This window comes from Martinezella rhizogenes, assembly GCF_027460065.1.
Lineage (GTDB): Bacteria > Pseudomonadota > Alphaproteobacteria > Rhizobiales > Rhizobiaceae > Agrobacterium > Agrobacterium rhizogenes_C.
In genome coordinates this window covers 623,370-680,075 of sequence record NZ_JAPYZZ010000001.1, presented here as the reverse complement: position 1 = coordinate 680,075, position 56,706 = coordinate 623,370, and the positions used below count along the sequence as shown (strand labels likewise).

Annotated in this window: 51 protein-coding genes, 1 tRNA gene and 1 other RNA gene (2 of these 53 running past the window's edge); 27 read left to right on the top strand and 26 right to left on the bottom strand. The window is 59.3% G+C overall.

Annotation, left to right across the window (positions count from 1 at the left end):
* Both O8B93_RS03325 and O8B93_RS03320 read left to right on the top strand, forming a co-directional pair.
* A protein-coding gene (locus O8B93_RS03325; protein ID WP_269708376.1) for a molybdopterin-synthase adenylyltransferase MoeB crosses the window boundary here: on the top strand, positions 1–601 show its 3' portion. Its footprint begins 167 nt before the window's first position; the window shows 601 of its 768 coding nt (coding positions 168–768); its start codon lies off the left edge, out of view; the stop codon is at positions 599–601.
* Positions 598–1,074, top strand: a complete 477-nt coding sequence (locus O8B93_RS03320; RefSeq protein WP_269708375.1) for a GNAT family N-acetyltransferase — start codon at positions 598–600, stop codon at positions 1,072–1,074. The genes O8B93_RS03325 and O8B93_RS03320 overlap by 4 nt, the downstream gene beginning before the upstream one ends.
* Positions 1,075–1,080: 6 nt before the next feature.
* On the opposite strand, the gene O8B93_RS03315 is transcribed toward O8B93_RS03320, so the two are convergent.
* The gene (locus tag O8B93_RS03315; RefSeq protein ID WP_269708374.1) at positions 1,081–2,085 is read right to left on the bottom strand and encodes a 2-hydroxyacid dehydrogenase; all 1,005 of its coding nucleotides are present in this window, start codon (positions 2,083–2,085) and stop codon (positions 1,081–1,083) included.
* A 180-nt stretch (positions 2,086–2,265) separates the two neighbouring features.
* On the opposite strand from O8B93_RS03315, the gene O8B93_RS03310 reads away from it, so the two are divergent.
* Positions 2,266–2,799, top strand: coding sequence for an SH3 domain-containing protein (locus tag O8B93_RS03310; RefSeq protein WP_269708373.1), 534 nt, complete (start codon positions 2,266–2,268; stop codon positions 2,797–2,799).
* Here O8B93_RS03310 and O8B93_RS03305 read toward each other — a convergent pair.
* Positions 2,792–3,784 carry an adenosine kinase gene (locus O8B93_RS03305; protein WP_269708372.1) on the bottom strand — a complete coding sequence of 331 codons (993 nt, stop codon included), beginning with the start codon at positions 3,782–3,784 and terminating at the stop codon, positions 2,792–2,794. The two genes, O8B93_RS03310 and O8B93_RS03305, sit on opposite strands and share 8 nt — an antisense overlap.
* Before the next feature lie 484 nt (positions 3,785–4,268).
* Between O8B93_RS03305 and O8B93_RS03300 the strand changes: the two genes are divergently transcribed.
* On the top strand, positions 4,269–5,213 hold the full coding sequence (locus tag O8B93_RS03300; protein WP_269708371.1) for an AEC family transporter: 945 nt from the start codon (positions 4,269–4,271) through the stop codon (positions 5,211–5,213).
* 5 nt (positions 5,214–5,218) lie between these two features.
* Here the strand turns inward: O8B93_RS03300 and O8B93_RS03295 are convergent, their stop codons facing one another.
* The 9 genes from O8B93_RS03295 to rimP all read right to left on the bottom strand — a co-directional run bounded on the left by O8B93_RS03295 (position 5,219) and on the right by rimP (position 16,590).
* Positions 5,219–6,235, bottom strand: a complete 1,017-nt coding sequence (locus O8B93_RS03295; RefSeq protein ID WP_269708370.1) for a class I SAM-dependent methyltransferase — start codon at positions 6,233–6,235, stop codon at positions 5,219–5,221.
* A gap of 134 nt (positions 6,236–6,369) precedes the next feature.
* Positions 6,370–8,511: a polyribonucleotide nucleotidyltransferase gene (pnp, locus tag O8B93_RS03290; protein WP_269708369.1), complete on the bottom strand. Its 2,142-nt coding sequence runs from the start codon at positions 8,509–8,511 to the stop codon at positions 6,370–6,372.
* Between the two features lie 269 nt (positions 8,512–8,780).
* Entirely contained in the window at positions 8,781–9,050 is a 270-nt protein-coding gene (gene rpsO / locus O8B93_RS03285) for a 30S ribosomal protein S15 (protein WP_269708368.1), read from the bottom strand.
* Positions 9,051–9,266: 216 nt separating this feature from the next.
* Positions 9,267–10,214, bottom strand: a complete 948-nt coding sequence (gene truB / locus O8B93_RS03280) for a tRNA pseudouridine(55) synthase TruB (protein ID WP_269708367.1) — start codon at positions 10,212–10,214, stop codon at positions 9,267–9,269.
* A 3-nt stretch (positions 10,215–10,217) separates the two neighbouring features.
* Positions 10,218–10,634: a 30S ribosome-binding factor RbfA gene (rbfA, locus tag O8B93_RS03275; protein WP_269708366.1), complete on the bottom strand. Its 417-nt coding sequence runs from the start codon at positions 10,632–10,634 to the stop codon at positions 10,218–10,220.
* A 134-nt stretch (positions 10,635–10,768) separates the two neighbouring features.
* On the bottom strand, positions 10,769–13,513 hold the full coding sequence (gene infB / locus O8B93_RS03270; RefSeq protein ID WP_269708365.1) for a translation initiation factor IF-2: 2,745 nt from the start codon (positions 13,511–13,513) through the stop codon (positions 10,769–10,771).
* 102 nt (positions 13,514–13,615) lie between these two features.
* On the bottom strand, positions 13,616–14,317 hold the full coding sequence (locus O8B93_RS03265) for an RNA-binding protein (protein WP_269708364.1): 702 nt from the start codon (positions 14,315–14,317) through the stop codon (positions 13,616–13,618).
* Positions 14,314–15,930 carry a transcription termination factor NusA gene (gene nusA, locus O8B93_RS03260; protein ID WP_269708362.1) on the bottom strand — a complete coding sequence of 539 codons (1,617 nt, stop codon included), beginning with the start codon at positions 15,928–15,930 and terminating at the stop codon, positions 14,314–14,316. Before nusA ends, O8B93_RS03265 begins: the two co-directional genes overlap by 4 nt.
* Positions 15,931–15,993: 63 nt before the next feature.
* Complete coding sequence (gene rimP / locus O8B93_RS03255; protein WP_269708361.1) at positions 15,994–16,590, bottom strand: ribosome maturation factor RimP; 597 nt, start codon at positions 16,588–16,590, stop codon at positions 15,994–15,996.
* Between the two features lie 288 nt (positions 16,591–16,878).
* Between rimP and O8B93_RS03250 the strand changes: the two genes are divergently transcribed.
* Positions 16,879–18,507, top strand: coding sequence for an MFS transporter (locus O8B93_RS03250; protein ID WP_269708360.1), 1,629 nt, complete (start codon positions 16,879–16,881; stop codon positions 18,505–18,507).
* Between the two features lie 22 nt (positions 18,508–18,529).
* Here the strand turns inward: O8B93_RS03250 and O8B93_RS03245 are convergent, their stop codons facing one another.
* A complete protein-coding gene (locus O8B93_RS03245; protein ID WP_269708359.1) occupies positions 18,530–19,795 on the bottom strand; it encodes a lytic murein transglycosylase in 1,266 nt (421 codons plus the stop codon).
* 34 nt (positions 19,796–19,829) lie between these two features.
* The gene (gene recR / locus O8B93_RS03240) at positions 19,830–20,435 is read right to left on the bottom strand and encodes a recombination mediator RecR (protein WP_077983270.1); all 606 of its coding nucleotides are present in this window, start codon (positions 20,433–20,435) and stop codon (positions 19,830–19,832) included.
* 37 nt (positions 20,436–20,472) lie between these two features.
* Here recR and O8B93_RS03235 point away from each other — a divergent pair, with 37 nt between their 5' ends.
* Positions 20,473–21,108 carry an MOSC domain-containing protein gene (locus O8B93_RS03235; protein WP_269708358.1) on the top strand — a complete coding sequence of 212 codons (636 nt, stop codon included), beginning with the start codon at positions 20,473–20,475 and terminating at the stop codon, positions 21,106–21,108.
* A 59-nt stretch (positions 21,109–21,167) separates the two neighbouring features.
* Here O8B93_RS03235 and O8B93_RS03230 read toward each other — a convergent pair whose 3' ends face one another.
* From O8B93_RS03230 to ffs, 3 genes are all read right to left on the bottom strand, one after another.
* On the bottom strand, positions 21,168–21,491 hold the full coding sequence (locus O8B93_RS03230) for a YbaB/EbfC family nucleoid-associated protein (RefSeq protein WP_269708357.1): 324 nt from the start codon (positions 21,489–21,491) through the stop codon (positions 21,168–21,170).
* A gap of 24 nt (positions 21,492–21,515) precedes the next feature.
* Entirely contained in the window at positions 21,516–23,390 is a 1,875-nt protein-coding gene (locus O8B93_RS03225; protein ID WP_269708356.1) for a DNA polymerase III subunit gamma/tau, read from the bottom strand.
* 95 nt (positions 23,391–23,485) lie between these two features.
* An RNA gene (ffs, locus tag O8B93_RS03220) (signal recognition particle sRNA small type) lies at positions 23,486–23,582 on the bottom strand.
* A gap of 65 nt (positions 23,583–23,647) precedes the next feature.
* On the opposite strand from ffs, the gene O8B93_RS03215 reads away from it, so the two are divergent.
* Positions 23,648–24,076 (top strand): HIT domain-containing protein, encoded by a 429-nt coding sequence (locus tag O8B93_RS03215; protein WP_269708355.1) that lies wholly within the window; start codon positions 23,648–23,650, stop codon positions 24,074–24,076.
* A complete protein-coding gene (gene nudC / locus O8B93_RS03210; RefSeq protein WP_269708354.1) occupies positions 24,076–25,038 on the top strand; it encodes an NAD(+) diphosphatase in 963 nt (320 codons plus the stop codon). Before O8B93_RS03215 ends, nudC begins: the two co-directional genes overlap by 1 nt.
* 15 nt (positions 25,039–25,053) lie before the next feature.
* Here the strand turns inward: nudC and O8B93_RS03205 are convergent, their stop codons facing one another.
* Together O8B93_RS03205 and O8B93_RS03200 are read right to left on the bottom strand one after the other, a co-directional pair.
* On the bottom strand, positions 25,054–25,917 hold the full coding sequence (locus O8B93_RS03205; RefSeq protein ID WP_269708353.1) for a prephenate dehydratase: 864 nt from the start codon (positions 25,915–25,917) through the stop codon (positions 25,054–25,056).
* Positions 25,918–25,928: 11 nt separating this feature from the next.
* Complete coding sequence (locus O8B93_RS03200) at positions 25,929–26,684, bottom strand: 3-deoxy-manno-octulosonate cytidylyltransferase (RefSeq protein ID WP_269708352.1); 756 nt, start codon at positions 26,682–26,684, stop codon at positions 25,929–25,931.
* A 150-nt stretch (positions 26,685–26,834) separates the two neighbouring features.
* Here O8B93_RS03200 and O8B93_RS03195 point away from each other — a divergent pair, with 150 nt between their 5' ends.
* Entirely contained in the window at positions 26,835–27,413 is a 579-nt protein-coding gene (locus tag O8B93_RS03195; RefSeq protein WP_174006293.1) for a c-type cytochrome, read from the top strand.
* 94 nt (positions 27,414–27,507) lie between these two features.
* On the opposite strand, the gene O8B93_RS03190 is transcribed toward O8B93_RS03195, so the two are convergent.
* The 3 genes from O8B93_RS03190 to O8B93_RS03180 form a co-directional block, all read right to left on the bottom strand.
* A complete protein-coding gene (locus O8B93_RS03190) occupies positions 27,508–28,233 on the bottom strand; it encodes a sugar transferase (RefSeq protein ID WP_269708351.1) in 726 nt (241 codons plus the stop codon).
* Positions 28,234–28,521: 288 nt separating this feature from the next.
* A complete protein-coding gene (locus O8B93_RS03185; protein ID WP_269708350.1) occupies positions 28,522–30,816 on the bottom strand; it encodes a transglycosylase domain-containing protein in 2,295 nt (764 codons plus the stop codon).
* Between the two features lie 116 nt (positions 30,817–30,932).
* Positions 30,933–31,391, bottom strand: coding sequence for a YbaK/EbsC family protein (locus O8B93_RS03180; RefSeq protein ID WP_269708349.1), 459 nt, complete (start codon positions 31,389–31,391; stop codon positions 30,933–30,935).
* 468 nt (positions 31,392–31,859) lie between these two features.
* On the opposite strand from O8B93_RS03180, the gene O8B93_RS03175 reads away from it, so the two are divergent.
* Positions 31,860–32,069 (top strand): cold-shock protein, encoded by a 210-nt coding sequence (locus tag O8B93_RS03175; RefSeq protein ID WP_006309931.1) that lies wholly within the window; start codon positions 31,860–31,862, stop codon positions 32,067–32,069.
* A 410-nt stretch (positions 32,070–32,479) separates the two neighbouring features.
* Here the strand turns inward: O8B93_RS03175 and O8B93_RS03170 are convergent, their stop codons facing one another.
* Together O8B93_RS03170 and O8B93_RS03165 are read right to left on the bottom strand one after the other, a co-directional pair.
* Positions 32,480–33,871: a dipeptidase gene (locus O8B93_RS03170; protein ID WP_269708348.1), complete on the bottom strand. Its 1,392-nt coding sequence runs from the start codon at positions 33,869–33,871 to the stop codon at positions 32,480–32,482.
* 164 nt (positions 33,872–34,035) lie between these two features.
* Positions 34,036–34,470, bottom strand: a complete 435-nt coding sequence (locus O8B93_RS03165) for a MarR family winged helix-turn-helix transcriptional regulator (RefSeq protein WP_269708347.1) — start codon at positions 34,468–34,470, stop codon at positions 34,036–34,038.
* Positions 34,471–34,886: 416 nt separating this feature from the next.
* On the opposite strand from O8B93_RS03165, the gene polA reads away from it, so the two are divergent.
* The 9 genes from polA (at position 34,887) to O8B93_RS03120 (ending at position 45,853) form a co-directional block, all read left to right on the top strand.
* A complete protein-coding gene (polA, locus tag O8B93_RS03160) occupies positions 34,887–37,883 on the top strand; it encodes a DNA polymerase I (protein WP_269708346.1) in 2,997 nt (998 codons plus the stop codon).
* Positions 37,884–38,149: 266 nt separating this feature from the next.
* Positions 38,150–38,335, top strand: coding sequence for a 50S ribosomal protein L32 (rpmF, locus tag O8B93_RS03155; RefSeq protein ID WP_003507205.1), 186 nt, complete (start codon positions 38,150–38,152; stop codon positions 38,333–38,335).
* 187 nt (positions 38,336–38,522) lie between these two features.
* Positions 38,523–40,325 (top strand): sensor histidine kinase, encoded by a 1,803-nt coding sequence (locus tag O8B93_RS03150; protein WP_269708345.1) that lies wholly within the window; start codon positions 38,523–38,525, stop codon positions 40,323–40,325.
* A complete protein-coding gene (locus tag O8B93_RS03145; RefSeq protein ID WP_269708344.1) occupies positions 40,322–41,668 on the top strand; it encodes a sigma-54-dependent transcriptional regulator in 1,347 nt (448 codons plus the stop codon). The genes O8B93_RS03150 and O8B93_RS03145 overlap by 4 nt, the downstream gene beginning before the upstream one ends.
* Before the next feature lie 198 nt (positions 41,669–41,866).
* On the top strand, positions 41,867–42,850 hold the full coding sequence (locus tag O8B93_RS03140) for a tripartite tricarboxylate transporter substrate-binding protein (protein WP_269708343.1): 984 nt from the start codon (positions 41,867–41,869) through the stop codon (positions 42,848–42,850).
* Positions 42,851–42,950: 100 nt separating this feature from the next.
* Positions 42,951–43,412: a tripartite tricarboxylate transporter TctB family protein gene (locus O8B93_RS03135; protein ID WP_046799131.1), complete on the top strand. Its 462-nt coding sequence runs from the start codon at positions 42,951–42,953 to the stop codon at positions 43,410–43,412.
* A gap of 9 nt (positions 43,413–43,421) precedes the next feature.
* Positions 43,422–44,927: a tripartite tricarboxylate transporter permease gene (locus O8B93_RS03130; protein ID WP_142840753.1), complete on the top strand. Its 1,506-nt coding sequence runs from the start codon at positions 43,422–43,424 to the stop codon at positions 44,925–44,927.
* A gap of 148 nt (positions 44,928–45,075) precedes the next feature.
* Positions 45,076–45,288 (top strand): SlyX family protein, encoded by a 213-nt coding sequence (locus O8B93_RS03125; protein WP_269708342.1) that lies wholly within the window; start codon positions 45,076–45,078, stop codon positions 45,286–45,288.
* 13 nt (positions 45,289–45,301) lie between these two features.
* Complete coding sequence (locus tag O8B93_RS03120; RefSeq protein WP_269708341.1) at positions 45,302–45,853, top strand: DUF924 family protein; 552 nt, start codon at positions 45,302–45,304, stop codon at positions 45,851–45,853.
* A 67-nt stretch (positions 45,854–45,920) separates the two neighbouring features.
* Here the strand turns inward: O8B93_RS03120 and dnaJ are convergent, their stop codons facing one another.
* The 3 genes from dnaJ to O8B93_RS03105 all read right to left on the bottom strand — a co-directional run bounded on the left by dnaJ (position 45,921) and on the right by O8B93_RS03105 (position 49,420).
* Entirely contained in the window at positions 45,921–47,054 is a 1,134-nt protein-coding gene (gene dnaJ / locus O8B93_RS03115) for a molecular chaperone DnaJ (protein WP_035219642.1), read from the bottom strand.
* Positions 47,055–47,144: 90 nt separating this feature from the next.
* Positions 47,145–49,046 (bottom strand): molecular chaperone DnaK, encoded by a 1,902-nt coding sequence (gene dnaK, locus O8B93_RS03110; protein WP_269708340.1) that lies wholly within the window; start codon positions 49,044–49,046, stop codon positions 47,145–47,147.
* A gap of 284 nt (positions 49,047–49,330) precedes the next feature.
* A tRNA-Ser gene (locus O8B93_RS03105) sits at positions 49,331–49,420 on the bottom strand.
* A 222-nt stretch (positions 49,421–49,642) separates the two neighbouring features.
* Here O8B93_RS03105 and O8B93_RS03100 point away from each other — a divergent pair.
* The 8 genes from O8B93_RS03100 to O8B93_RS03065 form a co-directional block, all read left to right on the top strand.
* The gene (locus O8B93_RS03100) at positions 49,643–49,960 is read left to right on the top strand and encodes a hypothetical protein (protein ID WP_269708339.1); all 318 of its coding nucleotides are present in this window, start codon (positions 49,643–49,645) and stop codon (positions 49,958–49,960) included.
* Between the two features lie 71 nt (positions 49,961–50,031).
* Positions 50,032–50,682, top strand: coding sequence for a peptide-methionine (S)-S-oxide reductase MsrA (msrA, locus tag O8B93_RS03095; RefSeq protein ID WP_269708338.1), 651 nt, complete (start codon positions 50,032–50,034; stop codon positions 50,680–50,682).
* A 213-nt stretch (positions 50,683–50,895) separates the two neighbouring features.
* Complete coding sequence (locus O8B93_RS03090) at positions 50,896–51,888, top strand: BMP family lipoprotein (RefSeq protein WP_065654768.1); 993 nt, start codon at positions 50,896–50,898, stop codon at positions 51,886–51,888.
* 82 nt (positions 51,889–51,970) lie between these two features.
* Positions 51,971–53,476, top strand: coding sequence for an ABC transporter ATP-binding protein (locus tag O8B93_RS03085; protein WP_269708646.1), 1,506 nt, complete (start codon positions 51,971–51,973; stop codon positions 53,474–53,476).
* Between the two features lie 7 nt (positions 53,477–53,483).
* A complete protein-coding gene (locus tag O8B93_RS03080; protein ID WP_269708337.1) occupies positions 53,484–54,587 on the top strand; it encodes an ABC transporter permease in 1,104 nt (367 codons plus the stop codon).
* Positions 54,588–54,593: 6 nt separating this feature from the next.
* Positions 54,594–55,565, top strand: coding sequence for an ABC transporter permease (locus tag O8B93_RS03075; protein WP_046799138.1), 972 nt, complete (start codon positions 54,594–54,596; stop codon positions 55,563–55,565).
* A gap of 3 nt (positions 55,566–55,568) precedes the next feature.
* Positions 55,569–55,973 carry a cytidine deaminase gene (locus O8B93_RS03070; protein ID WP_269708336.1) on the top strand — a complete coding sequence of 135 codons (405 nt, stop codon included), beginning with the start codon at positions 55,569–55,571 and terminating at the stop codon, positions 55,971–55,973.
* Positions 55,973–56,706: the 5' portion of a purine-nucleoside phosphorylase gene (locus O8B93_RS03065; RefSeq protein ID WP_006309954.1), read on the top strand. Its footprint extends 67 nt past the window's final position; 734 of the gene's 801 nt are visible here — the first part of the coding sequence; the start codon lies at positions 55,973–55,975; the stop codon falls past the right edge of the window. The genes O8B93_RS03070 and O8B93_RS03065 overlap by 1 nt, the downstream gene beginning before the upstream one ends.

Here is a 56,706-nt window from a genome sequence, read left to right as displayed (position 1 = left end):
CACGCTCGGCATGATCGATGATGATGTGGTCTCCCTGTCCAATCTCCAGCGGCAGGTGATCCACGATACCGGCACCATTGGCGAGTTGAAAACGGAAAGTGCCCGCAAGACCATTGCCCGGCTCAATCCGCATGTCCGCACGCTTGTGTATGAAGAACGCTTCTCGCAGGTCTGGGCGCATGACCATCTGCCATCCTTCGATCTGCTAATCGATGGTTCGGACAACTTCGATACACGTTACGCCGCGGCGGACGCCTCAGAGGCCGCAAAAAGACCGCTGGTCACGGGCGCCGTCGGCCGTTTCGATGGTTCGGTCACGGTCCTGAAACCCTATGAAACTGGGCCTGACGGCAATTTTTTTCCCGGTTATCGCGATCTGTTTCCGGAGCCGCCGCCGCAGGGGCTGATACCGAATTGCGCGGAAACGGGCATTGTCGGCGCGCTGACCGGCGTGATCGGTACGCTGATGGCGATGGAAGCAATCAAGGTGATCACCGGTGCCGGTGAGCCGCTCGTTGGACGCCTGCTCCTCTATAATGCGCTGGCAGCGCGTTTCGAAACGGTGCGATACAAACGTCGGGCGGCGGGCAGGAAACCATGATCGAGATCGTGAAGATCGGCGAGGAATTCGACCGCTGGCAGGATTTGCTGGCGCTCATCATGGCGTCCTTCGCTTATATGGATGGTGTCATCGACCCACCATCTTCGGCCCATCGCCTTACTCTCGAAAATCTCGCCGAAAAGGCAAGGGTGGAGGTCGCTTTCGTGGTGCAAGATGGCGATGAACTGCTGGGTTGCCTGTTTTGCCGGCCCGAACCGCCGGCTTCGCTTTATGTCGGCAAGCTCTGCGTTTCCCCGAAAGCGCAGGGAAAGGGCATCGGCAAGCTGCTTCTTCTGCAGGCCGAAGCGCTGGCTCGGGAACTGGCGCTGCCGGCGCTCAGGCTGGAAACGCGCATCGAGCTTCTCGCCAACCATGCGACGTTCGCCGCCTGGGGTTTCGTCAAGACCGCGGAAAACGCCCATGCGGGCTATGATCGCACGACCTCAATCGAAATGACCAAATTCCTCGGCTGAAACCGCTCAGTTCCGCCCCGGAAGCACCCGGTTCGGTGGGCGGTGCCCGTCGAACAGCGTGCGAATATTGATGATGACCTTGTCACCCATTTCGATGCGGCCTTCAATCGTTGCCGAGCCCATATGCGGCAGCAGCACGACCTTGCCTTCCTTGGCGAGTTTGATGAGCTTGGGGTTTACGGCAGGCTCATTTTCATAGACATCGAGTCCCGCGCCGGCGATCCTGCCCTCGCGCAGGCACTGGATCATGGCCGCCTCGTCGATGATATCACCGCGCGCCGTGTTGACGATGTAGCTGGTCGGCTGCATCAGCGCCAGCCGCCGTGCCGAGATCAGGTGATAGGTCGCCGGTGTCGAAGGGCAATTGACGGATACGATATCCACACGCGCCAGCATCTGGTCGAGGCTGTCCCAATAGGTTGCCTCAAGCTCCGCCTCCGTCGCCGGATTGACGCGTTTGCGGTTGTGATAATGAATGGAAAGGCCGAAAGCCTTGGCGCGCCGCGCAACCGCCGTTCCGATGCGGCCCATGCCGACAATGCCGATACGCTTGCCGGAAATGCGGCGTCCGAGCATCCAGGTCGGAGACCAGCCCAGCCACTCATCGGCGCCATTGGCGAGCACGCGCGTGCCCTCGATCATGCGGCGCGGTACGGCCAGCACCAGCGCCATGGTGATATCGGCGCTGTCCTCGGTCAGTACATTCGGCGTGTTGGTGACGGTGATGCCCTTCCGCGCTGCCGCATCGACATCCACATGGTCGATGCCGTTGGAAAAGCTGGCGATCAGCTTCAGCTGCGGCCCCGCCTTCTCTATCATGGCGGCGGTGATGCGGTCGGTCACGGTCGGCACCAGCACGTCCACCCGTTGCATGGCGGCGACAAGCTCTTCCTCGCTGCGCGGGCTGTCATCGATATTCAGTTCCGCATCGAAGAGCTCGCGCATTCTGGTCTCGACGACGTCAGGCAATTTGCGGGTGATATAGACTGTCGGTCTCTTCTTGTGGGTCATCGTTTGCCGCTGCCTTGTTCAGAAGTCATTAACCAGAAAGAGCGATAATTTCTTTCAATCAGGGCGTTTCTACCAGACCCACCGGCGAAGACAAATAAAACTCGCCGCGGCTTGAGGCATGTGGAAACGCGCCTCCTTAAATATCATCCGGTTTGCAGAAGGCGGGAAACGGAAATGGGCATGCGCAGTGTGGTTTCTATCGTTTGCATTGCATTGTCTCTCTGCCTCCTCGGTGCGGCGGGAGAAGCCATGGCGCAGGGTGCGGCCAAGGGCGCAAGCGGCCTGCCGCTGCCGCGTTTCGTCAGTCTGAAATCCAAGCGCGTCAACATGCGCATCGGCCCCAGCACGGATTATGCCGTGTCTTGGATGTATCTGAAATCGGGAATGCCGGTGGAAATCATCCAGGAATATGAAAACTGGCGGCGCATCCGCGATGCCGACGGCACGGAAGGCTGGGTCAATCAGGCCCTGCTCTCAGGCGAGCGCACAGCTGTCGCCGCCCCGTGGATGCGCGGCAAGGGCAAGGAAGTCTATGTGAACATGCGCCGTGAGGCACAGTCTGGCGCTGCCGTTACCGCTCGGCTGGAGCCGGGCGTCGTCTTCCGGATCGGCGAATGCAACGGAGACTGGTGCCGTGCCGAGGCCGGTCAGGCCTCGGGTTGGGTATCCCAAGGGGAAATCTGGGGCGCTTACCCCGGCGAAGCCTTTAAATAAGGCCGTGTTTTTTGCCCAGCGCCTTCAGCGATGACATGGGGCGTGGCCCGACCTGCTGAATGACGGCAGCTGCTGCAAGGCAGCCGAGTTTGCCGCAATCTTCAAGCGAACGGTCCTGCGTATAACCGAACAGGAACCCTGCGGCGAAAAGATCGCCCGCACCCGTCGTATCGACCACGTCATGTACGGGATAGGCTTCTACCTTCACGCGCTCAGTGCCGCGCAGGATGACGGCGCCTTCTTCGCTCATCGTCACCGCGGCGATCTTGCAATCGGCGGCGATTTTGGTCAACGCCAGTTCGAAATCGTCGGTTTCGTAAAGCGAAAGCGCTTCCTGCTTGTTAGCGAAGACGATGTCCACCGTGCCGGACCGCATCAGGTCCAGAAACTCGTCGCGATAGCGGCCGACGCAGAAGCTGTCGGAGAGCGTCATGGAGACTTCGCGGCCGTTTTCATGGGCAATGCGGGCACATTCGCGAATGGCATCCTTGGCGCGCGGCGGATCCCACAGGTAACCTTCGAAATAGGTGACCTTGGTCTCAGCCACGACGTCGTCTTCCACATCTTCCGGGCCGAGATCGACGCAGGCGCCGAGATAGGTATTCATCGAGCGTTCGCCGTCTTCGGTCACGAAGATCATCGAACGCGCGGTCGGCGGGAATGTGCCTTCCGGCTTGGTTTCGAAATAGACGCCCTGGGCCCGGATATCGTGCTGGAAGATTTCACCGAGCTGGTCTTCGGCCACCTTGCCGAAGTAAGCGGCTTTGCCGCCGAAATTCGCAACGCCCGCCGCCGTGTTGCCCGCGCTGCCGCCGGAGGCTTCGAGCGCCGGTCCCATCAGCGAATAAAGCAGTTCGGCGCGTTCCGCGTCGATCAGGTTCATCGCACCTTTGGTAATGGCATTGTCGCTGAGAAAGCGGTCGTCGCAGCGGGAGATGATGTCGACGATGGCGTTGCCGACAGTCAGTACGTCGAATTTCGTCATAGGCCCTATCCGGTTCGCACGGGGTGTGCTTTTTTTCGAATGGTCTTAAACATTTCTGGCCGCAAGAAAAGCCCAAAGAGAAAATATGCGGTTCTCAACGACAGGCGCAAGCGCGTCATTTGTCTGTAATGTGGTTAAGCTATTACTCCGATCAGAGCAAAAGGTGTGTGTATGCGTACCGAAATAGAAGACATGAGGTCTTCTGGCTCAACCGTTATCTCCGCCACGGATGTACTGGCGGCATTTAACGGACATAAAAGGCGGGGGTGACCCCGCTTTTTCTTTTTTTTGGGGGGGGACGTTCCAGCTTGCGGCATCGCGTGGGCGGTGAGCGGCGGTTCTGCCCATGGCTCTCAAAGTTCCTTCCCTCCGGCACGCCTCATTTGATGAAAACAAAGAGTGAAAGCGTATTCGCGATTCCATTCCCGCGCAAAAGGCTCTAAAGCGGAGTATCTCCCGCAAAAGCCGCGAAAGCTTTTCCTCCATGTCTGCCGTTGCCGCGAACGTCGCCCCGATTTTCATTCTCATCCTGATCGGCTGGTTGACCGTCAAGGCCGGCCTGTTCAGGGCGGATGCCGGCGATATCCTGAGCGACTTCGTGTTCAAGATCGCGGTGCCGACATTGATCTTCCGCACGCTAGCGGAGGCGAATTTTCATGGCGCATCGCCCTTTCGCCTTTGGATCACCTATTTCGCCGGCGTGGCCGTCACCTGGACGGTCGGGCATATCGTCACCCGTTATGTCTTCAAGCAGGATGTGCGCATCGCCGTCATCGCCGGCATTTCCTCGGCTTTCGCGAATAATATCTTCATCGGTCTGCCGCTGGTCGGGCGTTCGGTGGGGGATGAGGGGCTGGTCGCTCTCGCCATCCTGCTCGCCATCCATTTGCCGGTCATGATGATCGCCGGCACCATCCTGATGGAAAATGCCACACACAAGGCGGTCGGTGGCGAAAAGCGTGGCATGGCTTCGGTCTTTAAACAGGTGGGCCGTAATCTCGTCACCAATCCGCTGGTGATCGGACTTGCCATCGGGCTTTCGACCAATGTTTCCGGCGTGGCGCTGACACCCATTTTGAAAACCGTGGTCGACCAGATCGCCTCAATGGCGGGGCCGGCGGCTCTTATCTCACTCGGCATGGCGCTGACGAAATACACCATTCGCGGCAATATGGGCATTGCCGTCACCATGACCGTGTTCAAGCTGCTGCTTCTGCCCGCCTGCGTCTGGGCCATGGGCCACGTGCTCGGCCTCAGCCGCGAATGGACGGCGGCGCTCGTGCTCACCTCGTCGGTGCCGACCGGCGTGAATGCCTGGTTGATCGCCAACCGCTTCGGTATCGGCCACAGTGTCGCGGCCTCCACCATCAGCATTTCCACAGCGACCGGCGTTTTGTCCGTGTCGCTATGGGCCTGGCTGCTCAGCTGATTTGATTACTTCTGGGCGCTCAGAATCTTGAAGCGGGCGTTGCGGCACACTTCGGCGGTCGTGCGGAATTCCGCAGCCAGAACCGGTTCATAGGGCAGGCCACGATTGGCCACCATCAGCAGCTTGCCGCCACTGCGCAACGCGCCCGCCGCAGCCTTGATGAAGGCCTGGCCAAGCGCCGGTTCCGCCGCCTGCCCGGCTGCATGAAAAGGCGGATTCATGATGATGAGGTCGTATTTTTCCTTCGGCGGCTCGTTCGCCAAATCCTGCCAGAAGAAGCGCGCCGTCAGCCGCGGATTGTTTTCGAGGAGATTGGTCTTGGCGAACTCAAGCGCATTCCAGTCCGCTTCGAAAAGATCGATACGGGCCGTGCGCGGTGATTTTTCCGCCAGCATGATGGAGAGATAACCCCAGCCCGCACCAAAATCGGCGGCATTGCCGTCAAAGTCGGTCGGCAGGCGCGATGCGAGAAGCTCCGAACCGTCATCCACGCGATCATGGGAGAACATGCCGGGCAGGGCGGTAAAGCGGCCCTCGACCGTCGCAGGCTTCTGGGCAAGCTTGGAGACTGCGGCTGAGACATCCTCCGGCCGTTTGAACCAGATTGCGACGCCGTGATATTTCGGTGTCGATTCCGACTCGATGCCGAGCTTCGCCAGCGTCTTGCGCAGCGTCACAATGCCATCTTCCTTCGATCCGGCAGCGACGATCAAGCCGCCAGCCTTAACGCGCGAAAGCGCTTCAGCGACACGGTTTTCGTTCTCGCCACGGTGTTTGCCGCACAGCAGCAGCGCCGCATCGTAATCTTCCCCAGAAAGGTCTGGGGCGACCTCTGTGCCCTGAGCCTCAAGAGCGCGATAGAGCGGGCGAAGATGCTGAACCGCGACGATCTCCGCGTCGAAGCCATCCAGCCGCGGACCGGCTTCCGCTCCCAGAAACAGAACGCGTTCGCCTTCTTTCGGCATGGCAAGCATGTCCGAGGCGAAGGGATGGAAAAGGGTTTTCACGGCGTCACGGCTCATTGGAGCGTCCTCAAGGTAGGATGGCGTTTGTCAGGGAAAAGTGGAAACCGGTTTTCCCGAAAAGGCAAACGATAACAAAACGAAAAAAAGGCGCGGGCAGAACCCGCGCCTCGATAGGGTCTGGCGACGCGGCCTTATTCGGCAGCGGCTTCGCCGTCTTTCTTGTCGGCAGCGACTTCCTTGCCGGTTGCCTGGTCGACAACCTTCATGGACAGGCGAACCTTGCCGCGCTCATCGAAGCCCATCAGCTTGACCCAGACCTTGTCGCCTTCCTTGACGACGTCGGAGGTCTTGGCGACACGCTCGGAAGCGAGCTGCGAGATGTGGACGAGGCCGTCACGGGCACCGAAGAAGTTGACGAAAGCGCCGAAGTCAGCGGTCTTGACGACCGTACCTTCGTAGATCTGGCCGACTTCCGGTTCCGCAACGATCGAGTGGATCCACTTGCGGGCCGCTTCGATTTCCTTGCCGGAAGACGAAGCGATCTTGACGGTGCCGTCGTCTTCGATGTTGATCTTGGCGCCGGTCTTTTCGACGATTTCGCGAATGACCTTGCCGCCCGAACCGATGACTTCACGGATCTTGTCGACCGGAATGTTCATGACTTCGATGCGCGGTGCAAATTCGCCGAGCTGGCCACGGCTTTCGGTGATGGCGTTGGCCATTTCGCCGAGGATGTGCTTGCGACCACCCTGTGCCTGCTCCAGAGCGATCTTCATGATCTCTTCGGTGATACCGGCGATCTTGATGTCCATCTGCAGCGAGGTGATGCCGTCGGCGGTGCCGGCGACCTTGAAGTCCATGTCGCCGAGGTGGTCTTCGTCACCGAGGATGTCGGAGAGAACCGCAAAGCGTTCACCTTCAAGGATAAGGCCCATGGCGATACCGGCAACCGGCTTTGCCAGCGGAACGCCGGCATCCATCAGTGCAAGCGAGGTGCCGCAAACCGTTGCCATCGACGAGGAGCCGTTGGATTCGGTGATTTCGGAAACGACGCGCAGCGTGTAGGGGAACTGTTCCGCAGTCGGCAGCATCGGACGGATAGCGCGCCATGCGAGCTTGCCGTGACCGATTTCGCGACGGCCCGGGGAGCCCATGCGGCCTGTTTCACCGACCGAGTAGGGCGGGAAGTTGTAATGCAGCAGGAAGCGTTCCTTGTACATGCCGGTGAGGCTATCGACATACTGTTCGTCTTCGCCGGTGCCGAGCGTCGCAACAACGATCGCCTGGGTCTCACCGCGGGTGAAGAGCGCCGAACCGTGCGTGCGCGGCAGCAGGCCGACTTCCGAAACGATCGGGCGAACGGTCGACAGGTCGCGGCCATCGATGCGGCTCTTGGTGTCGAGAACGTTCCAGCGAACGATTTTCGCCTGAAGATGCTTGAAAACGGCGCCGATTTCTTCGGGGCTGTACTTTGCTTCGCCTTCTTCCGGCAGGAAGTGCGCCTTGACCTTCGCCTTCACGGCGTCGACGGCGGCGTAACGGGCAGCCTTTTCGGTGATCTTGTAGGCGGCGCGCAGTTCGGTTTCGGCCAGAGCCAGCATTTCGTTTTCGAGCGCGGAGAAATCTTCCGGTTCAAATTCGCGGGGTTCCTTGGCGGCAACTTCGGCGAGCTTGATGATCGCGTCGATAACCGGCTGGAAGCCCTTGTGGCCGAACATGACGGCGCCGAGCATGACGTCTTCGTTGAGTTCCTTGGCTTCCGATTCCACCATCAGAACGGCGTCCTGCGTGCCGGCAACAACCAGGTCCAGAACCGATTCATCCATTTCATCGAGATGCGGGTTCAGAACGTATTCGCCGTTGATGTAGCCAACGCGCGCGCCGCCGACCGGACCCATGAAAGGAATGCCGGACAGGGTGAGTGCTGCGGATGCGGCAACCATCGACAGGACGTCCGGATCATTTTCCAGATCGTGCTGAATGACCGTGACGACAACCTGCGTGTCGTTCTTGTAGCCTTCAGGGAAAAGCGGGCGGATCGGACGGTCGATCAGGCGGGAAACCAGTGTTTCCTTTTCGGAAGGACGACCTTCGCGCTTGAAATAGCCACCGGGGATCTTGCCGGCTGCGTAGGTCTTTTCCTGGTAGTTGACGGTGAGCGGGAAGAAGTCCTGGCCGGGCTTCGGAGACTTTGCGGAAACCACGGTCGCGAGAACCATCGTCTCGCCGTAGGTTGCGATGACGGCGCCGTCAGCCTGACGGGCAACCTTGCCGGTCTCGAGCTTCAGCGGGCGGCCTGCCCATTCGATTTCCACGGAGTGTTTATTGAACATATCTTGTCCTTGTTTGTACTTGCCCGCCTTATGGGAGCAAAGAACGACGCAATCACGGGCAAGACAGCGGGAGGCTTTTCAGGTGCAAGCATCCGGCAATCCTGCCCCATGACAGGTCTGCGGTTGAAAAGGCGGCACCGGCCCATCCGGTTCTACCTTATCCGTCCGGGGGCCACATCTGCGGCAAACGCCCGGAAACTCATGTGGCCTTCAAAAGGCCCGATATAAAAACCGGCGGGTATCGTTGTGAAACCCGCCGGATACAAGTTTTAGCGGCGAATGCCGAGAGCACCGATCAGCTTGGTGTAACGGGCTTCGTCCTTCTTCTTCAGATAGTCGAGAAGCGAACGGCGGGTCGAAACCAGCGTCAGAAGACCACGACGGGAGTGGTTGTCCTTCTTGTGGTCCTTGAAGTGACCGGTCAGGTTGTTGATCCGCTCGGTCAGAATAGCGACCTGAACTTCCGGAGAACCGGTGTCGCCTTCGTTCGTTGCATATTCCTTGATGAGGGCGGCTTTGCGCTCTACAGTAATCGACATCGGACGATCCTTTCTATTTTAAGGAAAAAATGGGACGCCAAGAGCCGGGATGTCGTCCAGCTCTGGCCATTCGGCAGCATAGGCAAAGCCCAAGCTGGCGCTGCCTATAAACTATTCCGGGTACAATTGAAAGAGGCGATTGACTGCACCTCGCGGAGCACTTCCAGGAAAAATGAAAGCGGTCTTCTGTCCGGAAATGCGTCAAGACAGCCCGTTTCAGCCAAAAACCCGCTTTGGCCGAAACTCTCCTTCGCCGATCTCGCCAATGGCGACGAGCTTGCCCTGCACGGTTGCATAGGCTTCCGGATGATTGGCCGGCGCGTCACGCCCCCGCAGCAGGATGGGGTTGCCCATCTTCAGCCGGTGCGCCTGATCGTCGTTGATGATCAAATGAGGAAGCGAGGAAAGCGCCTCTGCCGTGTCGATCAGATAGGCATCCAGTGCCTCGAGCCGCTCGTCACGGTCCTCGATGGCTTCCAGCGCCGTCAATGTTTCAAGCGGCACCATCATGTCTTCGCCAAAGGGGGCGACCATGGTGCGGCGCAATTGCGAAATATGACCGAAACAGCCGAGGTCGCGGCCCATATCGCGCGCCAGCGCCCGCACATAGGTGCCCTTGCCGCATTCCACTTCGAAATGCGCGGTATCGGCATCGGGGCAGGCGAGCAGCGTCAGGCGGTGAATTTCCACCTCCCGTGCCGGGATTTCGACCGTCTCGCCGTCGCGCGCCAGATCATAGGCGCGCTCGCCGGCAATCTTGATGGCGGAGAATTGCGGCGGTGTCTGCAGGATCACACCGGTATAATTGGGCAGAAGATCGCGGATTGCCTGTTCGTCCGGGCGCTGGTCGGAGGAATTGACGACCTCGCCTTCCAGATCGTCGGTCGAGCGCTGTTCGCCCCAGGTGACGGTAAATTCGTAGATTTTCCGGCCGTCCATGACGTAAGGCACGGTCTTTGTGGCGTCGCCCAGCGCAATCGGCAGCATGCCGGAAGCCAGCGGATCGAGCGTTCCGGCGTGGCCCGCCTTCTGGGCGTTGAATAGCCATTTGATCTTGGAAACGGCTTCGGTGGAGCCGAAATCGAGCGGCTTGTCGAGGATGAGCCAGCCCGAAATCGGACGGCCCTTGGGTTTGCGGTTCTGCTGTTTACGTGGTTTGGACATGCTTCAGTTCTGTTCGTCGTCTTTTTCGTTTGAAGGCCCGAGATCGCGCTGCACTTCAGGCGAGCGCAGGAGCGCGTCGATCTTCTGGTAATTGTCGAAACTCGTATCGTCGCGGAAACGCAGTTCCGGCATGTATTTCATCTGCCGAAGCTGCGGGCCGAGGCGACCGCGCATGAACTTGGCGTGGCGGTTCAGCGCGCTGATGATGTTGGTGTGATCGGCAACGCCAAGCGGCGTCACGTAAGCAGTTGCGATCTTGAGATCGGGCGACATGCGTACTTCCGAGATGGAAATGACGGTGCTTTCGATCAGATCGTCGCGGACTTCACCGCGCTGGAGAATCTGGGTCAGGGCGGCTCGCACCTGTTCGCCAACGCGCAGCATGCGTTGCGAAGGGGCCGATGATGTAGCTTTTGCCATGGGTAATGCCTCAAACGGAGCGAGCGCCGGTAAGCCGGCGCCCGACAGTAAATTCCTGTTTTGCGGCGAGAACGCTCTTTGTTCTATCGCATTTCCGGACGGAAAACCGGGGGTCCACTTTTCCTGGAAATGCTTTAGAGCGTTCTCGTGATGTGTTCGACGCGGAAGCACTCGATGGTGTCGCCGGCGCGGATGTCTTCGTAGTTTTCGAAGGCCATACCGCATTCCTGACCAACAGGTACTTCGTTGACTTCGTCCTTGAAGCGCTTGAGGGTCTTGAGCTTGCCTTCGTGGATGACAACGTTGTCGCGAACCAGACGGACACCCGCACCACGTTCCACCTTGCCCTCGACGACGCGGCAACCTGCGACCTTGCCGACCTTGGTGATGTTGAACACCTCGAGGATTTCGGCATTGCCGAGGAAAGTCTCGCGACGTTCCGGCGAAAGCAGGCCCGACATCGCCGCCTTCACGTCATCCACCAGATCGTAGATGATGTTGTAGTAGCGGATTTCGATACCGGCGCGTTCGGAAGCCGTACGTGCCTGTGCGTTGGCGCGAACGTTGAAGCCGATAATCGCGGCGTTGGAGGCCTCGGCAAGCGAGATATCCGATTCCGTGATGGCACCAGCGCCCGAGTGAACGATACGAGCGCGGACTTCGTCGGTGCCGAGCTTGTCGAGCGAAGCGATAATGGCTTCGACCGAACCCTGCACGTCTGCCTTGATGACCAGCGGGAATTCCTTCATTCCCGAAGTCTGCAACTGGCTCATCATCTGTTCCAGCGAACCGCGCTGGCCCGTCTGACGGGCGACAGCCTTGTCGCGTGCCAGACGCTGGCGGTACTCGGAAATCTCGCGAGCACGGCTTTCGTTTTCGACAACCGCGAAACGGTCACCGGCAGATGGCGTGCCGGAAAGACCGAGAATCTCGACGGGCATAGCCGGACCGGCTTCCTTGACGTGTTCACCCTTGTCGTTGACGAGGGCGCGAACGCGGCCCCATTGGTCGCCGGCCACGATGATCTGACCAGGCTTCAGCGTACCCTTCTGCACGAGAACTGTAGCGACGGCACCACGGCCGCGGTCGAGTTCCGCTTCGATGACAGTACCTTCCGCGGTACGGTTCGGATCTGCCTTGAGGTCGAGAATTTCAGCCTGCAGCAGGATCGCTTCAAGCAGTTTGTCGAGACCAAGCTGTTTCTTGGCCGACACTTCGACGTCAAGAACTTCACCGCCCATCGATTCCACGAAAACTTCGTGCTGCAGCAGCTGCTGGCGAACCTTGTCCGGGTTTGCCTCGTGCTTGTCGATCTTGTTGATCGCAACAACGATCGGAACACCGGCCGCCTTGGCATGGTTGATGGACTCGATCGTCTGCGGCATCACGCTGTCATCTGCGGCAACCACCAGAACGGCAATATCCGTCGCCTGGGCACCACGGGCACGCATGGCCGTGAAGGCGGCGTGGCCGGGGGTGTCGATGAAGGTGATCTTCTGACCGTTCTTTTCGACCTGATAGGCGCCGATATGCTGGGTGATACCACCGGCTTCGCCAGCGACAACATTTGCCTGACGGATGGCGTCGAGCAGCGAGGTCTTGCCGTGATCGACGTGACCCATGATGGTGACGACCGGCGGGCGGGAAACCATTTCGCCTTCATCATCCGTCTGGTTGAAGATGCCTTCTTCCACGTCGGATTCGGAAACGCGCTTGACGGTATGGCCGAATTCGACCGCGATCAGTTCCGCCAGATCGGCGTCGATCACGTCGCCCGGCTTCATCATCTGGCCTTCCTTCATCAGGAACTTGATGACGTCGACGGCGCGCTCGGACATACGCTGCGACAGTTCCTGAATGGTGATGGTTTCCGGCAGGATGACTTCGCGCATGACCTTTTCGCGGGTTTCCTGCATCTGGCTGCGGCGGAATTTCTCCTGCCGGCGGCGCATGGATGCCATGGAGCGACCACGCGGCGTGCCGTCTTCATCCAGATTGGACGAGGTAACGGTAAGCTTGCCGCGACGGCGTTCTTCTTCCGTCTTCAGGCGGGCGGCAGGCTTGGCCGGAGCCGGAGCCGCGACCTTGCCGCGGGCCGGAAGGCTGCTGCCGCGACGCGCACCACGATCGTCCTCATCGTCACCACCGGTACGGCGTCCGCGCGGGGCGGCAGCGTCTGGTGTGGCGGGAGCGGAGCGGGGAGCGGCGGCCGCAGACTGCGGGCGGGTGTCAGTGCGGGGCGCCGGTGCGGCGGCCGCAGCAGGCCTTTCGCTTGCCGGCTCGGTTCTTACTTCAGCGGAAGGCTGGCTTGCCGCTGCCTTGGCGGCCGCTGCCTCTTCGGCGGCGCGGTTTGCTGCTTCTACCTTTTCGGCCGCGATACGCTGTTCTTCCTCGACCTTGCGGCGGGCTTCATCTTCGGCGCGCTGCTTGGCTTCAACCACGTCGCGAGCCTGCGCTTCCATCAGTGCGCGGCGACGGGCTTCCATTTCGCCTGCGGAAAGATCATGCAGAACATTGCCACGCGGACGGTCGGCCTGGCGCTGCTGAGGCGCGGACGAGCCGGGACGTTGCTGCGACTGGGAGGAACCCGGACGCTGCTGCTGGCCACCTGGCTGGTGAATACGGGGCTGGGGAGCCTGCGGACGCACCGCCGCTACCGGGGCAGGGGCGGCAGGCTTCGGTGCTGCCGCGACAGGCTGAACCGGCTTCTCGTCTTCGGGTCGATGGGGGCGACGCTTGCGTGTTTCCACGACAACCGCGTTGGTGCGACCTCGACCCATATCCTGCCGCACGGTGCCCTGATTCATCCCGCCCGGTTTCAGGGTAAGAGTCTTCTTGGCCGGCGCATTGAGTGTCTTGTCGTCGTTGTTGTCGGTCATTCCGTTCCCGTTCCTTCGGACGAGAACCGGATGACGTCCATCAGGTCTCGTCGTTCAATTGCTGCATCGGAACGCGGCGACCGTTGATGTCGGTTAACCGCGTCATTGTTCTGTCCGGGCAGCGTCGCGTTCCACCTGAGATCGACCGCCAAGGCGGTACTGCTCAAGCATCGTTGCGCGCTTCACTACACCCTCACCCGCCTGCCCTGCAAGCGCGCAGGCATGGATAAAAGCATTCTGGCCCATCAACTCGTCCATTTCGGCTTCGCTGGAGAGCCGGAAGGACGGAATTTCATTGCCGGCATCGCTGCCGAGCGCCCAGGCCTTGCGGGCCTGATCCAGTTTTCTCACGCCGTCGGCCGCAGCATCGGTCGCGTGGAACACGGCGATCGCGTTCCCGGACCGGACGGCGGCATCGACCTTCGTCGCGCCACTGATGAATTGGCCCGCCTTGCGCGCCATGTTCATCATTCCTGCAAGCTGCTGCGCCATCAGCCGGTCGAGAAGAGCGAGAAGCTCCGGCCCGGCCTTGACGTCGCGTTTGAGAGCCCGCGCGAAGAGTTTCTTCGCGATGGCCTTCTCGATCAGGGCACGCTCGGGTGTCACCCAGCAACCGCGCCCCGGCAATTGGCGTTTCAGGTCCGGAACGACGTTGCCGTCCGGGCCCGCGACGAAGCGGATCAACTCATCCGGCGATCCGCTCTGCCGTGTCACAATGCACATACGTCCATTGACGTCGCCCTTGATCCGCCCGTCATCGTCAGTTTCGGGCAGATCGTCCGGCTCATGCGCCTGCGATGTCATTCCTGTTCGGCGGTATCCGCCTCCTCGGCAGCTTCCGCATCGGCTTCCTGTTCGGAAGCGAGCTCTTCGGCGGTGATCCAGCCTGCCAGAAGACGGGCCTGTACCACCATGTTTTCGGCTTCGACGCGCGAAACATCGAGCTTGGAGAAGATGCCTTCGAACTTCTTCGTCTCGCCGTCCTTGCGCTCGCTCCAGCCGACCAGATCGTCCGCTGCACAGCCGGCAAAGTCCTCGATGGTCTTGATGCCGTCTTCACCGAGCGCGACCATCATCTGCGAGGTCAGGCCGTCGATCTGGCGCAGTTCGTCGGTAACGCCGAGTTCCTTGCGCTTGGCGTCCATTTCGGCTTCCAGGCGTTCCAGATATTCGCGGGCGCGGGTCTGGATTTCATCGGCAGTATCTTCGTCGAAGCCGTCGATCGAGGTAATTTCGTCGAGATCGACATAGGCCAGTTCTTCAACCTGCGCGAAGCCTTCCGAAGCCAAAACCTGGCCGACCATTTCGTCGACATCCAGCGCTTCCATGAAGAGTGCCGTGCGCTCGTTGAATTCCTTCTGCCGACGCTCGGATTCTTCCTGCTCGGTCATGATGTCGATATCCCAGCCGGTCAGCTGCGATGCCAGACGCACGTTCTGACCGCGGCGGCCGATGGCGAGCGACAGCTGCTCGTCGGGAACAACCACTTCGATACGCTCGGATTCCTCATCCAGAACGACCTTGGCGACTTCCGCCGGCTGCAGGGCGTTGACGATGAAGGAAGCCGGTTCCTGGCTCCACGGAATGATGTCGATCTTCTCGCCCTGGAGTTCGCCGACAACCGCCTGAACGCGCGAACCGCGCATACCGACGCAGGCACCGACCGGATCGATCGAGCTATCGTTCGAGATGACGGCGATTTTGGCGCGCGAACCGGGGTCACGGGCAACCGACTTGATCTGGATGATGCCGTCGTAGATCTCGGGCACTTCCATGGTGAAGAGCTTCACCATGAACTGCGGATGGGTACGCGACAGGAAAATCTGCGGGCCACGCTGTTCGCGGCGAACGTCGTAGACATAGGCGCGAACGCGGTCGCCATAACGCATGTTTTCGCGCGGGATCATCTCATCGCGACGGATGATGCCTTCGCCACGGCCGAGATCGACAATGACATTGCCATATTCGACGCGCTTGACGGTGCCGTTGACGATTTCGCCGATACGGTCCTTGAATTCATCATACTGACGGTCACGCTCGGCTTCACGAACCTTCTGCACGATCACCTGCTTGGCGGACTGGGCGGCGATACGGCCGAAATCCATTGGCGGCAGCGGATCGGCGATGAAGTCGCCGAGCTTGGCGTCGGGGTTGCGGTCGCGGGCGAGCTCCAGCGGGATCTGGGTCGAATAGTCCTCAGCGGCTTCGACCACTTCCAGAAGACGCTGCAGGCGAATTTCGCCGGTCTTGGAGTTGATGTCGGCGCGGATGTTGGTTTCCGAACCATAGCGCGAGCGGGCGGCTTTCTGGATAGCGTCGGCCATTGCGGCAAGCACGATTTCGCGGTCGATGACCTTTTCGCGCGCCACAGCATCGGCGATCTGCAGAAGCTCAAGCCGGTTAGCACTCACTGCCATTTTTTTATCTCCGTAAGTCGCATAATTGCGGGGATCGCCCGTTTTCCGGGCTTTACGTTGGAATTAGTCTTCGTCTGCTTCGTTTTCGTCGTTCTGATTTGCGGCGGCGGCCTTTGCCGCCTTGTCTGCCCGCAATGCATCACGAATAAGGTCATCCGTCAGAATGAGCTTCGCATCGGAAAGCGCATTGAACGGAACGACGACCGTCGGCTCTTCGCCATAGGCAATCTGATCGCGTTCCAGCTTGAAACCATCAGCATCGACCTCAACGATCTTGCCGCGAAACCGCTTGCGGTTCTCGACCAGAATGGAGGTCTCGACCTTCACCAGATGACCCTGCCAGCGGGTGAAATCCGATTTGCGAACCATCGGCCGGTCGATGCCGGGCGAGGAAACTTCGAGATGATACGCTTTCTCGACCGGATCTTCCACATCAAGAACCGGTGAAATCGCCATCGAGATGGCTTCGCAGTCCTGAACGGTCATCGTTCCGTCTTCCCGCTCGGCCATCACCTGCAGCGTCATGCCGTTCTGGTTGGAGAGCCGCACGCGCACCAGGAGATACCCCATGCCCGTCAGAACAGGCTCGATGATCTCGGCAATGCGCTGGTCGATGCCCGTTTCGGTTATCAGTCGCGGTTCTTGTGCGGTGTCTGCCATCTGGCCTTCCGGTCTTTAGATTTTCACCGGGCACTCAGCCCGTGGTTTCCGGTTCGCCTAACGAAAAAGAGCGGAGCCTTGCGGCCCCACTCTTCATCAAGCGATCAAGAATTTCAGGGGTCATATAGACCCATCGGGGCAGGATTGCAAGGTTTTAGCGGGCTCTTCCGCTTTGGGTGTCGCCTCCGCCACATTTTCACCCTTACCGTGTCGGAAAGGCTGGCATGATCGTCGGCACTGTCTATAGTTGCCGTTTGACAAATCGCAGTTGCATCAAGTGGACAGAGCGTGCCTGACCGTAAATCGCCACTCGCGCCTTTAAGGCATTTGACTTACAGACGAATCTGGATCGCGAGCCTTGCCTCGAATTTCGGCGGATTGATCCAGGCGGTGGGCGCCGCATGGATGATGACCTCGCTTTCGAGTTCGGAAAACATGATCGCGCTGGTGCAAGCTTCCACCTCCTTGCCGATCATGATGTTCTCGCTGATTTCAGGTGCGCTGGCCGACAGTTTCGACCGCCGCCGTATCATGATTTCGGCGCAGCTGCTGATGCTGACGGCCTCGGTACTGCTCACCGTCTTTGCCTGGTCGGGCTGGCTCACACCCTGGCTGCTTTTGTTCTTCACCTTCATGATAGGCTGCGGCACGGCGCTCAACAATCCCTCCTGGCAGGCCTCGGTCGGCGAAATGGTGCCGCGTGAGGATTTGCCCGCCGCCGTGACGCTGAACAGCGTAGGCTTCAACATCACCCGCAGCGTTGGCCCGGCCATCGGCGGTATCATCGTTGCCGCCGCCGGTGCTGCGGCTGCGTTTTTCGTGAATGCGCTGAGCTATTTCACCCTGATCTACGCGCTGTTTCGCTGGCAGCCGCCCAAATATGCCTCGACCCTGCCGCGCGAGCAGCTTCTGGCCGCCATATCCGCCGGCATGCGTTATGTGGCGATGTCGCCTAATATTGGCAAGGTGCTGGTGCGCGGCTTCCTTTTCGGCCTTTCTGCCAGCGCCATCCTCGCCCTGATGCCCATTGTCGCCCGCGATCTGGTCGAGGGCGGCCCGCTCACCTACGGCGTCATGCTCGGCGCCTTCGGTGTCGGCGCCATTGGCGGTGCGCTCATCAGCGCCCGGCTGCGGGAAGTCATGTCCAGCGAATGGATCGTACGCGTCGCCTTTCTAGGCTTCGCTTTCAGCTCCGGCGTAACTGCGGTGAGCACGAGTGCGATCATTACGTCGTTTGTGCTGACCATCGCCGGTGCCTGCTGGGTGCTGGCGCTTTCGCTTTTCAACACCATCGTTCAACTCTCCACCCCGCGCTGGGTGGTCGGCCGGGCGCTGTCGCTTTATCAGACGCTCACCTTCGGCGGCATTGCGGTCGGCAGCTGGCTGTGGGGTGAGCTGGCGGAAGATTACGGCATTTCCTATTCACTTCTCTGTTCGTGCGTGCTGATGCTGCTCGGCGTTGTCGTCGGCCTCAAGCTCGCCATGCCGGCCTTCGCCTCGCTCAATCTCGATCCGCTCAACCGTTTTGTGGAGCCGCCGCTGAGACTGGACGTCAAGCCGCGTAGTGGACCCATCGCCATTCTCATTGATTATGAAATTCATGATGAAGATCTCGGCGAATTCCTGCCGCTGATGGCGGAACGGCGCCGAATCCGTCTGCGCGATGGCGCACGCAACTGGAACCTGATGCGCGATCTCGAAAACCCCGACATCTGGACGGAAAGTTACCATGTGCCGACATGGGTGGAATATGTCCGTCACAACCACCGCCGCACCCAGGCGGATGCGGAAGCCTGGGACCGGCTGCTGGAGCTTCACCGCGGCAAGACGCGACCGCGGGTGCATCGGATGATCGAGCGGCAGACCATTCCGCCGACCGACGACATCTTTCACAAGCCCCATACCGACCAGCATTGAGAGACGATGGGTTGGCGGCGGATTATTTAAGCTTCGCCTTCAGCGTGGCATCGGGAAAACATGTCGGCGCGAGGCCGTTTTTCGACTGCCAGTCGCCGAGTGAGCGGCGCGTCTTGAAGCCGGCAAGCCCATCCGCCTTGCCGACATCGTAACCCTTGGCGACCAGTGCCTTCTGCATGGCCAGCACGTCGGATCGCAACATCGACCCGACATTGCCCCATTCCCCCTTGAAGGGTCCCGCCCCATGGGCGATGCGGTCGGCGAGATTGCCGATGAAGAGCGCGTAGAGATCGGAATTATTATATTCCTTGATGACGTAGAAATTCGGCGTCACCACGAATTCCGGTCCGTGCCGTCCGGCCGGCACCAGCATCATGCCGTCGGTAGTCAGGTCATTGGCAGGAAAGGCTTTTCCAGAGATGCGGGTGATGCCCATCTTTGCCCAGTCGGCCACCGGCCGGGCCAGATCAGGGCCTTCCTGCGCGCAGGAAACATTGGCGGGGATGGAGACTTCGAAGCCCCAGTCGCGATTGCGCTGCCAGCCGCGCTGAGAAAGATAGTTCGCTATGGATGCCAATGCATCCGGCACGGAATTCCATATATCGCGGTGGCCATCGCCATCGAAATCCACGGCGTATTTCAGATAGCTTGACGGCATGAATTGCGGCTGGCCAAGCGCGCCGGCCCAGGAGCCCATCATGCGTGAAGCCGCTATATCGCCGCTCTCGACGATCTTCAGCGCATCGATCAGCTCCGTTCTGAACATCTCCTTGCGGGTCGACATATAGGCTTTCGTGGCCAGCACATCGACCACCGAATGCGGCAGTTTCGCTCGGCCGAAACCGGATTCACGGCCCCAGATCGCAACGACGATATCTCCGGGCACACCATATTTTGCCTCGATCCTGCGCAGCGTCGCCGCATGCGTGGCCGCAAGCGAGCGGCCGGTGCCGGCAAGCCCCTGCAACCGCTTTTCGGAGAAATAGGCGCCCGGAGATGAGAATTCCGCCTGGCTTTGGCTCTGTTCCTTCGGCGGTTTCTGGCCGGGAATGACGAGATCGGGCAGGTTCCAGCTGATGGAAAGACCGCTGAGCGTGGCCTCCAGCGTCTTTTGCGAAATACCGGCTTTGCGGGCTTCCGGCCAGATTTCCTTTTTCAGCCAGGCATTGAAGTCTGCGTCATATTTGGCGGCAGCCGCACCTGTTGGGGCCGATTGTGCAAGAACTGTCGTTGCCGAAAAAACGGAAAGAATGGCGGCCAATGCCCTGGTAGCAAATCGGTGTCGCATTCGGTCTCCTCTTGGATGGTGGGGAGGGAAGGCTTCAGATCGTCGTGCGCGCGCGAAGCGCTGCCGTCAATGTGCCCTCGTCGAGATAATCAAGCTCGCCGCCAACAGGCACGCCGTGTGCGAGCCTCGTGATCTTGATGCCGAGATCGGAGAGGCGGTCGGTGATGTAATGGGCCGTCGCCTGTCCTTCCACCGTCGCATTGACGGCGATGATAAGCTCACGAATGCCGCCAGCGCTGACGCGGTCGATCAGGCCCTTGATGTTCAGGTCCTCCGGTCCGACGCCGTCGAGCGGCGACAGCGTGCCACCCAGAACGTGGTAGGCGGTGTTCATCGCGCCCGCCCGCTCCAGTGCCCAGAGATCCGACACGTCTTCCACCACGATGATGACGGACTGGTCACGCCGGTCATCGGCGCAGACGGTGCAGGGATCGATCGTATCGACATTGCCGCAGCAGGAGCAGATCTTCACCTTGTCATAGGCTTCGCCCATGGCATGGCCCAGCGGCCCGAGAAGCTGTTCCTTCTTCTTGATGAGATGCAAAGCCGCCCGCCGCGCCGAGCGGGGCCCAAGCCCCGGCACTTTTGCCAGAAGCTGGATCAGTTTTTCAATTTCGGGACCGGTGACTCGTTTTGCCATGAGCGCTTTCTACTGCATAAATCGGGAAACGGGAATCATGAAGCTTGAAGGGCAGTCGATGAAAATCAGGGCGGTGTGCCGGGGCGAGGCAAAAAGCCTGCCGGGAAAGGCGATGAAGACCGGCATATTCAAACACGCGGTGAACGGCCCGGTCATGGTCGACGCGGAAGGCATTGTCAGCGATGCCGTCTGCAATCGCAAACACCATGGCGGGCCAGATCAGGCGATTTACGTGATGGGCTCGGTCGATCTCGACTTCTGGTCCAGCGCCCTGGGCTTCACGGTCGAACCCGGATTTTTCGGCGAGAACCTCGTGCTTGATGGTGTCGACAGCGCGAAACTGCATGTGGGCGACAGGTTTACGGCCAACGACATCGTGCTGGAGGTGACCGCTGCCCGCATCCCCTGCGCCACGCTGTCGGCCCGCATCGGCGATCCCGATTTTGCCCCGCGTTTCAGGCGGGCGGGCCAGCCGGGTTTTTATTGCCGGGTGCTGAAAGGTGGAATGCTTGCGGCCGGTGAGGAGGTGATGTTCGAACCCTATCCGGGAACGAAACTGCCGATACCCACCATTCTACAACGCTTTCGTCCCATGCAACTCAACGAGGCCGAACGAATGGCCTATCTCGAAACACCGCTGGCAAGCCGGTTCCGCGCGATGCTGGAAGCTTAAAGCCGTGTCTTGAAGCGAGGACGGCGAATGCTCACGCCATCCTCTTCAGCCGGATGATATCAGAAAGGCAGCTTCATGCCGGGCGGTAGGGGCAGACCGGCGGTCAGGTCGGCCATCTTTTCCTGGGCCTGCGCTTCACCCTTTTCCTTGGCGTCCTTGTGGGCGGCAACGATCAGGTCCTCAAGGATTTCCGCCTCGTCTTCCTTGAAGAGCGAAGGATCGATTTTCAGGCCGCGCATTTCGCCCTTGCCGGTGAGAATGACGGTCACCAGACCGCCACCGGCCCGGCCTTCGATTTCGAGGGCGGCAATTTCCTGCTGCACCTTCTCCATCTTGGACTGCATTTCCTTGACCTTGCCCATCATGCCCATGATGTCACGCATGTGCCAATCTCCTGTTCTTCTTGTTTAAAACTCGATGTCGTCGCCGGGAAGGATGTCGCCTTCGCTCGATTCGGCAACCGATGGCGGGGTGATATCCTCCGCCTCATCCTGTATCGCCGCGCGAATACGCACGTCGGTGATTTTTGCGCCGGGAAACTGCGCCAGGATCGCGGCAACATCAGGATCCTGACGCGCATCGACCAGGCGGGCATCGCGGGCATTGCCTTCCGTCTCGACCAAGGTCGGCTCGCCCTGTTCCTTGCTGAGGCTGACGATCCAGTGGATACCGGTCCATTCCTTCAGCTTGACGCCAAGCTCGCCGGGCAGGGAGCCGGGAGCGCCTTCGCCGAGGCGCATATCAAGGCGGCCGGGCTCCAGCCGCACCAGCCGCACGAAGTTGCGTACCTTCGCTCGCATGACGGGATCGCGATTTTTCTGGCAGAGATCGGCAATATCCTGCACCGAATTGACGGGAACCTTCGGCTCCGGCCGCTCCTCGGTTTTCCGGGGCGCGACCTGCATCTCCTGCGGTCGGCTATCCGGAACAGCGCGCAGCATGGTGGAGGGCTGTGGACCGGCCTGCCTCGGGGCGGCAAATTCTGCAGGTCTTCCCGCTGCCACGGTCTGCGCCGACGAATAGGCACGCGCGCCGCCGCCATTGCCGCCGCCTGACGGACCACCATTGGCGTAACCGCCGTCGCCGCTGGAAAGCTCAAGCAGGCGTCGCGCCGCATCTTCCGGTGCCGGCAGGTTGGCGGCATGCGAAAGCCGGATCAGCACCATTTCGGCCGCACCCGCAGGGCGTGAGGCATTTTCCGTTTCCGGAATGCCCTTCAGAAGCATCTGCCAGATGCGTGACAGCGCCGTCACCGCGATGGTTTCGGCAAACTCCGCACCACGCACGCGCTCGATCTCGGAAAGCGAGGGGTCTTCCGCTGCGTCAGGCACATATTTCATGCGGGTGACGAGATGGGTGAAATCGGCGAGGTCGTTCAGAACGACAACCGGGTTCGCGCCGGCCTCATATTGCCCGTTGAATTCCGAAAGGGCAGCCGCCACGTCGCCTTTGACGACGTGCTGGAAGAGATCGACAATGCGCGCACGGTCGGCAAGGCCAAGCATGCCGCGCACCGCTTCGGCCTCCACACGGCCGCCGCCATGGGCAATCGCCTGATCGAGCAGGGAAAGGCCGTCACGCGCCGAACCCTCGGCTGCACGGGCGATCATCGACAGTGCCTGCGGCTCAGCCTCAAAACCTTCCTTGCCGGCAATGGCGGTGAACAGGCCGACGAGATCGGCAGCGCTGATGCGGCGCAGGTCGAAGCGCTGGCAGCGCGATAGAACGGTGATCGGGACCTTGCGAATTTCGGTGGTGGCGAAGATGAATTTCACATGCTCCGGCGGCTCTTCCAGGGTCTTTAGAAGACCGTTGAAAGCCTGCGTCGACAGCATGTGCACTTCGTCGATGATATAGACCTTGTAACGCGCCGAGACCGGGCGATAACGCACCTGCTCGATGATCTCGCGAATATCGTCGATTCCGGTATGGGAGGCGGCGTCCATCTCGATGACATCGACATGCCGGCCTTCCATGATCGCCTGGCAATGTTCGCCGGGAATGCGAAGGTCGATGGTCGGCTTGTCGATGGTGTCGGTCTTGTAATTCAGTGCGCGGGCGAGAATGCGGGCCGTGGTGGTTTTGCCCACGCCGCGAACGCCGGTCAGCATATAGGCCTGCGCAATACGTCCGGTCTCAAACGCGTTGGTCAACGTGCGGACCATCGGCTCCTGGCCGACCATCAGATCGGAAAAATCCTTCGGGCGATATTTGCGCGCCAGTACCCGGTAGCCGGTCCCGACCTGGGATTCGCTTGATGTAGTGGGTACGGTATCGCTCATTGCCTCGCCAGTTTGTTTTGCCAGTTGTCTCGGGGCGCAGTTGTCTTGGGGCGCGGAACTGGCCCGGCGAAAGCTGAGCACGTCTTTTAAAAAAGGTGGGAGGCTGGCACGGCGACCCGTGCCGGGCTCGTTAGGGCTGCTTCCTTCCGGACCTGACCCGGTTGGCGAGTGGCTCGTCCACCACCAACCTCCCGGGGCCACATATCGGCAATATCGACAGCAAATGCAAGCCAAGCCTTCAAAAAACTGCTATCACAATGAAAACAAACATGGAGGACGCCTTGGAGACATTCCAGCTGGACGAAAGACTGACCCGCGACAGCGTGCTGGTGACACGTTTGGGTCTTTGCGAGTTGCGCTTGCAAAACGACAGTCGCTGGCCCTGGCTGGTGCTGGTGCCGCAGCGAGACGGCGTCAGCGAATTGTTCGATCTCACCCCGCTTGATCAGGCGGTGCTGACATTCGAGACCAATCTCGTCGCATCCGCCTTGAAGGAAATCACCGGAGCCACCAAGATCAATGTCGGTGCTTTGGGCAATATCGTCCGGCAGCTGCATGTCCATATTATCGCCCGCAATGAAGGCGACACCTGCTGGCCCGGTCCCATCTGGGGTCACGGAACGGCGGTGCCCTATGCGGCGGGCGAGAAGGAAAGTTTGATGAAAAAAATCTCCGGCGCGCTCTGATGATCTCAATGAAAATTTTTGAAACCACTGCTCCCCATCCCGAAGCAAGTCTGCTGACGGCCTTTTCCAAAAATGCTCTCGACCGTTTCGCTGAAAAGCGGACGGAGGAATGTGTTGCCGACGCGCTGAAAGTCGATGGCACTCATATTTTTGCCTTTTCCGGCAACCGGCTTGTCCTGAAACATGACGAGCAGGTCATCGATCCCCTGTTTTCCGCCTATGAGCTGGCCGAATTGCAGCCGGATTTCGACAATGCCGTGCTGCTGGGATATCGCGAAACCGGCGAACCAAGAATCGCCGTGCCGGTCGCGGTGGCCGAAGATCAACTGGCGAGCCACTACAAGCTTGCCGACGCCCGCACGCTTTATCGTGATCATCTGCTCGATGAGGAATTGCTGAGCGAGGTCGCCCAGGCCGTCAGCCTCACGCACTGGAACGCCGATAATCGCTTTTGCGGGAAGTGCGGTGGGACCATGGAGCTGCGGATCGGCGGCTACAAGCGTATCTGCGCCGCCTGCAACCACACCATTTTTCCGCGCACCGATCCCGTAGTCATCATGATGACGATCGATATCGAGCGTGATCTCTGCCTGCTTGGTCGCGGCGCGCATTTTGCACCGGGCATGTATTCCTGCCTTGCCGGTTTCGTGGAGCCGGGCGAGACGATCGAACAGGCTGTGCGCCGTGAAACGCATGAGGAATCCGGCGTCGAAATCGGCCGGGTGCGGTATCATGCTTCCCAGCCCTGGCCGATGCCGCATACGCTGATGATCGGCTGTTATGCCGAGGCGCTCTCCTCCGATATTGCCCGCGACGAGATCGAACTGGAGGATTGCCGCTGGTTCACGCGAGCGGAAGTCGCAAAAATGCTGGAGACGGCAGCGGGTGAAGGTTTTTCCGCGCCGCCCGGCGGCGCCATCGCGCATCGTTTGATGCGCGACTGGGTAGAATGGTCAAAATGAAACCCTACGGCAGGCTCAGCTCTGGTTGAGCTTGCCGCGCATTGCATGGCCTTTGTAGACGCCGAGAATGCGGACTTTTTCGGAGAAGAAGCGCAGCTCGTCCAGCGCGTGCCGCACCGGTTCGTCATCAGGGTGGCCTTCAATATCGGCATAAAACTGCGTCGCCACGAATTTGCCGCCGAGCTGGTAGCTTTCGAGCTTCGTCATGTTGATGCCGTTGGTGGCAAAACCGCCCATGGCCTTGTAGAGTGCGGCCGGAATGTTGCGAACATTGAAGACGAAGGTCGTTACGACGATTTCGTCGCTCGACTGACGCTTGGCCCAGTTTTCATCGCGGGAAAGCACCACGAAGCGCGTGACGTTGTTTTCCGAATCCTCGACATTTTCAGCCAGAATATCGAGACCGTAGAGATCCGCGGCAAGGCGTGGAGCCAGTGCTGCCATACTGCGGTCGCCCTTTTCGGAAACCAGCCTTGCGGAGCCCGCCGTATCGCCGGCAATGACCGGTTTCCAGCCGTTCGAACGGATGATCTTGCGGCACTGGCCCAGCGCATGGATATGACTGTGGACGGTACGGATTTCGTCTTTTGTCACGCCCGGCACCACCATCAGCTGGAAACGGATCGGCATGAAATATTCGCCGATGATGTGCAGGCGTGATTCGGGCAGCAGATGGTGAATATCTGCGACGCGACCGGCCAGCGTGTTTTCGATCGGGATCATGCCGAGATCGGCTTCGCCGTTTTCAATGGCGTTGAAGGCATCCTCGAATGTCGGGCACGGCAAAGGCTCCATGTCCGGAAACATGTCGCGGCAGGCCATGTCCGAATTCGCGCCGAACTCGCCCTGAAAGGCAATGCGATTTGTAATCAAGCTCATGGGTCTGTCCGTTAGAGGGTTCTGCTTGCAAGAATCTTGCGGGCTTTTTCGAGATCGTGTGGTGTGTCGACGCCAAGCGGTACGGAGCGGACGATTTCCGCGTCGATGCGCATGCCCGCCTCCAGCGCACGCAGCTGTTCCAGCCGTTCGCGCAATTCCAGAGGTGAGGGCGGCAGGCGCACGAATGTTTCAAGTGCGGCGCGGCGATAGGTGTAAAGTCCGATGTGATGATAAAGCGGCCCATCGCCATAGGGCGCGGTGGTGCGGGTGAAATAAAGCGCGCGCAACCGTGTTGCGGAAAGCGGGCTGCCCACCACTTTCACCACATTCGGATTAGTTTTTTCCTCTTCGTCGGTGATTTCGACCGTCAACGTCGCAATGTCGACGGCGGCATTCTCCAGCGGGCGCATTGAGGCGCGGATGGTTTCAGCCTCGATGGTCGGAAGGTCACCCTGGACGTTGATGACATATTCGGCGTTGCCGTGAGGATCGGCCTTTTGCAGCGCCTCGAAAATGCGGTCCGAGCCGGACTGGTGGTCGTCGCGGGTCATCATCACGTCGAAACCGGCATTTTGAACGGCCGAAAACACCTGTTCGTCATCGACTGCGACGACGATTCGCTCCGCACCGGCCTCGCGCGCGCGCAATGCCACCTGCACGATCATCGGCTTGCCGCAAATATCCGCGAGCGGCTTGCCTGGAAGGCGTGTCGATGCCATCCGTGCCGGTATGAGGACGACTGCTTTCTCGAAATCCCGATTCTTCATCCGACACCCTTCAAATCCCGTCCGAAAAGTGTCAAAACGTCACGGAGTGGGGACCATCATTCAAGTTGCGCAGGCTGTGCAAAAGCCATAGCTTTCGAGTAATTTCAAGATGCCCGGTTATATGGAGCGGATGCGAGGGAGCGCATATAGATGAATTCTTATGTTAATATGGGCGTTGGGGCGTTGCTGGGCACGGTTTTCGTCCTGATGTCGGTGTCGATTGCGTCTGAGGGCATTTTCCATGCGCCTGCGCCCGAAAAGGAAGGTTACACCATTGTCGCGGCAGAAAGCGGCGGCGGTGAAGCCGGTGGCGGAGAAGCCGCAGCCGCCGCGACGCCAATCGCAAAATTGCTTGCGAGCGCCGATGCCGCCAAGGGCGAAACGGTCTTCAAGAAGTGTACGAGCTGTCATACCGGAGAGAGTGGTGGTGCAAACAAGGTCGGTCCCAATCTCTTCGATGTCGTCAACAGGCCGATCGCCAGCCACGAAGGTTTCAGCTACTCCGCTGGGATGAAGGATTTCTCCAAGGGCGCTACCGTGCATTGGGATTACGATCATCTCAACTACTTCCTCGAAGCCCCCAAGAAACACGTTCCCGGCACGGCCATGGGATTTGCGGGTGTGAAGAAGGAAACGGAAAGAGCCGATCTCATCGCTTATCTGCGCTCACTTTCGGCAAACCCGGCTCCGCTTCCGGATCCTAATGCGGCTCCCGCACCGATGAACTGATGATCATGAGGGTTCATGATAAAAGCCCGGCATCGCTGCCGGGCTTTTATTTTTGTGCGGGCGGATTGCAAATACGGGAATGGCGCCTGAAAAATCAGAAGCCCTTGCCGCCGCGCAATTCCGAAATCACCGTTCCGACCATGATCTTGATATCCAGCCAGACCGAAAAATTCTCGACATAATAGAGATCGGAGACGATCCGGGCACGGGCCTTGTCGCTGCGATCCGTCGGGCCGCGTAGTCCTCGCATCTGAGCGAGGCCGGTAATGCCGGGCCGCATCCGGTGCCGCATGTGATAATGGGGAACCAGCTCCTCATAAAGACGACCGGCCGCCAGCATGCCAATGGCGTGGCAGCGTGGCCCCACCAGCGACATGTCTCCTTTCAATACGTTGATCAGCTGCGGCAGTTCGTCGATATTCGTGCGGCGGAGAATGGCGCCGATACGGGTTATCCGCGGATCGTTCTTCACCGTTTGCGCCACCCCGGTGGCATCACCCAGTTCCGTCCGCATCGAGCGAAATTTATAGACGCGGATTTTTCTTCCATTCATGCCCCAGCGCATCTGCGAGAACAGGACCGGACCCTTGCTGTCGAGCTTTACCAGCAATGCGACGGTCGCCAAAACGGGGGCAAGTGCGACAAGGGCGATGGACGCCCCTGCAATGTCGATGGTTCTTTTGAGCGCAAACTGGCTGCGCTGTAATGACGATGGTTTCTTATCCGAGATGGGAGATTGTATTTCCGCCGCTTCAAACGGGACGGCAGGATAGGGAGCGCCGTAAAAAACGGCATGCGATGAGCTTTTAGTACCCAGCATAATATGGAACCCTGAAAAGTTATTATGAAACAAGAAAATTAATTTATATGAACGATTAATAATTCATTCACCCTAAAAAGTCACCCGAAATGTAGCCATATTTGTGCAAATGGCAATCTAGGGTTAATCGACGAACACGCATATGTTGCGGCGGCGCACCGTCTCCGCTCATGGCTGCGGATGCGAAGGGCAAAGCCTTCGGAGAAGCGGGATTTTGCGGGAGGCGAGTGGGCCGCCGTCATCTCGTCATTCGTGGTGAAATCCGCTGGCGCTTTACTTCGATGCCGCTTAATTTCCCATCAGAATGTCAAGCAGCGTCGTCTGCTTCGGCCCCGATTGTGCGGGGGCCTGGCCGCCTATATCGGCGGGCGGCACGGGTCCGTTACCCGCCTGGTAGCCGGGTTCGATATCGCGGGAGGGAATATTCGCCGGTGGCATAGCCATGCCCGGCTGGTTGGGTGAAACCGGCGCGTCGGGATAGGTCCGGGTGTCCGTCGTTCCGCCACCCAGCGCATTGGAAATGATGTCGCCGATGGATGAGGGGGCGGCTTCCGGTGCCGGCTGCTGCATGTCCCCGAGCGGCGGTACGCCACCTGCACCCAACCCGAAAAGCGGCGAAGGCGAGAGCCCGGAATGGGCAGCGGTCATGAAATCCTTCCATGCCCGTGCCGGCAGTCCGCCGCCGGTCACCTTTTTCATGGAGGTGCCGTCGTCATTGCCGAACCAGACGCCGGTGGTGAGGTTGCTTGTGTAGCCGACAAACAGTGCGTCGCGGAAGGACTGGGTCGTGCCGGATTTTCCTGCCGCCTGCCAGCCTTGCAGGCGCGCGGCCTTGCCGGTGCCTTCGGTGATGACGCGGGACAACATGCCGTTCATGGTCGCGGCAATCTCCTCGCTCAGCACGCGCGGCGGATTATCGTATTTGTTTTCGTAAAGAACCTTGCCGTCGGCATCGGTGATACGCTTGACGATGTGCGGCGTCGCCTTGTAGCCGCCATTCATGAAGGGAGCATAGGAGGCGGTCAACTCCATCAGCGACACTTCCGAGGTGCCAAGCGCGATGGAGGCATTGTTCTGCAGCTCCGATTCGATGCCCATGCGATGTGCCACCTGCGTCACGCGTTCCGGGCCGACTTCCATCACCAGCTGTGCGGCGATCGTATTCAGCGAATTGGCAAGCGCGGTGGCGAGCGTGACTTCGCCGCGATATTTCTTCTCGTAGTTTTCCGGTGTCCAGTTTCCGATGCGCACCGGCCCGTCATTGCGGATCGTGTAGGGGGTAAGCCCAGATTCGAGTGCGGCGACGTAAACGAAGGGCTTGAAGGCAGAGCCCGGTTGCCGTTTTGCCTTCATGGCGCGGTTGAACTGGCTTTGCGCATAATCCGCCCCGCCGACGACGGCCCGGATCGCGCCCGTACCGTCGATGGAAACCAGCGCCGCCTGCGAGGCGCCCTGTTTTTTGCCGTCACCCTGCAGCACATGGGTCAGCGCCTTTTCGGCGTCGCGCTCGAGATTGGGGTCGATGGTCGTATCGACGACGATGTCCTGCTTGACATCGCCAACCAGGCCGCGGACTTCCTCGAGTACCATATCGGCGGCATAGTGTTCGGCACCCGACCAGAACCGTTTCGCCTTGGTCGGCGGCTGCGACATGGCGGTCTTGATTTCGTCATCGGTGATGAAGCCGACATCGCGCATGGATTGCAGCACGACCTGTGCCCGCTCTTCCGCCGCCTGCGGATCGCGCGCCGGTGAAAGGCGTGAGGGCGCTTTGAGAAGCCCGGCCAGCATCGCCGCTTCGCCCAGATTGACGTCACGCGCGGATTTATTGAAGTAGCGCCGCGAGGCCGCTTCGACACCATAGGCATTGGAGCCGAAATAGACGCGATTGAGATACATCGCTAGGATCTGGTCCTTGGTGAACTCGTGCTCCAGCCAGAAAGACAGAAGCACTTCCTGCACCTTGCGTTCCAGCGTCCGGTCGGGCGAGAGGAACAGGTTTTTCGCCAGCTGCTGCGTCAGCGTCGAGCCGCCCTGCACGGTTCGTCCCGTCAGCAGGTTGGTGACGATGGCGCGTCCGAGACCGAGCGGATCGACGCCGAAATGCGAATAAAACCGGCGGTCTTCAATCGCCATGACAGCCTGCGGAATATAAGGCGACATGTCTTCCAGCGCGAGCGCCTCGCCACCGGTCGTGCCGCGATTGGCAAGCACGCTGCCATTGACCGATACGATCTTCACATTCGGCGGCCGTTCGGGAATGGACCAGCTGCTGGCGCTCGGCATGCGCGCGCCATAATAGAGGACAAGCCCGGCAATGCCGATACCGCCCCAGATGCCGAGTACGATGCACCAGTAGAAGAGGGAGCGGATGAAGCCCGTCACGCCCCGGCCCGAATTGCGGCTACGCTTTTCTTTCTTCCGGGATTTGGTGCGGCCGGATGAAGGATTAGGTTTCTTGGCCTGCTGTTTTGTGGTTCCGCTGATGCGTTCGCTGGCGTCAAGACGCAGATCATCACCGGACTCGTGGAAATCCCCAAAGGAGGGTTCTACCCGTTCGCGTGATTTACCCTTGCCTGCCATCCAGCCGAAGTCGCTCCTATTCGCGTCTCTATGCCTGCGCGATCCTTAATCCAGGATGAAGAGTGTAAATGCGGCGATTTAAGGCTGGGTTAAGTCCTGACCGGATCAAATCGGCGTCATTGACAGACGTCGACCCATTCTGCTCCCGTCAATTCAACCATGACATCAGGCGAAATCTTCACCGCCGCATTGGTGGCGCCGGCCGCCGGAACCACCTCTTGATAGTTTTTCAGCGATATGTCGCAAAACACCGGCAGGGCCGAAGGAAGGCCGAAAGGACACACGCCGCCGATGGGATGGCTGGTCACCGCAACGACCTCTTCCGGGCCGAGCATGCGTGGCTTCGCACCGAAATGATTGCGGAATTTGCGGTTGTCGAGGCGTTTCGTGCCGGCGGCAACGACGAGAAGAATGGTATCGCCAGCCTTCAGGCAGATGGTTTTGGCGATCTGGTCGGGGTCGACACCATGCGCTTCAGCGGCCAGTGCAACCGTCGCCGAACTGGCTTCCGTTTCAATCACGGTCACTTCGGGTGACTTCTCAATGAAAAAGGTTCTGACGGATTCGATAGACATGCGTATTTATTAGGCGCTACGCGGACCGGCTGCAAGCCGCACTGAAATAGCTATGCGTTTTTTGCAATGCTGCGCTGCGATGAAACGTCTGTTTTTTGAGCTGATATCCTGTATCTTCAAATCATCGAAGCGACGCACTCCTCCTCCCAGCGTCGCCCGATTGGACTGACAATACTCCTCCTCCCAATTGTCAGTCAGTTTCAAGAACCCGGCGCACCTCCTCCCGCGCCGGGTTTTTGCATTTTGGCGATCTGGTTGTATTTTTATCCCTCCCCTCTGAGAGGCTGCGGTGTTCAAAGAAACTTGACTTTGAGCCCCTTCCAACCTACGTACTTCGCCATCGATATTTGTTTGACGACCAGAGCTTCGGCGTCTTTCCAGACGCTCACGACGATCTTTTCCTTCAAATTCGACCCAAGTCCGCACTGCTTGCAGTGCAAATACAATTGCCAACGGAAGGAAATCGTTATGGCGACTGGTACAGTAAAGTGGTTCAACGCAACCAAGGGCTACGGCTTCATTCAGCCGGACGACGGTTCGCAGGACGTATTCGTTCACATCTCCGCTGTTGAGCGTGCTGGTCTGACCGCCCTCAACGACGGTCAGAAGCTCTCCTACGAGCTGATGCAGGACCGCCGCTCGGGCAAGATGTCCGCAGGTGAGCTCGTCGCTTCCTGATAAGCGCTTTGGCCCGAAAGGGTCATTCGTATGAATGGAAAGGCCGGATTTTTCCGGCCTTTTTCTTTGGAAAGACGTGCCGAACAGGCAGGCCTTGAAAAGGCGGGAGTGCATACCAATATAGGGTTCAGCAGTGTTTCGGATGAAAACTGTCAGGCGGGCATTTTGAAAGTGCCGCTTTTATCGCGTTAACCAAAGATTAACCGAAGCAGCTGATCCTGATGGTGAAAGGCAGCGGCCATGGAAGTGGACGCGCTCTGGAACATCAGACCGTTGAACGCTTTGACCACGGATGTACTGGCACTGACGAAAAACGGATGGAAAGGTCGGGCTCGCCCGGCCTTTTTGTTTTTGCGATGAGCAAACGGAAAGGAGGAAGCGCCGGGCACCCGGTGCTTCCTCTTTTTTTGTCATTTCGCCGCGAGTGCGTCGAGAATGCGGACCCAGGAGCGGATGCCCTTGTGGAAGGACTGCAGCTCGTATTTTTCATTCGGCGAATGAATGCGGTCGTCCGTCAGGCCGAAGCCGACGAGAAGCGAATCCATGCCCAGCATCTTCTGGAAATCACCGACGATGGGGATCGAGCCGCCCATGCCGATGACAACGGCGGGTTTTGGCCACTCTTCCGAAAGCGCGTTTTTGGCCTTGGTAAGCACGGGCGAGTCGTAAGACAGCTGGATGGCCGGCGATGCGCCATGCTCGTGGAATTCCACGGAGCAATCGGCCGGAATTCTGGAGCGCACATAGGCGCGGAAGCTGTCGCGAATGGCCGCGGGGTTCTGCTCGCCGACGAGGCGGAACGACACCTTGGCGGAGGCTTTCGCCGCGATCACGGTCTTGAAACCATCGCCGGTATAGCCGCCGATAATGCCGTTAACTTCCGCTGTCGGCCGCGCCCAGGTCTGCTCCAGCACGGAGCGGCCCTTTTCGCCCGAGGGAACCGAAAGGCCGACTTCACCGAGGAAGGCTTCCGCCGTGCGCCCGAGCGTTTCCCAGGAGGCCTTGATGTTGGCAGGGGTTTCTTCCACACCGTCATAAAAGCCTGCAAGCGTCACGCGGCCCGTTTCGTCATGCAGTCCGGCAAGGATCTCGGTGAGGATATGGATCGGGTTTGCGGCGGCACCGCCAAAAAGGCCGGAATGCAGGTCGCGATCGGCCGCCGTGATGACGATCTCTTCGCCAACCAGCCCGCGCAGGGCAGCTGCGATGGCGGGAGTATCCCGGTCCCACATGCCGGTATCGCAGACCAGCGCATAATCGGCCTTCAGCTCCTGCGCGTTGGCGTCGAGGAACGGCTTCAGCGACGGCGAGCCGGATTCCTCTTCGCCTTCAAACAGAATGGTAACACGCACCGGCAGGCCGCCATTGACCGCCTTATAGGCCCGGCAGGCCTCCACGAAGGTCATCAGTTGGCCCTTGTCGTCAGCCGTGCCGCGTCCTGTAATCACCTTGCGGCCGGCGCCGATATCCTTGATGGCAGGCTCGAACGGATCATTTTCCCAGAGATCAAGCGGATCGACCGGCTGAACGTCATAATGGCCGTAAAAAAGCACATGCGGTGCATCCTTGGTCGCCGCATCGTGATGCGCAACCACCATGGGATGACCCGCCGTATCGCGGACGGAAGCCGTAAAGCCGAGCGCGGAAAGCGTCCTCACCAGCCACTCCGCCGCCTTGCGGCATTCTGCCTTATAGGCCGGATCCGTGGAAATCGACGGAATGCGCACGAGTTCGAACAGCCGCTCAAGGCTGGAAGTCAGATTGTCGTCGGCGTTGGAAAGAATAGGGGAAACGTCTGTCATCGCTGATCCTGTCATGTCTGTCGTGACCCGGCGAAAAGACGAAATATCCGGGCATCGCATATCGCGGGAAACAAGGGCGGGCGTGCCGTGAATCGGCAAGCGCGCGGCCGCCGGAACGATAGAGCAGTTCACGAAAACTGCGAAGCGGTTTTGGAGCGCGGAGGTTATTTTGCTTTTTTGGCGCTTTCGATCGCCCTGCGCATATATTCCAGCAAAAGCTGTTTCTCGAAGCGCCGGAAATCCGCAAGCAATGTGTCTTCGGTAGCCTCGGAAGCGGCAATGGCATTCGCCTCCAGATCCCTGCCTCGCTGGGTCAGTTCGATGATCTGTGCGCGACGGTCACTAGGGTGGGCTTTGCGGACAATCAGCCCGTCACGTTCCATGCGTGAAAGCGTGTTGGCAAGCGTCGCCTGTTCAACATCGATTCTATCGAGCAATTGCCGCTGGGTCAGGCCTTCTTCATGCCAGAGCTCGATGAGGATGGGAAATTGGCCGGGAGAAAAACCGAGCGCCGCGGCTCTTTTCTGCAGCGCCATGGTAAATTCCCGCGCCATCTTCGCGGCGAGATAGATTGCCGATTCGTCCCGGGAAAAACCCATTCTTCTGTCCATACCACATCGCCGCCAGCGGAAAGCCGGCAACTTCAATAGCGCGATATATATCGCATGATATGTTTAGGCCAGCCCAAACGGGGCGCAAAATAAAACCGCCATGGCCGGGAGGGGTCGGCCATGGCGGTCATATTGGAGGACAAAGGCCCGGAGAGGGGGAAAGGCCTTTGTCCGGTCTGACGCGGCGGGGGACGAGCCAGCTATCAGACTACGGCGTGATCAGGCGCCGTCCTCTAACAAATGTGTCTGCAAATGCGGCTTTTCAAGGGAAGGGCGGATTACAAATCGGTAACGTTCCGGTGAATTTTGTGGGCCTCTCCGGCCGTATCATTCCCCGCGCTTTACAGTGTGTTGTGTGAAGTTTCAGTGGACGTAAAAACGGCCCCGCGTTATCCATGCTACCCATGAAAAAAGGCGATCATCTTTTCCTCGTTGACGGGTCCGGTTTCATTTTCCGGGCCTTCCATGCCATCCCGCCGTTGAACCGCAAGTCGGACGGGCTGCCGGTCAACGCCGTCTCCGGCTTTTGCAACATGTTGTGGAAGCTCCTGAAGGATGCGCGCAATACCGATGTCGGCGTCACACCGACCCATTTTGCGGTGATTTTCGACTATTCGTCGAAAACCTTCCGCAACGAGCTTTACGATCTCTACAAGGCCAACCGCTCGGCGCCGCCGGAAGATCTGGTGCCGCAATTCGGTCTGATCCGCGAGGCGACACGCGCCTTCAACCTTCCCTGCATCGAGACGGAAGGCTTCGAAGCGGACGACATCATTGCAACCTATGCCCGACAGGCCGAGGCGATCGGCGCCGATGTCACCATTATCTCGTCCGACAAGGATCTGATGCAGCTCGTGACAGCCAATGTACATATGTACGACGCCATGAAGGACAAGCAGATCGGCGTTCCCGATGTCATCGAAAAATGGGGCGTCGGCCCCGAAAAGATGATCGACCTGCAGGCGATGACCGGCGATTCCACCGACAATGTCCCAGGCATTCCCGGCATCGGGCCGAAGACGGCGGCGCAATTGCTGGAGGAATATGGCGATCTCGATACGCTTCTGGCGCGGGCAGGCGAAATCAAGCAGCAGAAACGCCGGGAAAACATCATCGCCAATGCGGAGCTTGCCCGCCTTTCCAGGCAGCTTGTGGCGCTCAGGACCGATGTGCCGCTGGATCAGACCCTCGAAGAACTGGTGCTGGAACCGCAGAACGGCCCGAAGCTCATTGCCTTCCTGAAGGCAATGGAATTCACGACGCTGACACGCCGCGTCGCTGAAGCGACTGACAGCGATGCCTCTGCCATCGGCCCCGCCAATGTGCCGGTTCAATGGGGCGCCGATGCCCATGGCCCCGATCTCGATGCGCCGGCCGCCGCTATGGCTGGTGATGTGTCCGCTGAGGCAACCAATACGCCGGCTTCGGACGCCGCTCCCGCAAAAAAGCTGGTTGGCGAAGGCAGCGCGCCCGCCGATCTCGCCACGGCGCGACAGGCGCTTTTTGCCGCCGCCAAGATCGATACGACCGCCTATACGACGATCAGGAATCTCGCGACGCTGGATCGCTGGATCGCCGCCGCCCGGGAGACAGGCGTCGTCGCCTTCGATACGGAAACGACCTCGCTTGACCCGATGCAGGCCGAACTTGTCGGTTTTTCGCTGGCCATTGCCGATAATGGCAAGGATGCCTCGGGCACGGATATCCGCGCCGCCTATGTTCCCTTGACCCACAAGACCGGCTCAGGTGGTGATCTCTTCAGTGATGGCATCAAGCTCGCCGAAGGGCAGGTGCCCTTTGCCGAAGCTCTGGCGCGCCTGAAGGACCTGCTTGAAGATGAAGCTGTTCTGAAAATCGCGCAGAACCTCAAATATGATTACCTGCTGATGAAACGCCACGGCGTCGTTATGCAGAGCTTCGATGACACGATGCTGATTTCCTATGTTCTCGAAGCTGGCAAGACGACGCATGGCATGGATACGCTCTCCGAACGCTGGCTTGGTCACACGCCGATCGCCTATAAGGACGTGACGGGATCGGGTAAGTCGAGCATCACCTTCGATTTTGTCGACATCGACAAGGCAACCGCCTATGCGGCTGAGGATGCTGACGTCACCCTGCGGCTGTGGATGGCGCTTAAGCCCCGGCTCGTCTCGGAGCGGCTGACCAAGGTTTATGAGCGGCTGGAACGCCCCCTTGTGCCGGTACTGGCGCATATGGAAGAGCGCGGTATCACCGTCGACCGTCAAATCCTGTCGCGCCTTTCCGGCGAACTTGCGCAGAAGGCTGCGAGCTTCGAAGAGGAAATCTACGAACTGGCGGGAGAGCGTTTCAACATTGGCTCGCCGAAGCAGCTCGGCGATATCCTGTTCGGCAGGATGGGTCTGCCCGGCGGCTCGAAAACCAAGACGGGCCAATGGTCGACATCGGCACAGGTTCTGGAAGACCTCGCGGCGGAAGGTGCGGAATTGCCGCGCAAGATCGTCGACTGGCGGCAGCTCACCAAGCTGAAATCCACCTATACGGATGCGCTGCCCGGCTACATCCATCCCGAAACGAAACGGGTGCACACCTCCTACGCGCTCGCCTCCACCACCACGGGGCGCCTGTCCTCATCGGAGCCGAACCTCCAGAACATCCCGGTCCGCACCGCCGAAGGCCGCAAGATTCGCACGGCCTTCATCTCCACGCCAGGACACAAGCTTCTGTCGGCAGACTACAGCCAGATCGAACTGCGCGTGCTTGCCCATGTCGCCGATATCCCGCAGCTTAGAAACGCCTTCGAAAACGGCATCGACATTCATGCGATGACGGCATCGGAAATGTTCGGCGTGCCGGTTGAAGGCATGCCGTCGGAAGTGCGCCGCCGCGCCAAGGCCATCAACTTCGGCATCATTTACGGCATTTCCGCTTTCGGCCTCGCCAACCAGCTCAGCATCGCCCGCTCAGAGGCGGGCGAATATATCAAGAAATACTTCGAACGTTTTCCCGGCATTCGGGACTACATGGAAGCGACCAAGGCGTTCGCCCGCGAGAATGGTTATGTCGAGACGATCTTCGGCCGCCGCGCCCACTATCCGGAAATCCGCTCGTCCAACCCATCCGTGAAAGCCTTCAACGAACGCGCGGCCATCAATGCGCCGATCCAGGGCTCGGCCGCCGATATCATCCGCCGCGCCATGGTCCGCATCGAGCCGGCGCTGGAGGCGGAAAAGCTCTCCGCACGCATGCTGTTACAGGTGCATGACGAACTCATCTTCGAAGTCGAGGAAGCGGAAATCGAAAAGACCCTGCCTGTCGTCGTCTCTGTCATGGAAGATGCGGCCATGCCGGCAATTTCCATGAGGGTGCCGCTGAAAGTGGATGCGCGCGCGGCCGACAATTGGGACGAGGCGCATTGACCGTGGAAGCCAGCCTTCTGTGAATTCAGAATATGGATGACTTCATTGAGCGCGTTGTTTTCGATAGGAGGTCGGGCACGATTTGCGCTGCCTGAGGGTGGTGCGTCGCGCTGTTTCCGCTGAATCGGAAAAAATGCGCATCAGGGCTGGTCAAAGCCCGTTTGGACATGTATAAGCGCGCCAAATTTCCGATATCGAGACATCCGACATTCGGCCTTTGGTTCTGGCCGGTTCCGTTGTTTCGCCGCTTAAGTGGAGTAACAAAAATGGCTGTACCAAAAAGAAAAACAAGCCCGTCCAAGCGTGGCATGCGCCGCTCGGCTGACGGTCTCAAGTCTGCAACCTACGTTGAAGACAAGAACTCCGGCGAACTGCGCCGTCCGCACCATATCGATCTGAAGACCGGTATGTATCGCGGCCGTCAGGTTCTGACGCCGAAGGAAAGCGCATAAGCTTTTCTGAAATCCTATTTTGCAAAAAACCGGTCCTTGTGGCCGGTTTTTTGTTTTCAGCACTGCCCGGCTGACTTTTCCGCTCACTTGGAAAATTCCGCCACTCCTCCTACACTCTTTCGTGGAGAGCGGGTTTGAGGCCTGCAGCAGGAGGGGAGTTTCGGTGAAATATCGCTGGATTTTGTTGATGTTTCTCGGCCTGGGTCTCGGTTATGGCGCCGTGACGAGAGGTGGCGGCATCATCGCGGAAAGCTATTTCGGCGAAATGTCCGATCAGGGCCGCACGACGCTCCGGCTCGCCGTCTCGGCACTCGGTGGGCTCCTGAGCCGCTATGAGCCACTTCCTGCGCTGATTGCCGATCATGACGACATCGAGGAACTGGTCGCGCATCCCAAGGATGCAACCCTGCGCCAGCGCGCCAATGTCTACCTCAAATCCATCAACACCCTGCTGGAATCCTCCGATATCTACATCATCACGCTGGATGGGGAGACGATCGCGGCCAGCAATTATGATGGGCCGACGAGCTTCGTCGGTGAGAATTTCAGTTACCGGCCGTATTTTCAGGATGCCGCCAAGGGCTTCAAGTCCCGCTTTTTTGCGCTCGGCACCACCTCCCACAAGCGCGGTTATTATTTCTCCGCGCCGATTCTCTTCAACGAACAAATCAAGGGCGTCATCGTCTTCAAGGTGGATATTGAAGGCATAGAGGCATCCTTTGGGGATGGCGAAAACCGGATTCTGGTTTCGGACCCGGAAGGCATCATCTTCATGACCGGCACGCCGCAATGGCTTTATTCCGGCCTGATGCCGCTGACACCGGAGCGGCTGGCGCGCACCGAAGCCTCCCGTCGTTATGCTAATGCGACCCTCACGGAACTGCCGCTTAAAAACGGCAATTTCGGCGCGCACCAGCTGATGACGATCGCCCAGAGTGATGGTGAGAGGGAATATATGGTCCTGTCGCAGCCCATGCCGGATGCCGGCTGGACCGTCAGCGTGCTGATGGATACGGGCTCGCTCCGCACGCAGGTCAAGACGGCGATGATTGCGATCATCCTCTGCCTGTGTCTTGCCGCTGCGCTGATTGCCGCCATGCTGCAAAGACGGCGGCGTCTGCGCGAACGCCTGACCCACCAGGCGGAGGCACAGGCGGAACTGGAGCGCCGGGTGGAGGAGCGCACGGCCGATCTGGCACGGGTCAATCAGGAAATCGAACACGAAGTCGCCGAGCGACGCCAGACCGAAAAGCAGTTGCGCAAGATGCAGAACGATCTGGTGCAGGCGGGCAAACTCGCGGCACTGGGGCAGATGTCGGCGGCGCTGTCTCACGAATTCAACCAGCCGCTTGCCGCTGCCAAGAACTATGCCGAAAACGCCTCGCTTCTGGTGGAGCGCGGGCGGCTGGAAGAGGTGACGGAAAACCTCAGGCGTATTTCCGGCCTGATCGACCGTATGGCGTCGATCAGCAAGCATCTCAGAAACTTTGCCCGCAAACCCAACGAGAAAACGGCAGCGGTGGGTCTGGAAACCGTCCTTCGCGATACGCTTGAAATCGTCGGTCCGCGGCTGAAGGCCGCCGATGCAATGCTGGATGTCGATCTTGGTCCGGTGCCGCTTGCCGTGAAAGCCGGTCCGGTGCGGCTGCAGCAGGTACTCGTCAACATCATCTCCAATGCTGCCGATGCCGTGGAAGGGCGGGAAGATCGCCGCATCTCGCTACAGGCCGTGCAGCACGGTCAGGCGGTATCGATTTTCATCCGCGACCATGGCCCTGGCGTGCCGGCGGCGATTTCGGAGCGCATCTTCGATCCCTTCTTCACCACCAAGGGTGTAGGCCGTGGCCTCGGCCTCGGTCTTTCCATCTCCTATAACATCATCAAGGATTTCGGCGGTCAGCTGCGGGTTAAGAACCATGAAGAGGGCGGGGCGGAGTTCGAGATCGAATTGCCAGCCGCCACCTGGCGCGTGGAGGCAGCTGCGGAATGACAACATCGCGCGTTCTGTTGATCGATGACGAGGAGGAGCTGCGCTTTTCCACCGCCCAGGCACTGGAGCTTTCCGGTTTTGCCGTCACCATGCTAGCAAGCGCCGAACACGCGCTCGAACTGATAGGCTACAGCTTCGATGGCGTCGTGGTCAGCGATATCCGCATGCCCGGCATGGATGGCATGACTCTGCTACAGAAGGTGCGGGAGTTGGACCCGGAAATACCCGTTATCCTCATGACAGGTCATGGTGATGTGCAGCTTGCGGTCAATGCTATGCGCAACGGCGCCTATGATTTCATCGAGAAACCCTTCACCCCGCAATATCTTGCCGGCATCATCAAGAGGGCAAATGACCGGCGGGCGCTGGTGCTGGAAAATCGCCGCCTGAAGGCGGTGGCCGGCAAGCATGACGATCTCGAAACACGCTTGCCCGGCAGAACCCAGGTCATGGTTGATCTGCGCTACCGCATCCGCGCCATCGGCGCGACGGACGCCGATACGCTGATCGTCGGCGATACCGGTGCAGGCAAGGAGGTGGTGGCGCGGGCGCTGCACGATATCAGCGCCAGAGCCAACCGGCCCTTCGTCGCGATCAATTGCGCCGCCCTTCCGCAGACGCTGATCGAAAGCGAACTCTTCGGCCATGAGGCCGGTGCGTTTCCGGGCGCACTGCGCTCCCGTTATGGCAAGTTCGAACATGCCCGGGGCGGCACCATCCTGCTGGATGAGATCGGCTCCATGCCCTTCGAATTGCAGGGGCGCTTCCTGCGGGTGTTGCAGGAGCGGGTGATTACCCGTCTGGGCTCCAATGAGACGGTCGAACTCGATGTCCGCTTCATCGCCACCAGCAAGGTCGATCTGGAGCAGGAAGTCGCGGCCGGCCGGTTCCGCGCCGATCTTCTTTATCGCCTGAATGTGGCGACGCTTCTCGTGCCTTCGCTTTCGCAGCGGAGTGTGGACATACCGTTGCTCTTCCTGCATCTGGTGCGGGAAGCTGCCGCGCGTTACGGGCGGGAGGATATGGACGTGCCGCAGCATCTGCTTTCCGCCGTTTCGCTGCGGGAATGGCCGGGTAATGTGCGGGAGTTGCGCAATGCCGCGGATCGTTTCGTGCTCGGTCTGGAAAGTGATGTGTCTGAGGCGTCGGTGGCGTTTCATGATGACGGCACCTCGACGCTGGCGCCGCGGGTTGCCGCTTATGAAAAAAGCCTGATCGCGCATGCCATCGCCGTGCATGGCGGAAATCTGAAATCCGTCTATGAGAGCCTCGGCATTTCACGCAAAACGCTTTACGAAAAAATGCAGAAATACGGGCTGCATCGGCACATGACCGAGGTCTGATGGGTGGATTTCCACCCACGCATAAAGCCCTATGGGTTGAAATCCACCCATTGCCAGCCACGATAGCGATAAAAGTCGACGCCGCGATGAGAGCACCGTTGCTGAACGGCGATCCCGGATCGCAAATACCGTCACCCCGGCCGCCATGGAGGAGCATGCGCGGCTGAAGTGGCGATCATTTTCATCCGGGAGGAATCGATGAAAATACTGAAGACAGTTACCGGCCTTGCTGCCGCCGCTGCCGTTTCCCTTTTTGCGCTGTCCGCATCCGCTCAGAATTATCCCGAGCGTAACATCACCATGGTGGTGCCTTTTGCTGCCGGTGGCCCGACGGATACTGTCGCGCGCCTTGTCGCAGAATCCATGTCGAAGGATCTCGGCCAGCAGATCATCGTTGAAAATGTCGGCGGCGCAGGCGGCACGCTGGGTGCTGGCCGCGTGGCCGCAGCTGATCCGGACGGCTATACGGTGCTTCTGCACCACATCGGCATGGCGACCAGCGCCACGCTTTACCGCAAGCTCGCCTACGATACGACGAACGCCTTCGAATATGTCGGTCTGGTCACCGAAGTGCCGATGACCATCCTGTCGCGCAAGAACCTCGAGACCAAGGACCTCAAGGGCCTGATCGACTACGCCAAGGCGAACAAGGACAAGGTCACCGTCGCCAATGCCGGCATCGGTGCCGCATCGCATCTGTGCGGCATGTTGTTCATGAGCGCCATCGAGACGCCGCTCGTCACCGTTCCCTACAAGGGCACCGGCCCTGCCATGACCGACCTGCTCGGCGGCCAGGTCGATATAATGTGTGACCAGACAACCAACACCACCAAGCAGATCCAGGGCGGAACCGTCAAAGCTTACGCCGTGACCACGGCCAAACGGCTTGACGTGCTGCCGGATGTACCGACGGTCGTTGAAGCGGGTCTGCCGAAGCTTGAAGTGGGTATCTGGCACGGCATCTATACGCCGAAGGGCACGCCTGCCGAAATCAATGAAAAGCTCTCCAAGTCGCTGCAGGTCGCGCTGAAGGACAAGAATGTCGCGGCTCGTTTTGCCGAACTCGGCACCACGCCTTCCCCTGAAAGCGATGCGACGCCTGCGGCACTCAAAGCCAAGCTTGAAAGCGAAATCACTCGCTGGAAGCCGGTTATCGAGTCCGCCGGCCAATATGCCGATTGATGATCAGGAAGTGACCGGCGGCGTCTCGCCGCCGGTTTTCTGCCGTCATTTTTAACGCGCGGAACGGTGTATTGCCGGCCGCAGTGGAGGGGCATCTTTCATGAAGTCGTTTTTCATTGACCCTGCCGAAGCAGCCTGCGGGGCCATATTCATCGGTTTTGGCGCTTTTTTCGCCTTGCAATCCTTCGGGCTGGAAATCGGAACCGCCTTTCGCATGGGGCCGGGTTATTTCCCGCTTGTTCTGGCAATCGTGCTGATCCTGCTCGGCAGCGTCATATTCTTCCGCGCCACCCGCGTGCAGGGTGATGTCATCGGCGCCATCGCCTGGCGGGGGATTTTTTTCATCCTGCCCGCGCCGATCTTTTTCGGCTTCACGGTCCGCGGATTGGGTTTCGTACCAGCCCTGTTTTTCAGCGCGCTTATCGCAGCCTTCGCCTCGCACAAGATGAGCCCGCTGATGGCCGTCGTTATTTCCGCCGCCATCACGGTCTTCTCCGTCGCTGTATTCAATTATGGTCTCGGCCTGCCATTCCAGCGCTTTGGCCCCTGGCTTAAATTTTGAGGCGCCCCGATGGATTTGCTCAATAATCTCGCTCTCGGTTTCGTCACCGCTTCGTCGCTGGCAAACCTGTTTTTCTGCCTGATCGGCGTACTGCTCGGCACCCTCATCGGCGTGTTGCCGGGTATCGGCGCAACGGCGACCATCGCCATGCTGCTGCCGATCACCTTCCAGCTGGAGCCCGTCTCGTCACTCATCATGCTCGCCGGCATTTATTATGGTGCGCAATATGGCGGTTCCACTACGGCCATCCTCATCAACATGCCGGGGGAGTCTTCCTCCGCCGTGACCGCCATTGATGGTTACCAGATGGCACGCAAGGGCAAGGCGGGTGCTGCACTTGCAATCGCCGCCATCGGCTCGTTTTTCGCGGGTACGGTTTCCACCTTCCTCGTGGCAATCTTCGCACCACCTCTGACGGCAATCGCGCTGGAATTCGGTGCCGCTGAATATTTCTCGCTGATGGTCGTCGGCCTTGTCTCGTCCATCGCACTTGCCCATGGCTCCATCGTCAAGGCGCTGGCCATGGTCGTGCTCGGTCTGCTGCTTGGTCTGGTGGGTACGGATATCTATAGCGGTACGCCGCGCTTCACCCTCGGCATCCGCGAATATGCCGATGGTCTGAACTTCGTTGCGGTCGCCGTGGGCGTCTTCGGTATTGCGGAAATCCTGCGCAATCTCGAGAATGAACGCACCCGGTCGGTGCTGATCGCCAAGGTCAGTAGCCTGATGCCGTCGAAGGAAGATTTCAAGGCCATGATCGGCCCGGTGCTGCGCGGCACGGTTATCGGCTCGGCTCTCGGCATCCTGCCGGGCGGTGGGGCAATTCTTGCGGCCTTTGCCTCCTACACGGTGGAAAAACGCGTCTCCAAGAACCCGGAAGAATTCGGGCATGGCGCGGTTGCCGGTGTTGCCGGTCCGGAATCGGCCAACAATGCCGGCGCGCAGACCTCCTTCATCCCGCTGCTGACGCTTGGCATTCCAGCCAACCCAGTCATGGCGTTGATGATTGGTGCGATGATCATTCAGGGCATCGTGCCGGGTCCGAACGTTGCAACCGAACAGCCGGCGCTGTTCTGGGGCATCATCGCCTCCATGTGGATCGGTAATCTGATGCTCGTCATCCTCAACCTGCCGCTGATCGGGCTGTGGGTGAAGCTCCTGACGGTGCCTTATTACGTGCTGTTCCCCATCATCATGGCCTTCTGCGCCATCGGGGTCTACAGCGTCAATTCCAATGTCTTCGATCTCTATGCCGTCGCCTTCTTCGGTTTCATCGGTTACGTGCTGGTAAAACTGCGCTGCGAGCCTGCCCCACTGCTTTTGGGCTTCGTGCTCGGGCCGCTGCTGGAGGAAAACCTGCGTCGCGCCATGATCCTGTCGCGTGGTGATCCGACGACCTTCGTCACCCGCCCGATCAGCGCCACCCTGCTTTTCATCGCTCTGGCCGTCCTGATCATCGTCTTCCTGCCCAGCGTGAAGAAGAAACGCGAAGAGGTTTTCGTGGAAGAAGACTGAGCAATATCAAACCGTGAGACGCCGGCGATGGAAGCATCGCCGGCTTTTTTGTGTCTGGACCGGTTGTGACGAATTCGCTTCACGAAAGCGACATATGGTTGACTCCCGCGCTTTTAAGCCCAAGGAAGGGCGGGAAAGAGAGGTCGATATGACGTCGGAAACCGAAAAACGGATCATTGTGCTCGAGGAAACGATCGCGCATCAGGCAAAGACCATTGAGGAACTGTCCGACCAGCTGACGGAACAGTGGAAGGTGGTGGAGCAGACCCGCGCCAAGCTCGACCGCTTGACGGAACGGTTCCTGAGCCTTGAGGAGCAATCGCTGGACGCGCCAGCCATCACCCGGCCACCGCATTACTGACAGGGAGCACCCGATGAAAAACGACACAGCCGCGCTTGCCGCCGAAATCACCAATTTCTGGAAAAAGGCCGGGCCGGACAAATGGTTCGACAAGGATGCCGCCTTCGACAATCACTTTCACGACCGCTTCCGCGATGCTCATTTCGCTGCTGCACGGCGTGAACTGGATGGCTGGCTGGCCGGTGCGGAAAGCAGTCTTGCCCTGATGCTTCTTCTCGACCAGTTCCCGCGCAACTGCTTTCGTGGCACTGCCCATATGTACGCCACCGATCCACTGGCACGCCTGTTTGCCGATGAGGCCATACGCCGTGGTCACGATCAGGCAGTGAGCGAGGATCTGTGCGTTTTCTTCTATCTGCCCTTTTCCCATGCCGAGGATATTGCGGCCCAGCAGCGCGCCTGTGACCTGAACCAGCCCCTTGGCGGGCTTTATCTGCACCATGCCGAAGAACATCGTGATATCGTCGAGCGTTTCGGCCGCTTTCCGCATCGCAACGACATATTGCTGCGGGAAACGACGCCGGAGGAACGGCAGTATCTTGATGAGGGCGGCTTTTCCGGCTGAGCCTGAAATGAAAACGCCGCCAGTCCGAAAGGATGGCGGCGTTATGAATGAACGTAGCCGTCGGCAATCAGCCGTCGAAGAATTCCTTCATCCGGGCAAAGAAGCCGGTCGATTCCGGATTGTTCTCCTTGGAGGAGAGCTGTTCGAATTCCTGCAACAGCTCGCGCTGACGCTTGCTGAGCTTCTGCGGCGTCTCGATCTGAATCTGGATGTAGAGATCACCAGTCTGCGCCGAACGCAGCACCGGCATGCCCTTGCCCTTCAGACGGAACTGCTTGCCCGGTTGGGTGCCTTCCGGAACCGTGACGCGCGACTTGGTACCATCGAGCGTCGTGACATCGAAGGTGCCGCCAAGCGCTGCCGTCGTCATCGAAATCGGCACCGTGCAATAAAGGTCGGCACCGTCGCGCTGGAAGAACTCATGCGGTCGCACGGACAGGAAGATATAAAGATCACCCGCCGGGCCGCCACGCATGCCGGCTTCGCCTTCGCCCTGTAGACGAATGCGCGTGCCATCCTCAATGCCCGAGGGAATGTTGACCGAGAGCGAACGCTCTTCCGTCACACGACCCTGACCGTGGCACTTGCCGCACGGATCGGAAATCGTCTGGCCGCGACCATGGCAGGTCGGGCAGGTGCGCTCCACCGAGAAGAAGCCCTGTGCCGCGCGCACGCGGCCGGAACCCTGACAGGTGGCGCAGGTCTTGGGCTGCGTGCCGGGTTTGGCGCCAGAGCCGGAACAGACGTCGCAGGTAATCGAGGTCGGAACCCTGATCTGCGCCGTCTTTCCGGCGAAGGCTTCCTCCAGCGTGATTTCCATATTGTAGCGAAGATCGGCCCCGCGCTCGCGCCCACCGGAAGAGCGGCGCGCACGACCACCACCCATCATCTCACCGAAGATGTCTTCGAAGATGTCGGAGAAGCCGCCATTGGCGAAACCGCCGCCGCCCATGCCGCCACCACCCATGCCGCCATTTTCAAACGCGGCGTGGCCGAAACGGTCATAGGCCGCACGCTTCTGCGGGTCCTTCAGCGTTTCGTATGCTTCGTTGATTTCCTTGAATTTCTGCTCGGATTCGGCGTTATCCGGGTTCTTGTCCGGATGATATTTCATCGCGAGTTTGCGGAAGGCGCTTTTCAGCTCTTTTTCGTCCGCGGTCTTGCTGACGCCGAGTGTTTCGTAAAAGTCTGCTTTCGCCATTAAGTTAACAAGCCCCGCAAATGGATTTCCGGCTGCACGTCGGCAGCCGGATGTCTTGCATATGGTGTGAGGAGTAGGGAAGTCACGCGATTATGCGGACTTCTTGTCGTCCTTGATTTCTTCATAATCGGCATCGACGACGTCATCCTTGCCGCCTTCAGAAGCATCGCCGGCCTCGGCCTGCTGTGCTTCATAGATGGCCTGACCGAGCTTCATGGAGACTTCCATGAGGGTCTGAGTCTTCGCCTGAATGTCGTCGGCGTCAGGCTCGGAAGCTTCAACCGCTGTCTTCAGGCTGGCAATGGCATCTTCGATCGCCTTGCGGTCGGTCTCGGAAACCTTGTCGCCATATTCCTTCACCGACTTTTCGGTGGAGTGAATGAGGCTTTCTGCCTGGTTCTTGGCTTCGACACCCGCACGACGCTTCTTGTCGGCTTCGGCATTGGCCTCGGCGTCCTTGACCATCTTTTCGATGTCGGCGTCGGACAGACCACCGGAGGCCTGGATGCGGATCTGTTGTTCCTTGCCGGTGCCCTTGTCCTTGGCGGATACCTGCACGATGCCGTTGGCGTCGATATCGAAGGTAACTTCGATCTGCGGAACGCCACGCGGCGACGGCGGCAGACCAACGAGGTCGAACTGGCCGAGCAGCTTGTTGTCCTGCGCCATTTCACGCTCGCCCTGCGAAACGCGGATGGTCACGGCCGACTGGTTGTCTTCTGCGGTCGAGAAGGTCTGGCTCTTCTTCGTCGGGATCGTCGTGTTGCGATCGATCAGACGGGTGAAGACGCCACCCAGCGTTTCGATGCCGAGCGACAGCGGGGTCACGTCGAGCAGCAGAACGTCCTTGACGTCGCCCTGCAGAACGCCGGCCTGGATGGCGGCGCCCATGGCAACCACTTCATCCGGGTTCACGCCCTTATGCGGCTCCTTGCCGAACAGCTGCTTGACGACTTCCTGCACCTTAGGCATGCGGCTCATGCCACCAACGAGAACGACTTCGTCGATCTCGGCAGCGGTAACGCCGGCATCCTTCAGCGCCGCCTTGCAAGGTGCGACGGTGCGCTGCACCAGATCGTCAACCAGGCTTTCGAACTTGGCGCGGGTGAGCTTCAGCGTCAGATGCTTCGGACCGGAAGCGTCAGCCGTAATGAAGGGAAGGTTGATTTCGGTCTGCTGCGAAGACGAAAGTTCGATCTTTGCCTTTTCGGCAGCTTCCTTGAGGCGCTGCAGAGCGAGCTTGTCGTTCTTCAGGTCGATGCCCTGATCCTTCTTGAACTCGCCAGCCAGATATTCGACCAGACGCATGTCGAAGTCTTCACCACCGAGGAAGGTATCGCCGTTGGTCGACTTCACTTCGAAGACGCCGTCGCCGATTTCCAGAACGGAAATATCGAAGGTACCGCCGCCAAGGTCGTAAACGGCGATCGTCTTGCCGTCCTTCTTGTCGAGGCCGTAAGCGAGTGCAGCTGCAGTCGGCTCGTTGATGATACGCAGAACATCAAGACCGGCGATGCGGCCGGCATCCTTGGTTGCCTGGCGCTGCGCGTCGTTGAAGTAGGCCGGAACGGTGATGACGGCCTTCTCGACCTTTTCGCCGAGATAAGATTCAGCCGTTTCCTTCATCTTCTGAAGGATCATCGCGGAAATCTGCGAAGGGGAATAATTCTTGTCCTGAGCTTTCACCCAGGCATCGCCATTGTCACCCTTGACGATTTCGAAGGGGACGAGGGCCTTGTCCTTTTCAACGGTCGGGTCTTCATAACGACGGCCGATAAGGCGCTTGACCGCAAACAGGGTATTGGTCGGGTTGGTGACCGCCTGACGCTTGGCCGGCTGGCCGACAAGGCGTTCGCCATCGTCGGAAAATGCCACCATGGACGGCGTGGTACGCGCGCCTTCTGCGTTTTCAATGACTTTCGTGTCCTTGCCGTCCATCACTGCAACGCAGGAGTTGGTCGTGCCAAGGTCGATACCGATTACTTTTGCCATGCTCTTCTCTCCTTGAAGCGAGCTGCCGGAACCCCGTGAGGCATTCTTGTAGCAGCTCCTTGACTTGGATTTGCAGCCTTCGCTGCTGTTATGCGGCGTATATAAGGAGCGATTTTTCCTGCTGCAAGGCGCAAGAGAGGGGGAAGCGCAGCAAAAAAGCGCAAGAAACCCTTTCTTTGCGGAAGCTTGGCCATCAAGGCATGCGGAGGCCGAAAAACGCGACTCTGACGATGCGTTGTCATGGCGATGGCAAAGATTGGTTGTATCGTTGAGGATGGGTGAAATGGCGGACAGGGTGGGATTCGAACCCACGGTACGCTTTCACGCACACACGCGTTCCAGGCGTGCGCCTTAAACCACTCGGCCACCTGTCCTTTTTTCAAATCTGCATGTTTTGAAGAAATGCAAATCACTGGAACGGCGCGATATATACCGATGAATTCGCAGGGATCAACACGAATCTGACAGTTTTTTGAAATGTCGGCAATTTCCTGCCTTTCGATGCGGTTGCAAACAGGTTTTCCCGGCTTTATCGATGCAATATATGTTTTAAAACGTGGCTGTCGAAACGATGGGCCGTAGCCGAGGTGTGCCTGATGAAAGCTTTCTTGCGGTTTTTGAGCTTTCTTCTCCTCATCGCGGCGATTTTTCTGGGCGTGTTGGATTCGATCCGCTCGGTTTCCACATCCTCGGTCAACATCACCGGCATCCTGTCGGTCTGGAACTATCTTCTTCCTGCCTCGCGCACCATGGTGGAAGCGGCCTTGGCTCACTATATTCACCCAGAAGCGTGGCGCTTCGTTGAAAATGCCCTGTCGGGAGTGCCTGCATTTGCCTTTTTACTGGCGTTATCCCTGCTCTGCTGGATGGCGGGATACCGGAAGCGCAAAGTGATGAGACGCTCGTCAGTCTGACAGGCTGAAAGCCTGCGCCCCGCAGATGTGAACCCTTAAGACGCGGCGGAATCGGCCGCACGGAGGACCGAATGTTCCTGTTTGATACGCTTTCAAAAAAGACGACGATGCCGACCGAGGAAACGGCTCTGCCCGGCCGTGAAGAGGCACTTGCGGTGCCGGAAACCCATTTCGTGAACGGCCGGCCTTTAAAAGGGCCTTATCCGGATGGTTTGGAAATCATCTATCTCGGCATGGGCTGCTTCTGGGGCGCAGAGCGCCTGTTCTGGAAAACGCCGGGCGTGTGGGTAACGGCTGTCGGATATGCCGGTGGCTTCACCCGCAATCCGACCTATCAGGAAACGACGACCGGCCAGACCGGCCACGCTGAGGTGGTAAAGGTGGTCTACGATCCGGCCGTGATCTCACTGTCAGGCCTGCTCAAGATATTCTTCGAAGAGCACGACCCGACACAGGGCATGCGGCAGGGCAACGATGTCGGCACGACCTATCGTTCCGCCATTTATGCGACGACGGAAGGCCAGTTGCAGCAGGCGCAGAAGGCGCGTGATGCTTTTCAGCAAGATCTGGATGAGGCCGGCCACGGCCGCGACATCACCACCGAAATCGGCCCGCTTGAAACATTTTATTATGCCGAGGACTATCATCAGCAATATCTTGCCAAGAACCCGGGTGGCTACTGCGGCTTAAGGGGAACCGGCGTAAGCTGCACTATAGGCTAGATTTTTTGCAGGTAATCCCGGTGGAAAGACTAAAAAAACGCCAGATCAAAGTTTTTCCACCGGGTCAAAAAAACCGGATGAATTTTTCATTGAGCCATGCAAGGATATCAGGCAAGCACAGCCGGGATAACGGCTGGCGGTTCCGCAGACATTCCCGGTTAACGGGATTGCGGGAGGACCCTAAAATATCAATTGCAACAACAGGGCTGCACAATGAAAAAATCCCTTCTGACACTTTTTGCGCTTGCCGCCATGTCGGCTTCCGCGCTCGCCGCGGATATCAAGCCGGCGCTGGTCTATGGCACGGGCGGCAAGTTCGATAAGTCGTTCAACGAGGCCGCTGCGGCCGGCGCTGAGAAGTTCAAGGCGGAAACGGGCATCGAGTTCCGCGATTTTGAACCGACCAGCGACACGCAGGGCGAGCAGGCCATCCGCAACTTCGCCAGCAAGGGCTTCAACCCGGTCGTTGCGATTTCCTTCATCTGGGAAGCGCCGATGGCCAAGGTTGCGGCGGAATATCCCGATACCAAGTTCGTGATCGTTGATACCGTTGTAGATGCGCCTAACGTGCGTTCTGTTGTTTATAAGGAACATGAGGGCTCTTACCTCGTAGGTCTTTTGGCGGGCATGGCCTCCAAGACCGGCAAGGTTGGCTTCGTCGGCGGAATGGATGTCCCCTTGATCCGTAAATTCGCCTGTGGTTATGCACAGGGCGCCAAGGCCGCCAACGACAAAATCGAAGTCTTCCAAAACATGACGGGGACGACGGGTGCAGCCTGGAACGATCCCGTCCGCGGCGGTGAACTCACCAAGAACCAGATCGACCAAGGCGCCGACGTGATCTATGCGGCAGCCGGTGCGACCGGTCTCGGTGTTCTGCAGACAGCCGCAGACAATAAGAAGCTTTCGATCGGCGTCGATTCCAACCAGAACCACCTGCATCCCGGCTCGGTTCTGACGTCCATGGTCAAGCGGGTCGATCTCGCAGTTTATAACGCGTTCAAGGATGCCAAAGACGACAAGTTCACAGCTGGCGTCGTGGCGCTCGGTGTGAAGGAGGATGGCGTCGCTTACGCGGTTGACGACAACAACAAGGCTCTGATCACACCGGAAATGACTGCTGCCGTGGACAAGGCGAAGGCCGACATCATCTCTGGCGCCGTCAAGGTCCATGACTACATGGCGGACAAGTCCTGCCCGAAATGATATGATAAAAGCTTGGGGCGCATGATGATTTTCATCTTGCGCCCTTTTCATATCCAGCCTTCGGAGAGGTTTCGGTTTGAGTATGGACCCTGCAATCGAACTTGTGGGCATCGATAAAAAATTCGGTGCCGTTCACGCCAATAAAAATATCAATCTGAGCGTTGCCAAGGGCACGATCCACGGCATCATCGGGGAAAACGGTGCCGGAAAATCGACCCTGATGTCGATCCTCTACGGTTTTTACCAGGCGGACGCGGGTGAAATCCGCGTGAATGGTAAGCCCGTTACGATCCGTGACAGCCAGACGGCCATCAATGCGGGTATCGGCATGGTGCATCAGCACTTCATGCTGGTGGAAAACTTCACCGTGCTGGAAAATGTCATGCTGGGCGCAGAAGGCGGCGCATTGCTGGCCAATGGCCGTGCAGGAGCGCGCAGGGAATTGAAGCGTCTGGAAGACGATTACGGGCTGGAAGTCGATCCCGATGCGGTGATCGAGGAATTGCCCGTCGGCCTGCAGCAGCGCGTTGAAATCCTCAAAGCGATGTATCGTGGCGCCGAAATCCTGATCCTCGACGAGCCGACCGGCGTTCTGACGCCGGCTGAGGCCGATCACCTGTTCAAGATCCTCGGCGTTCTACGTGAGCAGGGCAAGACCATCATCCTTATCACACACAAGCTGCGCGAAATCATGGCAATCACGGATTCCGTCTCCGTCATGCGTCGCGGCGAAATGGTGGCGACCCGCAAGACCTCGCAAACCAGCGTTGAGGAACTGGCCGAACTGATGGTCGGCCGCCGCGTGCTGCTGCGGGTGGAAAAGGGCGAGACGACGCCGGGCGAGGTTCTCCTCTCCATCCGCAATCTCACCGTCAAGGACAGCCGCGGTGTCACCATGGTCGACGATGTCTCGCTGGATGTCCGCGCCGGTGAAATCGTCGGCATCGCCGGGGTCGCCGGCAATGGTCAATCGGAACTGCTGGAGGCCATCGCCGGCATCCGCAAGCCCCATTCCGGCGAAATCTGGGTGGATGGACAGAAGGTAGATCGCCCCGATCCGGCCATCCTGCGCAAGCTTGGCCTGGCTCACATCCCGGAAGACCGTCACCATATGGGGCTGGTGCTGAAATTCGAGGAATATGAAAACTCCATCCTCGGTTATCACCATGACGAGCGTTACGGCAAAGGACCCTTCCTCAACCCGGAGGCCATCCGTAAGGATGCGGTCGAGAAGATCGAGAAATACGATATCCGCCCGCCGAACCCGCAGCTGAAGACCGCCAATTTTTCCGGCGGCAATCAGCAGAAGATCGTCGTTGCCCGCGAAATCGAACGGGACCCCAAGATGCTGATCATCGGCCAGCCGACACGCGGCGTGGATATCGGTGCGATCGAGTTCATTCATCGCCGCATCATCGAAATGCGCGATGCCGGAAAGGCGATTTTGCTGGTTTCGGTTGAGCTCGATGAAATCCGTTCCCTTTCGGACCGGATCATGGTCATGTTCGCGGGCCGTGTCGTTGGAGAAAAAACGGCGGAAGCCGAAGAACAGACGCTGGGCCTGATGATGGCCGGCATCGCCGCATGAGGCATGAATGAGCACCGCTTCCGCCCCCCTACCAAACTGGATCAGCTACGGCCTGTTGCCATTGCTGAATGTCATCACCGCCTTTCTGATTTCCGGGCTTGTCGTCTGGTCCATCGGCGAAAATCCGCTGGCAGCACTTCGCCTGCTGATTGAAGGCGCGCTCGGCCGTGGCGACGCCATCGGCTTCACGCTGTTTTATACGACGAGCTTCATCTTCACCGGCCTCTCCGTCGCCGTGGCTTTTCATGCCGGCTTGTTCAATATCGGCTCCGAAGGTCAGGCCTATATTGGCGGGCTGGGTGCGGCGCTGGTGGCGCTGGCACTTGACCGTTACGTGCCATGGTACGTGACGATGCCCTTCGCCGTCATCGGCGCGGCCCTCTTCGGCGCGGCCTGGGCCTTCATTCCGGCCTGGCTGCAGGCGAAACGCGGCAGCCACGTCGTCATCACCACCATCATGTTCAACTTCATCGCCGCGGCGCTGATGGTTTACCTGCTGGTGAACGTGCTGATCGTGCCTGGCAAGATGGCGCCGGAAACGCGCACCTTCCTGCCCGGTGGCCAGCTGCCGAAGCTGGACTGGCTGATGGCATGGTTCGGCCTCAAGCTCGGGCCGGCGCCGTTCAACGTCTCCTTCCTTATCGCTCTGGTCATGTGTTTTCTCGTCTGGGTGCTGATCTGGCGCACCAAGCTCGGTTATGAGATGCGCACGCTGGGCGTCAGCCCGTCGGCAGCCATCTATGCCGGCATTCCCTATTCACGCACCGTCATCATCGCCATGCTCATTTCCGGCGGTCTGGCGGGCATGATGGCGCTGAACCCGGTCATGGGCGCGTCCGCCCGCCTGCAGGTGGAATTTGTCGGCGGTGCGGGCTTTGTCGGCATCGCTGTGTCGTTGATGGGGCGGAGTCATCCGCTCGGCATCATCTTCTCGGCATTGCTGTTCGGCATTCTCTATCAGGGCGGCGCAGACCTTTCCTTCGAGATGCCCAACATTACCCGCGAGATGATCGTGGTCATCCAGGGTCTGGTGATCCTGTTCGCTGGCGCGCTGGAATATATGTACCGGCCGACGATCGTCCACATCTACCAGCGTCTGGCAAAAGGGTGAGCTGACATGGATTTTTTCGATATGCTGGTCAGCATTCTCGGCTCGACCGTCCGCCTCACCATTCCGCTGCTCTTCACCGCACTTGCCGGGCTGTTTTCCGAACGCGCCGGCGTGTTCGATATCGGGCTTGAAGGCAAGATGCTGGCGGCAGCCTTTGCTTCCGCCTGCGTCGCCTATCTGACCGCAAACCCGTGGGCCGGTCTTCTGGCCGGCATTGGCGTCTCCATTGCGTTCTCGCTGATCCATGGTTTTGCCGTCATCACCAATCGCGGCAACCAGATCGTGTCAGGTGTGGCGCTGAACTTCATCGCCGCTGGTCTGACGGTGGTTCTGGGGCAGGCCTGGTTCGGGCAGGGCGGCCGCACACCACAATTACCGGGGGAGGGCCGTTTTGCGCCGATCATCCTGCCCGGCGCGGATGCGATGCGCGAAGTGCCCTTCATCGGCCCGCTCTACGCCAATGTCATTTCCGGCAACAATATTCTCACCTATCTCGCATTTCTTGCGGTACCGCTCTCCTGGTGGGTGCTTTACCGCACCCGTTTTGGCCTGCGCCTGCGCGCCGTCGGTGAAAATCCGGGTGCCGTCGATACGGCGGGCATTTCGGTGACGTGGATGCGTTATCGCGCGGTCATCGTCGCCGGTTTCCTCTGCGGTTTCTCCGGTGCCTATCTCGCCGTCGCGCAGTCGGCGGCCTTCATCGCCAACATGTCGGCCGGCAAGGGTTATATTGCGCTTGCCGCGCTGATCTTCGCGAAATGGAAGCCGGTGCCGGTCATGTTTGCCTGCCTGCTGTTCGGTTTTCTTGATGCTTTCGCCAATTTCATGCAGGGCAAATCCGTGCCTGGCATCGGCGAGGTGCCGGTGCAGATCTTCCAGGCAATGCCCTATATCCTGACCTGTATCCTGCTTGCTGGTTTCATCGGCGTCGCCAAGCCCCCCAAGGCCGGTGGCGTTGCCTATGCGAAGGAGCGTTAAGCCATGTCCTTTGATCCCAAATCTCATGCCCTGTTCGAGGCGGCGGTGGAGGCCATGGCCTTCGCTTATGCGCCCTATTCGAAATTTCCGGTCGGCGCAGCGATCCGCGCCGAAGATGGAAAAATCTACAAGGGCGCCAATATCGAGAATATCTCCTTCCCGCAGGGCTGGTGCGCGGAGCCATCGGCCATCAGCGCCATGATCATGGGCGGAGCGAAAAAGATCAGCGAAGTGGCCGTCATCGCTGAAAAGCTGCCGCTCTGCTCTCCCTGCGGCGGCTGCCGGCAAAAGATCGCGGAATTCGCCACGCCGGAAACGAAGATTTATCTGTGCGACGAAACCGGCGTCCAGAAGGTCATGACCATGGAAGAGCTTTTGCCCTCCGTCTTCAAGACCGAGCTGCTCTGATGACGGATGGTTTGATTGATATTCTGGTGGAGCGCCTGAACGGCCTGATGCCGCGCGTCGCCATCGTCCTTGGCTCCGGGCTGGGTTCGCTGGTGGAGGAAGTCAGCGATCCGATCCGTGTGCCCTATGCCGATCTTCCCGGGTTTCCCGCCAGCGGCGTTTCCGGCCATGCGGGTGAGCTGGTGGCCGGTTATCTCGGCGGCGAGCCCGTCATGATGCTGTCCGGGCGAGTGCATTATTACGAAAAGGGTGATCCGGCCGCCATGCGCGCGGTCATCGAGGCACTCGCCGGTCTTGGCGTGCAGTCGCTCATCCTCACCAATTCGGCAGGTTCGGTCAGGCAGGACATGCCGCCCGGCTCGGTTATGCAGATTACCGATCACATCAATTATTCCGGCATGAACCCGCTGATCGGCGAAGAAAGCGACCGCCGTTTCGTTGGCATGACGACTGCTTATGATCCGGACCTGATGCTGGCAATGCGCAACGCCGCGATCCGCGCGACGGTGCCGCTGTTCGGCGGCGTTTATATGTGGTTTTCCGGGCCAAGCTTCGAAACGCCGGCGGAAATTCGCATGGCGCGGGTGCTGGGTGCGGATGCCGTCGGCATGTCCACCGTGCCGGAAGTCATCCTTGCGCGCTTTTTCGGGATGCGTGTTGCCGCCGCATCGGTTATTACCAATTACGGTGCCGGCATGACCGGCGCGGAACTGAGCCATGAAGAAACCAAGGA

Excerpts from the sequence above, each read along its gene's own strand:
- O8B93_RS03145 (WP_269708344.1), top strand. The coding sequence starts at position 40,322 with ATGACAACATCGCGCGTTCTGTTGATCGATGACGAGGAGGAGCTGCGC.
- O8B93_RS03175 (WP_006309931.1), top strand. The coding sequence starts at position 31,860 with ATGGCGACTGGTACAGTAAAGTGGTTCAACGCAACCAAGGGCTACGGC.
- rbfA (WP_269708366.1), bottom strand. The coding sequence starts at position 10,634 with ATGGCAAAAGCTACATCATCGGCCCCTTCGCAACGCATGCTGCGCGTT.
- dnaK (WP_269708340.1), bottom strand. The coding sequence starts at position 49,046 with ATGGCAAAAGTAATCGGTATCGACCTTGGCACGACCAACTCCTGCGTT.
- msrA (WP_269708338.1), top strand. The coding sequence starts at position 50,032 with ATGTTCCTGTTTGATACGCTTTCAAAAAAGACGACGATGCCGACCGAG.
- O8B93_RS03165 (WP_269708347.1), bottom strand. The coding sequence starts at position 34,470 with ATGGGTTTTTCCCGGGACGAATCGGCAATCTATCTCGCCGCGAAGATG.
- O8B93_RS03230 (WP_269708357.1), bottom strand. The coding sequence starts at position 21,491 with ATGCGTGACATCATGGGCATGATGGGCAAGGTCAAGGAAATGCAGTCC.
- O8B93_RS03245 (WP_269708359.1), bottom strand. The coding sequence starts at position 19,795 with ATGCGACACCGATTTGCTACCAGGGCATTGGCCGCCATTCTTTCCGTT.
- rpsO (WP_269708368.1), bottom strand. The coding sequence starts at position 9,050 with ATGTCGATTACTGTAGAGCGCAAAGCCGCCCTCATCAAGGAATATGCA.
- O8B93_RS03295 (WP_269708370.1), bottom strand. The coding sequence starts at position 6,235 with ATGAGCCGTGACGCCGTGAAAACCCTTTTCCATCCCTTCGCCTCGGAC.
- O8B93_RS03080 (WP_269708337.1), top strand. The coding sequence starts at position 53,484 with ATGAGCACCGCTTCCGCCCCCCTACCAAACTGGATCAGCTACGGCCTG.
- nudC (WP_269708354.1), top strand. The coding sequence starts at position 24,076 with ATGATCTCAATGAAAATTTTTGAAACCACTGCTCCCCATCCCGAAGCA.
- O8B93_RS03300 (WP_269708371.1), top strand. The coding sequence starts at position 4,269 with ATGTCTGCCGTTGCCGCGAACGTCGCCCCGATTTTCATTCTCATCCTG.
- O8B93_RS03140 (WP_269708343.1), top strand. The coding sequence starts at position 41,867 with ATGAAAATACTGAAGACAGTTACCGGCCTTGCTGCCGCCGCTGCCGTT.
- O8B93_RS03075 (WP_046799138.1), top strand. The coding sequence starts at position 54,594 with ATGGATTTTTTCGATATGCTGGTCAGCATTCTCGGCTCGACCGTCCGC.
- rimP (WP_269708361.1), bottom strand. The coding sequence starts at position 16,590 with ATGGCAGACACCGCACAAGAACCGCGACTGATAACCGAAACGGGCATC.
- O8B93_RS03315 (WP_269708374.1), bottom strand. The coding sequence starts at position 2,085 with ATGACCCACAAGAAGAGACCGACAGTCTATATCACCCGCAAATTGCCT.
- O8B93_RS03310 (WP_269708373.1), top strand. The coding sequence starts at position 2,266 with ATGCGCAGTGTGGTTTCTATCGTTTGCATTGCATTGTCTCTCTGCCTC.
- O8B93_RS03215 (WP_269708355.1), top strand. The coding sequence starts at position 23,648 with ATGAAAACAAACATGGAGGACGCCTTGGAGACATTCCAGCTGGACGAA.
- O8B93_RS03305 (WP_269708372.1), bottom strand. The coding sequence starts at position 3,784 with ATGACGAAATTCGACGTACTGACTGTCGGCAACGCCATCGTCGACATC.
- infB (WP_269708365.1), bottom strand. The coding sequence starts at position 13,513 with ATGACCGACAACAACGACGACAAGACACTCAATGCGCCGGCCAAGAAG.
- polA (WP_269708346.1), top strand. The coding sequence starts at position 34,887 with ATGAAAAAAGGCGATCATCTTTTCCTCGTTGACGGGTCCGGTTTCATT.
- pnp (WP_269708369.1), bottom strand. The coding sequence starts at position 8,511 with ATGTTCAATAAACACTCCGTGGAAATCGAATGGGCAGGCCGCCCGCTG.
- O8B93_RS03120 (WP_269708341.1), top strand. The coding sequence starts at position 45,302 with ATGAAAAACGACACAGCCGCGCTTGCCGCCGAAATCACCAATTTCTGG.
- O8B93_RS03150 (WP_269708345.1), top strand. The coding sequence starts at position 38,523 with ATGTTTCTCGGCCTGGGTCTCGGTTATGGCGCCGTGACGAGAGGTGGC.
- O8B93_RS03125 (WP_269708342.1), top strand. The coding sequence starts at position 45,076 with ATGACGTCGGAAACCGAAAAACGGATCATTGTGCTCGAGGAAACGATC.
- O8B93_RS03235 (WP_269708358.1), top strand. The coding sequence starts at position 20,473 with ATGAAGCTTGAAGGGCAGTCGATGAAAATCAGGGCGGTGTGCCGGGGC.
- O8B93_RS03135 (WP_046799131.1), top strand. The coding sequence starts at position 42,951 with ATGAAGTCGTTTTTCATTGACCCTGCCGAAGCAGCCTGCGGGGCCATA.
- O8B93_RS03090 (WP_065654768.1), top strand. The coding sequence starts at position 50,896 with ATGAAAAAATCCCTTCTGACACTTTTTGCGCTTGCCGCCATGTCGGCT.
- O8B93_RS03205 (WP_269708353.1), bottom strand. The coding sequence starts at position 25,917 with ATGAGCTTGATTACAAATCGCATTGCCTTTCAGGGCGAGTTCGGCGCG.
- rpmF (WP_003507205.1), top strand. The coding sequence starts at position 38,150 with ATGGCTGTACCAAAAAGAAAAACAAGCCCGTCCAAGCGTGGCATGCGC.
- O8B93_RS03225 (WP_269708356.1), bottom strand. The coding sequence starts at position 23,390 with ATGAGCGATACCGTACCCACTACATCAAGCGAATCCCAGGTCGGGACC.
- O8B93_RS03170 (WP_269708348.1), bottom strand. The coding sequence starts at position 33,871 with ATGACAGACGTTTCCCCTATTCTTTCCAACGCCGACGACAATCTGACT.
- O8B93_RS03100 (WP_269708339.1), top strand. The coding sequence starts at position 49,643 with ATGAAAGCTTTCTTGCGGTTTTTGAGCTTTCTTCTCCTCATCGCGGCG.
- O8B93_RS03265 (WP_269708364.1), bottom strand. The coding sequence starts at position 14,317 with ATGACATCGCAGGCGCATGAGCCGGACGATCTGCCCGAAACTGACGAT.
- O8B93_RS03200 (WP_269708352.1), bottom strand. The coding sequence starts at position 26,684 with ATGAAGAATCGGGATTTCGAGAAAGCAGTCGTCCTCATACCGGCACGG.
- O8B93_RS03190 (WP_269708351.1), bottom strand. The coding sequence starts at position 28,233 with ATGCTGGGTACTAAAAGCTCATCGCATGCCGTTTTTTACGGCGCTCCC.
- recR (WP_077983270.1), bottom strand. The coding sequence starts at position 20,435 with ATGGCAAAACGAGTCACCGGTCCCGAAATTGAAAAACTGATCCAGCTT.
- O8B93_RS03195 (WP_174006293.1), top strand. The coding sequence starts at position 26,835 with ATGAATTCTTATGTTAATATGGGCGTTGGGGCGTTGCTGGGCACGGTT.
- O8B93_RS03180 (WP_269708349.1), bottom strand. The coding sequence starts at position 31,391 with ATGTCTATCGAATCCGTCAGAACCTTTTTCATTGAGAAGTCACCCGAA.
- truB (WP_269708367.1), bottom strand. The coding sequence starts at position 10,214 with ATGTCCAAACCACGTAAACAGCAGAACCGCAAACCCAAGGGCCGTCCG.
- O8B93_RS03085 (WP_269708646.1), top strand. The coding sequence starts at position 51,971 with ATGGACCCTGCAATCGAACTTGTGGGCATCGATAAAAAATTCGGTGCC.
- O8B93_RS03130 (WP_142840753.1), top strand. The coding sequence starts at position 43,422 with ATGGATTTGCTCAATAATCTCGCTCTCGGTTTCGTCACCGCTTCGTCG.
- O8B93_RS03185 (WP_269708350.1), bottom strand. The coding sequence starts at position 30,816 with ATGGCAGGCAAGGGTAAATCACGCGAACGGGTAGAACCCTCCTTTGGG.
- dnaJ (WP_035219642.1), bottom strand. The coding sequence starts at position 47,054 with ATGGCGAAAGCAGACTTTTACGAAACACTCGGCGTCAGCAAGACCGCG.
- O8B93_RS03320 (WP_269708375.1), top strand. The coding sequence starts at position 598 with ATGATCGAGATCGTGAAGATCGGCGAGGAATTCGACCGCTGGCAGGAT.
- O8B93_RS03070 (WP_269708336.1), top strand. The coding sequence starts at position 55,569 with ATGTCCTTTGATCCCAAATCTCATGCCCTGTTCGAGGCGGCGGTGGAG.
- nusA (WP_269708362.1), bottom strand. The coding sequence starts at position 15,930 with ATGGCAGTGAGTGCTAACCGGCTTGAGCTTCTGCAGATCGCCGATGCT.